General features: G+C 69.9%; 38 protein-coding genes. 25 read left to right on the top strand and 13 right to left on the bottom strand.

Annotation, left to right across the window (positions count from 1 at the left end):
- Together AC6LJ9_RS19515 and AC6LJ9_RS19520 are read right to left on the bottom strand one after the other, a co-directional pair.
- A partial coding sequence (locus tag AC6LJ9_RS19515; RefSeq protein WP_498148858.1) for an amino acid permease occupies nucleotides 1-1,471 on the bottom strand: 1,471 nt, incomplete at its 3' end.
- Nucleotides 1,472-1,705: 234 nt separating this feature from the next.
- On the bottom strand, nucleotides 1,706-3,124 hold the full coding sequence (locus AC6LJ9_RS19520; protein WP_498148859.1) for an aminotransferase-like domain-containing protein: 1,419 nt from the start codon (nucleotides 3,122-3,124) through the stop codon (nucleotides 1,706-1,708).
- A 186-nt stretch (nucleotides 3,125-3,310) separates the two neighbouring features.
- On the opposite strand from AC6LJ9_RS19520, the gene AC6LJ9_RS19525 reads away from it, so the two are divergent.
- Complete coding sequence (locus tag AC6LJ9_RS19525) at nucleotides 3,311-4,963, top strand: ABC transporter substrate-binding protein (RefSeq protein ID WP_498148860.1); 1,653 nt, start codon at nucleotides 3,311-3,313, stop codon at nucleotides 4,961-4,963.
- Between the two features lie 66 nt (nucleotides 4,964-5,029).
- A complete protein-coding gene (locus AC6LJ9_RS19530) occupies nucleotides 5,030-6,508 on the top strand; it encodes a M81 family metallopeptidase (protein WP_498148861.1) in 1,479 nt (492 codons plus the stop codon).
- An 18-nt stretch (nucleotides 6,509-6,526) separates the two neighbouring features.
- On the opposite strand, the gene AC6LJ9_RS19535 is transcribed toward AC6LJ9_RS19530, so the two are convergent.
- On the bottom strand, nucleotides 6,527-7,438 hold the full coding sequence (locus AC6LJ9_RS19535) for a LysR family transcriptional regulator (protein ID WP_498148862.1): 912 nt from the start codon (nucleotides 7,436-7,438) through the stop codon (nucleotides 6,527-6,529).
- Between the two features lie 111 nt (nucleotides 7,439-7,549).
- On the opposite strand from AC6LJ9_RS19535, the gene AC6LJ9_RS19540 reads away from it, so the two are divergent.
- The 4 genes from AC6LJ9_RS19540 (at nucleotide 7,550) to AC6LJ9_RS19555 (ending at nucleotide 12,121) form a co-directional block, all read left to right on the top strand.
- Entirely contained in the window at nucleotides 7,550-8,962 is a 1,413-nt protein-coding gene (locus AC6LJ9_RS19540) for a M20 family metallopeptidase (protein ID WP_498148863.1), read from the top strand.
- 15 nt (nucleotides 8,963-8,977) lie between these two features.
- Nucleotides 8,978-9,958, top strand: a complete 981-nt coding sequence (locus AC6LJ9_RS19545; RefSeq protein ID WP_498148864.1) for a Bug family tripartite tricarboxylate transporter substrate binding protein — start codon at nucleotides 8,978-8,980, stop codon at nucleotides 9,956-9,958.
- A 188-nt stretch (nucleotides 9,959-10,146) separates the two neighbouring features.
- Nucleotides 10,147-11,784: a PepSY-associated TM helix domain-containing protein gene (locus AC6LJ9_RS19550; protein WP_498148865.1), complete on the top strand. Its 1,638-nt coding sequence runs from the start codon at nucleotides 10,147-10,149 to the stop codon at nucleotides 11,782-11,784.
- A complete protein-coding gene (locus AC6LJ9_RS19555) occupies nucleotides 11,771-12,121 on the top strand; it encodes a DUF3325 domain-containing protein (RefSeq protein ID WP_498148866.1) in 351 nt (116 codons plus the stop codon). The genes AC6LJ9_RS19550 and AC6LJ9_RS19555 overlap by 14 nt, the downstream gene beginning before the upstream one ends.
- Before the next feature lie 23 nt (nucleotides 12,122-12,144).
- Here AC6LJ9_RS19555 and AC6LJ9_RS19560 read toward each other — a convergent pair whose 3' ends face one another.
- The gene (locus AC6LJ9_RS19560; RefSeq protein ID WP_498148867.1) at nucleotides 12,145-13,032 is read right to left on the bottom strand and encodes a LysR family transcriptional regulator; all 888 of its coding nucleotides are present in this window, start codon (nucleotides 13,030-13,032) and stop codon (nucleotides 12,145-12,147) included.
- Nucleotides 13,033-13,104: 72 nt separating this feature from the next.
- On the opposite strand from AC6LJ9_RS19560, the gene AC6LJ9_RS19565 reads away from it, so the two are divergent.
- From AC6LJ9_RS19565 to AC6LJ9_RS19595, 7 genes are all read left to right on the top strand, one after another.
- Entirely contained in the window at nucleotides 13,105-13,299 is a 195-nt protein-coding gene (locus tag AC6LJ9_RS19565; protein WP_498148868.1) for a hypothetical protein, read from the top strand.
- Between the two features lie 141 nt (nucleotides 13,300-13,440).
- Entirely contained in the window at nucleotides 13,441-15,441 is a 2,001-nt protein-coding gene (locus tag AC6LJ9_RS19570) for a ribonucleoside triphosphate reductase (RefSeq protein ID WP_498148869.1), read from the top strand.
- A gap of 60 nt (nucleotides 15,442-15,501) precedes the next feature.
- A complete protein-coding gene (gene nrdD / locus AC6LJ9_RS19575) occupies nucleotides 15,502-15,690 on the top strand; it encodes an anaerobic ribonucleoside-triphosphate reductase (RefSeq protein WP_498148870.1) in 189 nt (62 codons plus the stop codon).
- Nucleotides 15,656-16,444: an anaerobic ribonucleoside-triphosphate reductase activating protein gene (locus tag AC6LJ9_RS19580; protein WP_498148871.1), complete on the top strand. Its 789-nt coding sequence runs from the start codon at nucleotides 15,656-15,658 to the stop codon at nucleotides 16,442-16,444. The genes nrdD and AC6LJ9_RS19580 overlap by 35 nt, the downstream gene beginning before the upstream one ends.
- A 273-nt stretch (nucleotides 16,445-16,717) precedes the next feature.
- A complete protein-coding gene (locus tag AC6LJ9_RS19585) occupies nucleotides 16,718-17,878 on the top strand; it encodes an NAD(P)H-dependent flavin oxidoreductase (RefSeq protein ID WP_498148872.1) in 1,161 nt (386 codons plus the stop codon).
- A 100-nt stretch (nucleotides 17,879-17,978) separates the two neighbouring features.
- Complete coding sequence (locus AC6LJ9_RS19590; RefSeq protein WP_498148873.1) at nucleotides 17,979-18,605, top strand: TetR/AcrR family transcriptional regulator; 627 nt, start codon at nucleotides 17,979-17,981, stop codon at nucleotides 18,603-18,605.
- Nucleotides 18,602-21,184 carry a PEP/pyruvate-binding domain-containing protein gene (locus AC6LJ9_RS19595; protein WP_498148874.1) on the top strand — a complete coding sequence of 861 codons (2,583 nt, stop codon included), beginning with the start codon at nucleotides 18,602-18,604 and terminating at the stop codon, nucleotides 21,182-21,184. The genes AC6LJ9_RS19590 and AC6LJ9_RS19595 overlap by 4 nt, the downstream gene beginning before the upstream one ends.
- A 41-nt stretch (nucleotides 21,185-21,225) precedes the next feature.
- Here AC6LJ9_RS19595 and AC6LJ9_RS19600 read toward each other — a convergent pair whose 3' ends face one another.
- The 3 genes from AC6LJ9_RS19600 to AC6LJ9_RS19610 all read right to left on the bottom strand — a co-directional run bounded on the left by AC6LJ9_RS19600 (nucleotide 21,226) and on the right by AC6LJ9_RS19610 (nucleotide 23,801).
- Entirely contained in the window at nucleotides 21,226-21,465 is a 240-nt protein-coding gene (locus tag AC6LJ9_RS19600; RefSeq protein WP_498148875.1) for a hypothetical protein, read from the bottom strand.
- 96 nt (nucleotides 21,466-21,561) lie between these two features.
- Nucleotides 21,562-23,076 carry a sensor histidine kinase gene (locus AC6LJ9_RS19605; RefSeq protein ID WP_498148876.1) on the bottom strand — a complete coding sequence of 505 codons (1,515 nt, stop codon included), beginning with the start codon at nucleotides 23,074-23,076 and terminating at the stop codon, nucleotides 21,562-21,564.
- On the bottom strand, nucleotides 23,073-23,801 hold the full coding sequence (locus AC6LJ9_RS19610) for a response regulator transcription factor (protein ID WP_498148877.1): 729 nt from the start codon (nucleotides 23,799-23,801) through the stop codon (nucleotides 23,073-23,075). Before AC6LJ9_RS19610 ends, AC6LJ9_RS19605 begins: the two co-directional genes overlap by 4 nt.
- Before the next feature lie 144 nt (nucleotides 23,802-23,945).
- Between AC6LJ9_RS19610 and AC6LJ9_RS19615 the strand changes: the two genes are divergently transcribed.
- The 5 genes from AC6LJ9_RS19615 to msrA all read left to right on the top strand — a co-directional run bounded on the left by AC6LJ9_RS19615 (nucleotide 23,946) and on the right by msrA (nucleotide 27,103).
- The gene (locus AC6LJ9_RS19615; protein WP_498148878.1) at nucleotides 23,946-24,572 is read left to right on the top strand and encodes a cytochrome b/b6 domain-containing protein; all 627 of its coding nucleotides are present in this window, start codon (nucleotides 23,946-23,948) and stop codon (nucleotides 24,570-24,572) included.
- A gap of 10 nt (nucleotides 24,573-24,582) precedes the next feature.
- A complete protein-coding gene (locus AC6LJ9_RS19620) occupies nucleotides 24,583-25,374 on the top strand; it encodes a molybdopterin-dependent oxidoreductase (protein ID WP_498148879.1) in 792 nt (263 codons plus the stop codon).
- 51 nt (nucleotides 25,375-25,425) lie between these two features.
- Nucleotides 25,426-25,752, top strand: a complete 327-nt coding sequence (locus AC6LJ9_RS19625; protein ID WP_498148880.1) for a pentapeptide MXKDX repeat protein — start codon at nucleotides 25,426-25,428, stop codon at nucleotides 25,750-25,752.
- Nucleotides 25,753-25,860: 108 nt separating this feature from the next.
- Nucleotides 25,861-26,358 carry a peptide-methionine (R)-S-oxide reductase MsrB gene (gene msrB, locus AC6LJ9_RS19630; RefSeq protein ID WP_498148881.1) on the top strand — a complete coding sequence of 166 codons (498 nt, stop codon included), beginning with the start codon at nucleotides 25,861-25,863 and terminating at the stop codon, nucleotides 26,356-26,358.
- Between the two features lie 43 nt (nucleotides 26,359-26,401).
- Nucleotides 26,402-27,103: a peptide-methionine (S)-S-oxide reductase MsrA gene (gene msrA, locus AC6LJ9_RS19635; RefSeq protein ID WP_498148882.1), complete on the top strand. Its 702-nt coding sequence runs from the start codon at nucleotides 26,402-26,404 to the stop codon at nucleotides 27,101-27,103.
- A 78-nt stretch (nucleotides 27,104-27,181) separates the two neighbouring features.
- Here msrA and AC6LJ9_RS19640 read toward each other — a convergent pair whose 3' ends face one another.
- Nucleotides 27,182-28,216, bottom strand: coding sequence for a helix-turn-helix transcriptional regulator (locus tag AC6LJ9_RS19640; protein ID WP_498148883.1), 1,035 nt, complete (start codon nucleotides 28,214-28,216; stop codon nucleotides 27,182-27,184).
- A 141-nt stretch (nucleotides 28,217-28,357) separates the two neighbouring features.
- Here AC6LJ9_RS19640 and AC6LJ9_RS19645 point away from each other — a divergent pair, with 141 nt between their 5' ends.
- A complete protein-coding gene (locus tag AC6LJ9_RS19645) occupies nucleotides 28,358-30,574 on the top strand; it encodes a FepA family TonB-dependent siderophore receptor (RefSeq protein ID WP_212321811.1) in 2,217 nt (738 codons plus the stop codon).
- Between the two features lie 24 nt (nucleotides 30,575-30,598).
- Here AC6LJ9_RS19645 and AC6LJ9_RS19650 read toward each other — a convergent pair whose 3' ends face one another.
- Together AC6LJ9_RS19650 and AC6LJ9_RS19655 are read right to left on the bottom strand one after the other, a co-directional pair.
- The gene (locus AC6LJ9_RS19650) at nucleotides 30,599-31,150 is read right to left on the bottom strand and encodes a Dps family protein (RefSeq protein WP_498148884.1); all 552 of its coding nucleotides are present in this window, start codon (nucleotides 31,148-31,150) and stop codon (nucleotides 30,599-30,601) included.
- A gap of 150 nt (nucleotides 31,151-31,300) precedes the next feature.
- Nucleotides 31,301-32,008 (bottom strand): TetR/AcrR family transcriptional regulator, encoded by a 708-nt coding sequence (locus AC6LJ9_RS19655; protein WP_498148885.1) that lies wholly within the window; start codon nucleotides 32,006-32,008, stop codon nucleotides 31,301-31,303.
- 123 nt (nucleotides 32,009-32,131) lie between these two features.
- Between AC6LJ9_RS19655 and AC6LJ9_RS19660 the strand changes: the two genes are divergently transcribed.
- Together AC6LJ9_RS19660 and AC6LJ9_RS19665 are read left to right on the top strand one after the other, a co-directional pair.
- On the top strand, nucleotides 32,132-32,833 hold the full coding sequence (locus AC6LJ9_RS19660; RefSeq protein WP_498148886.1) for a DAPG hydrolase family protein: 702 nt from the start codon (nucleotides 32,132-32,134) through the stop codon (nucleotides 32,831-32,833).
- Between the two features lie 72 nt (nucleotides 32,834-32,905).
- Nucleotides 32,906-34,084 carry an MFS transporter gene (locus AC6LJ9_RS19665; RefSeq protein ID WP_498148887.1) on the top strand — a complete coding sequence of 393 codons (1,179 nt, stop codon included), beginning with the start codon at nucleotides 32,906-32,908 and terminating at the stop codon, nucleotides 34,082-34,084.
- A 31-nt stretch (nucleotides 34,085-34,115) separates the two neighbouring features.
- Here the strand turns inward: AC6LJ9_RS19665 and AC6LJ9_RS19670 are convergent, their stop codons facing one another.
- Nucleotides 34,116-34,814 (bottom strand): DUF2325 domain-containing protein, encoded by a 699-nt coding sequence (locus AC6LJ9_RS19670; RefSeq protein WP_498148888.1) that lies wholly within the window; start codon nucleotides 34,812-34,814, stop codon nucleotides 34,116-34,118.
- A 294-nt stretch (nucleotides 34,815-35,108) separates the two neighbouring features.
- Between AC6LJ9_RS19670 and AC6LJ9_RS19675 the strand changes: the two genes are divergently transcribed.
- Nucleotides 35,109-35,408 carry a flagellar transcriptional regulator FlhD gene (locus AC6LJ9_RS19675; protein WP_212321158.1) on the top strand — a complete coding sequence of 100 codons (300 nt, stop codon included), beginning with the start codon at nucleotides 35,109-35,111 and terminating at the stop codon, nucleotides 35,406-35,408.
- Between the two features lie 161 nt (nucleotides 35,409-35,569).
- On the top strand, nucleotides 35,570-37,225 hold the full coding sequence (locus AC6LJ9_RS19680; RefSeq protein WP_498148889.1) for a mucoidy inhibitor MuiA family protein: 1,656 nt from the start codon (nucleotides 35,570-35,572) through the stop codon (nucleotides 37,223-37,225).
- 21 nt (nucleotides 37,226-37,246) lie between these two features.
- Here AC6LJ9_RS19680 and AC6LJ9_RS19685 read toward each other — a convergent pair whose 3' ends face one another.
- Nucleotides 37,247-38,467, bottom strand: a complete 1,221-nt coding sequence (locus AC6LJ9_RS19685) for an EAL domain-containing response regulator (RefSeq protein WP_212321154.1) — start codon at nucleotides 38,465-38,467, stop codon at nucleotides 37,247-37,249.
- A gap of 250 nt (nucleotides 38,468-38,717) precedes the next feature.
- Between AC6LJ9_RS19685 and AC6LJ9_RS19690 the strand changes: the two genes are divergently transcribed.
- Complete coding sequence (locus AC6LJ9_RS19690; RefSeq protein ID WP_498148890.1) at nucleotides 38,718-39,851, top strand: 3-deoxy-7-phosphoheptulonate synthase; 1,134 nt, start codon at nucleotides 38,718-38,720, stop codon at nucleotides 39,849-39,851.
- A gap of 24 nt (nucleotides 39,852-39,875) precedes the next feature.
- On the opposite strand, the gene AC6LJ9_RS19695 is transcribed toward AC6LJ9_RS19690, so the two are convergent.
- Nucleotides 39,876-41,114 carry an NAD(P)/FAD-dependent oxidoreductase gene (locus AC6LJ9_RS19695; RefSeq protein ID WP_498148891.1) on the bottom strand — a complete coding sequence of 413 codons (1,239 nt, stop codon included), beginning with the start codon at nucleotides 41,112-41,114 and terminating at the stop codon, nucleotides 39,876-39,878.
- 328 nt (nucleotides 41,115-41,442) lie between these two features.
- Between AC6LJ9_RS19695 and AC6LJ9_RS19700 the strand changes: the two genes are divergently transcribed.
- Entirely contained in the window at nucleotides 41,443-41,934 is a 492-nt protein-coding gene (locus AC6LJ9_RS19700) for a hypothetical protein (RefSeq protein WP_498148892.1), read from the top strand.
- The last annotated feature ends 44 nt before the right edge of the window (nucleotides 41,935-41,978 follow it).

Genomic DNA, 41,978 nt, shown 5'->3' on the forward strand with positions numbered 1-41,978 from the left:
TTTCTTTTTGGCCTCTGGGGGCCCGGGAATGTTTAAAAAGAACCCCCGCCGGCCCCCCCCCCCCCCCCCCCCCATGCCGCAACAGCCCGATCGCCACCACCGCCAGCGCCGCCGCGCCGGTGGACAGCACCACGGTCCGATATTCATCGACAAACACCATCGTCACCAGCGCTGCCACGATGAAGATGATCACGGCCCAGGTGAGCCACGGAAACAGCCACATGCTCACCAGCGGCACCTTGCCCTCGGCCCGCAGCTTGCCGCGCATGCGCAGCTGCGAGCAGGCGATCACCAGGTAGACCAGCATGGCGACCATGCCGGTGATGTTCATCAACGTGTCCAGCACGTCCTTGGGACGCAGGAAATCGACGAAATTGATCAGGGCCATGAACACCGCCACGGCGCAGGAGGCGATGACCGAATGCACCGGTATGCCGCTGCGCCCGCGCGTGCGCTGCAACATGGCCGGCGCATCGCCGCGCCGGGCCAGCGAGTACAGCATGCGCGAGGCCGTGTAGTGCGCCGACACCAGGCAGCTGCTGACGGACGTCAGCACCACAAAGTTCATCAGGAACTGCGCGCCCGGCACGCCCAGCAGCTCCAGCGTGCGCCGGTAGGCGCCGTAGCCCGGCTGGCCCAGCAGCGGATCATTCCACGGCACCAGCGCGGCGATCAGGAAAATCGAACCGATGTAGAACAGGCAGACCCGCCATACCACCGAGCGCGTGGCGCGGCTGATCTGCTGCGCCGGATTGGGCGATTCGGACGCGGCGATGGTGACGATCTCCACGCCCAGGAAGGCGAACATCACACCCAGCAGCGCCACCACCACCGCCTTGCCGCCGTTGGGCATGAAGCCGCCGTGCGCCGTCAGGTTGGCCATGCCCTGGGCCTCGCCCCAGGGCCACAGCCGCAGCACGGCCAGCGTGCCGACGACGATGAAGCAGACGATGGCCACGACCTTGATCAGCGCGAACCAGAACTCGGCCTCGCCGTAGTTCCTGACGTTGAAGAAGTTCAGCAGGATCAGCACCAGCGTGGCGCCCAGCGTGAACGCGTTGACCGACAGCAGCGGGAACCACTCGTGCAGGATGATGCCCGCGACATGGGCCTCCCAGGCCATCAGCAGCGCCCAGTAGCCCCAGTACAGCCAGCCGATGGTGAAGCCCGCCCAGCGGCCGATGGCCCGGTCGGCGTAGGTGGAGAACGAGCCGGTGTCGGGATTGGCGGTGGCCATCTCGCCCAGCATGCGCATGATGAACACCACCACGATGCCGCCGGCCAGGTAGGCCAGTACCGCCGCCGGCCCCGCCGAGTGCACGATGCTGCCCGAGCCGACGAAAAGGCTGCCGCCGATCACGCCGGCGATGGACATCATGGTGAGGTGACGCGTCTTCAGCGTGGCGCTGAGCGCGTTTTCCTTGCCGCCTTGCGGCGCGCCGGCGCCGCCCTGCTCGTGCTTGTCAGCCATGACTTGTCTCCTTGAGGCTGTATTGGACCCAGGCAGGCCCGCGTTCTTGTCCGGGCAACATAGCAGCGCCTCGCGACGCACGATGGAACCACTTGCATGCGGCGTATGGGACCATTGATCCGCTCTCTCGGACGACTTGGAACGAGCTTGCGCGAGACCTAGGACAAAGCGAAATTTCCCAATGGAAAAAAATCCAGCCCTGCGCTAGCGCCGCGAAGTTGGCACCCACCTGCGCTACGCTCCCGCCGCCGCCCCCGCCTCGCGCAGGAAGCGCCACAGCTCCGCATCCTGCGAGTACGCCACGTTCAAGCGCAGCCAGGGAAGATCCTGGCCATTGATGTCGAACAGCGAGCCCGGCGTCAGCCAGATGCCCGCGTCCGACGCCATCCTGGCCAGCGCGTCGGCGCCGCGCCCGGCCCAACGGCCGGCGGGTCGCGCCCACAGGAACAGGCCGGCTCGCGGCCGCGCGCAGATCTCGAAGCCGTGGTCGTCGAGCAGCGCCTCGACCTGCTCGTGCGCCCGCGCCAGCCGGTCGCGCAGGCGCGCGGCGTACGCCGCGTGGCGTCCTTCGAGCAGCACGTGGTGGACCAGGCGTTCCATGGTCTCGGGACCGGTCAGCCCGCTCATCATCTTGCTGCGCGCGCAGGCCCGCAGCAGCGCGTCGTCCGCCACCATGTAGCCGACCCGCAGCGACGGCGCGATGCTCTTGGAATAGCCGCCCAGGTAGATCACGCGCCGAGCGCCGTCCAGGCCCGCCAGCGTCGGCGTCCAGCGGGGCAGCAGCTCGCGCGCGACATCATCCTCGATGATGTGGAAATCATGGCGCGCGGCCAGCGCCAGCACCTCGGCGGCATTGGCCGCTTCCAGGCTCGCTCCCGTGGGGTTGTGCAGCGCGGTGTTGACGAACAGCAGCCTGGGCCGGTACAGCCGCGCCACGCGCTCCAGGGCCCGGCAGTCCAGCCCGCCGGCGCCGCGCGGCACCGGCACGACACGCACCTGGGCCAGGCGCAGGATCGGGAACAGATTGGCGTAACAGGGCTGCTCCACCGCCATGGTGTCGCCCGGACGCAGCAGCGTGCGCACGACGATGTCCAGCCCCTGTGTGACGCCCTGCGTCAGCAGGATCCGCCCCGCGTCGGCCGCGATGCCGCGCTCGCCCAACGTCGCCGCGATGTATTCACGCAATGGCGCGTAGCCTTGGGGATGCCCGTAGTGGGCCATGCGCCGCATCGGCTGGCGGCTGATATGCCGCAACGCGGCGCGCAGGCCGTCCTGGTTGAGCCAGTCGTCCGGCAGCCAGCCGCAGCCGGGACTCAGCCGCAAGGGGCTGTCGGCATGGGTTTCGCACAGGCGCCACTGCGTGTCCAGCGCGGCGGGCCGGGAGGCCGCCGGCGCGGCCTGCGACGGACGCGGGCGCGCGACGCGGTAGCCCAGCCTGGGCCGGGCCGTCAGCCAGCCATCCGAGGCCAGCCGGCCATAGGCGCGGGCGACGGTATGGGCGCTGACACGGTGCAGGCTGGCGAACGCGCGTATCGACGGCAGCATGGACCCGGGCGGCAGCGCCCGCTGCTCGATCGCCCGGCGCACCGCCGCGGCCACCTGTTCCACCAGCGTCGACGCGGCGGCGCCGCGCACGGGCTGGAATTCGATCAATGGTTCAGCCTCCATGCACGACCTGTACGGTTGCAATTTTTCCGACTATACAAGCGCCCTGGTTTGGCCTGGGGCGTGTATTTTCAAACCTTGCGGGCGTACCCAGAATGGGCCGCATGCCGCTGGCCACATGCCTTGCAGCACCGGTTTCTGCAGGCCGGGCGGCCAACCCTGACGGGAGCCCTCATGCGCCATCGCGACCAGCTTTGCCCCCCTGTGTCTTCCTGTACCGCCGGCATCGCGCGGGCCGCGCGGCCAGCCTGGACCGACGCGGCGCGCGCGCGGCTGGGAGCGGCGCTCCTGGCGCTGCTGCCGCTGGCCGCCGCCGCGCCCGCCTCGGCCGAGACCACGCTCAGGGCGGTGATGCATTCGCCGCTGCGCCTGACCGACCCGCACGCCACCACGGCCTACATCACCGCCTGGCACGGCTACATGATCTACGACACGCTGATCGCCGTGGACGAGGACAACAGGCTGCAACCGCAGATGCTGGAAAAATGGGACGTGTCCGAGGACGGCAAAACCTATACGCTGACCTTGCGCGAAGGCTTGACATGGCATGACGGCCAGCCCGTGACCGCCGAGGATTGCGTGGCCTCGATCCGGCGCTGGGCCGCCATCGACGCCATGGGCCAGAAGCTGCTCAAGTTCACCGAACGCATCGAGGCGCTGGACGCGCGCCGCCTGCGCTTCGTCATGACGCAACCGACCGATCTGGCGCTGCGCGCGCTGGCCAAGCCGTCCACGTCGGCGCCCTTCATCCTGCCCAGGCGCGTCGCCGAGCAGCCGCCCGGCAAGCCCATCACCGACATGACCGGTTCCGGCCCGTTCAAGCTCGTCGAGTTCAAGCCCGGCGTGAAAACGGTCTACGCCAGGAACGCCGCCTACGTGCCGCGCCAGGAACCCGCCAGCGGCCTGGCCGGCGGCAAGCGCGTCAAGGTGGACCGGGTCGAGTGGCTGGTGATGCCCGATCACCTGACCACCGCCAATGCCCTGACGAGCGCCGAGATCGACCTGGTCGAGCAGTTCCCCTACGACCTGCTGCCCATGCTGGAAGGCGATGCCGGCATCAAGGTGGAACCGGCCACGTCCAGCCCCGCCTATTCGCTGTACCGCTTCAACTTCCTGCATCCGCCGTTCAACGACAGGAAGATCCGCCAGGCCGCCATGCACGCCATCGGCCAGGAGGACGTGATGAAGGCGCTGGTCGGCAATCCCAGGTACTGGCGCACCTGCGCCTCGCTGTGGGGCTGCGGCACGCCGATGCAGGCGGATGCCGGCCAGGACATGGTGGTGCCCTCGAACATCGACAAGGCCCGCGCGCTACTGAAGGAAGCGGGCTACGACAACACGCCCGTGCTGATGCTGCATGCCACCGACGTGGCCTCGCTGTCGCCGCAGCCCGTGGTCATGGCCCAGGCGCTGCGCAAGGCCGGCTTCAACGTCACCCTGGCGGCCATGGACTGGCAGAGCGTGGCCTCGCGGCGCGCGTCCAGGGCGCTGCCGGCCGACGGCGGCTGGAGCATCCTGAACACCAACATGTACACCGCCGACCTGGCCGATCCGGTGCGCACGCCCATGGCCGCGGCCGATGGCGACAAGGCCTGGTACGGCTGGCCCGACTTTCCCCGGGTCGAGGCCCTGCGTGACCAGTACGCGCTAAGCTCGGACCCGGCCGAACAGAAGCAGATCGCCGCCGAGCTGCAGCGCGTGGCCATCGACGAAGGGCTGTACGTGCCGCTGGGACAAAGCACGCCGCTACGGGCGTATTCCAGCAAGCTATCCGGACTGCCGCTGGCGCCGGCTCCGGTATTCTGGGGTGTGAGCAAGGCGCCCTGAGCGCCGCGCCGCAACGGTCTTGCGCCCCCCCGGCAGCCCACTCCCCTTTCATCCACAGGAGGCAGCATGCGTTGGCTATTGGCAATGATCAAGCATGAGACGAACACGTTCTCGCCGGTCCCCACCCCGCTGGAGCGCTTCTTCCGCGGCAGCGCCGAACCCGTCTCCGGCGACGCGGCGGTGGCGCTGTACGACGGCACCAACAGCGGCCTGGCCGGCTACCTGGACGTGGCGCGCGAGACCGGCGCGGAGGTCACCATTCCCGTGGCCGCGGCCGCCTGGCCCAGCGGCCCGGCCACGGCCCAGACCTACCGGCAGCTGTGCCAGCCCGTGCTGGACGAGCTGGCGCGCGGCGGCTACGACGCGGTGCTGCTGGACCTGCACGGCGCCATGGTGACCAGCGACCTGGAAGACGCCGAAGGCGACCTGCTGCGCCGCATCCGCGAAATCGCGCCGGACATCCCGGTGGCGGTGACGCTGGACATGCACGCCAATCTGTACGACGACATGGTCAGGCACGCGACCGTGATATCCGGCTATCACACCTACCCTCACGTCGACATCCACGCCGCCGCCGTGCGCGCCGCGCGCATCGTGGCGCGCGCGCTCAAGGGCGAGATCCGGCCCGTGATGGCCTGGGGCAACCGGCCCATGCTGCCGCACGTGCTGCGCCAGGGCACCCATGCCGAGCCCAACCGGTCGCTGCAGGCGCGCTGCATCGAGCTGGAGACCGAGGGCCGGGCGCTGGCCGCGTCGGTGTTCGTGGGCTTTCCCCACGCCGACATCCGCGAGGCCGGCCTGAGCGCCGTGGTCTGTACCGACGCCAGCCCCGCGCAGGCCGAACAGCTGCGCGACGAACTGCTGGACCGCGCCTGGAAGACGCGCGCCGACTGGGTCTATCACTCCGAGACGCTGCAACCCTCGGTCGCCCGCGCGGCCGGCATCGAAGAAGGACCCGTCGTGCTGCTGGACCATTGCGACAACGCGGCCTCGGGCGGCTCGATGGACAACACCACGGTGCTGGCCGAGATCCTGCGCCAGGGACTGGACAACGTGGCCTTCTACGCCATCTATGATCCCGACGCCGCGCAACAGGCCGCCCGGGCCGGCGTGGGCCAGACCGTCACGCTCTCGCTGGGCGGCAAGATCCAGGCGCCCGCGCTGCGCCAGCCCAGCCTGCCGCTGGAGGTCACGGGCCGCGTCAAGCTGGTGTTCGACGGCCTGTACCGCAGCCGTGGCCCGATGGGGCGCGGCACGCTCAACGACACCGGGCTGACCGTGGTGATCGACACGGGCCGCGTCGAGATCGTCGTGATCTCCGGCCACCAGGAGCCCTACGACGTGAACTGCCTGCTGTCGGCCGGCATCGATCCGACGCAGAAGCGCTACCTGGCGCTCAAGAGCCGGATGCACTGGCGCGCGGGCTATGCCGACATGGCGACGGCCATCATCGAATGCGCCGGCAACGGCGTCACCACCTCGGACTACAGCCAGATCGAGTTCAAGCGCGTGCGCCGGCCGATCTATCCGCTGGATCCGATGTAGGTCCGGCGGGCCAGGGCCTCACCCTTCCCTGGCCCGCAGCCCCTGCTCCAGGCGCTGCCCGAGCAGATCCATGAACTCCCGCGCCAGTGCCGGCAGCGTGCGCCCCTGCAGCGTCTGCGCCTGCACGCTGCGCTGGCGCATTTCCGGATTGCTGAACGGCACGGCGGCCAGGCGCAGCGCGTCGAGCTGGCCGCCCACGGTCAGGTAGCCGGACAGGGCCACGATGTCGCTGCCGGCCAGCATGGGCAGGAAGGCGGCGGAATGATTGGATACATAGGCCGGCTCGATATGCAGCCCGGCATTGGCGCAGGCCGCGTCGAACAGCTGCCGCACGGTGGTGCCCTGGTCCCCCAGCGACAGCGGCAGCCGCGTCAGGTCGCGCACGCTGACGCCGCGGCGGCCGGCCAGCGCATGCCGGCGACACATCACCGCATAGACCGGCGCGCGGCACAGCACCTCGGTGGACAGGCGATCATCATGGGCCGTGGTGTAACGCAGTCCGATTTGCGAGAGGCCTTCCAGCAACAGGCGGCCCACCTCCTCGGGCCGCTCGACCCGCAGGTGAAAACGCGCCTGCGGGCGCAGGCGCTTGAACTCGGCCATGCACTGCGGCAGGAAGCGATGCGCGAAGCCCTCGGTGCAGGCCAGCCGCACGGTCACGTCGCCCAGCGCGCCGCGATGGCGGATCTCGGTGGCGACGCGCTCGGCCTCCAGCGCGGCGGCGCTGGCGTAGGCGGCCAGTTGCCGTCCGGCATCGCTGAGCGCCATGCCGCGCGCCTGGCGCTCGAACAGCGCGATGCCCAGCTCGTCCTCCAGCTTGGCGATCTGCCGGCTGACCGCCGAGGCTGCCACGTGCTGCGCGCCGGCGGCGGCCGCGATCGAGCCGCTGCGCGCGACTTCCAGGAAATACCTCAGGCCCAATGAAATCACGGCGGACTCCCAAGCATTGCCAAAATGGCATGTTTGAAATGCGAATTATCTAATTGTGGCACGCGAAGAAGCGTAATAACTTTGTGCCTCGCATCCGCAACGAGGACCATCGTGAATCGCCAGCAAGCCCTCATGCAGGCCGTCGCAGAGTACGACGACGGCACCCTCCAGGCCGACCTGGCCCGCCGCGTGGCGTTCCGGACCGAGAGCGAGGAAGCCGGCCAGGCGGCCGCGCAACACGCCTATCTGCGCGACGACATGGCGCCGCTGCTGGCCGGCCTGGGCTTTGCCTGTCGCATCCACGACAACCCGGCCGGCGCCGACCTGCCCATCCTGGTGGCGCGGCGCATCGAAGACCCGGCCCTGCCCACCGTGCTGCTGTATGGACACGGCGACGTGGTGCGCGGCAACGCGGCGCGCTGGGACGCCGGCCGCGACCCCTGGACGCTGCGCGTCGAGGGCGACCGTTGGTACGGGCGCGGCACCGCCGACAACAAGGGCCAGCACAGCATCAACCTGGCCGCGCTGCGCCAGGCCATCGTCGCGCGCGGCGGCAGGCTGGGCTTCAACGCCGTCTGGCTGATCGAGACCGGGGAGGAAGCCGGCTCGCCCGGCCTGGCCGCCTTCTGCGCGGCCCGGCGCGACGAGCTGGCGGCCGATGTCTTCCTGGCCAGCGACGGCCCGCGCCTGCACGCCGAGCGGCCCACGCTGTTCATGGGCTCGCGCGGCGCGGTGAATTTCGAGCTGTCGCTGCGCGCGCGCGAGCGCGGCTACCACTCGGGCAATTGGGGCGGGCTGCTGTCCAACCCCGCCATCGTGCTGGCGCACGCCATCGCCACCCTGGTGGACGCGCGCGGTCGCATCACGGTGCCCGGCCTGCGTCCGCCTCCCATCCCGCTGGCGGTGGCGCAAGCCCTGGCCGAGCTGGACGTGGGCGGCGGCGCGGATGACCCCGCCATCGACGCGCACTGGGGCGAGCCCGGCCTGTCCGCCTCGGAAAAGGTGTTCGGCTGGAACAGCCTGGACGTGCTGACCTTCGGCGCCGGCGATCCGGCCAAGCCGGTCAACGCCATCCCGCCCGAGGCCTCGGCCTGGTGCCAGCTGCGCTTCGTGGTCGGCACGGACTGGCGCGCGCTGGAAACCCATGTGCGCGAACACCTGCGCCAGGCCGGCTTCGGCGAGGTCCGCATCCGCCTGGGCGCGCAGGCCGGCGCCACCCGGCTGTCCCCGGACAACGCCTGGGTCCGCTGGGCCGCGGCCTCGATCGAGCGCAGCACCGGCAAGCGGCCCGCGCTGCTGCCCAACCTGGGCGGCTCGCTGCCCAACGACATCTTCGCCGACCTGCTGGGCCTGCCCACGATCTGGGTGCCCCACTCGTACCCGGCCTGCGCGCAGCATGCGCCCAACGAGCACCTGCTGGGCAGCGTCGCCCGCGAGGGCCTGGCCATCATGGCCGGCCTGTTCTGGGACCTGGGCGACCAGGGACCGGCCTTGCGCGACGCCGCCGCGACCCTCCGACCCTGACGCCGAGACCACCCCATGTCCATCAAGACCCGCGCCGCCGCAACCGCTCTGGCCCTGGCCGCCGCCGCTTGCGGCGCGACGGCGCACGCCGCCTATCCCGAACAGCCGATCAAGATCGTCGTGCCCTTCACGCCGGGCGGCGCGACCGACTCGGTGGCGCGCCTGCTTGCCAGCAAGCTCGCCGGCAAGCTGGGCCAGCCCGTCATCATCGAAAACCGTCCCGGCGCGTCCACCGTGATCGGCGCCGAGGTCGTGGCGCGCGCGCGACCCGACGGCTACACGCTGATGGTGTCGGGCAGCACCACCTATTCCGTGCTGCCCGCGCTCAAGACCGACCTGCCCTACGATCCGCTGCGCAGCTACGAACACATCGCCATCGTCTCGCTGGCGCCGCTGGTGCTGCTGGCGCGCAAGGACCTGCCCGCGACCACGGCCGGCGAAGCGGCCGAGCTGGCCCGCAAGCAGACCGGCAAGGGCGAGCTGATGTACGGCACCTTCGGTCCGGGTTCCGCCCCCCACCTGGCCGGCGAGATGTATGCCGAGGCCGCCGGCGCCAGGATGACGCCGGTCCCGTACAAGGGCAGCGCGCCGCTGGTGACCGCGCTGATCGGCGGCGAGGTCGCGCTGGGCGTGGACACCGTGGCGTCGGCCGCGCCCCATGCCAAGGCCGGCAAGGTGCGCGCGCTGGCCGTCACCGGCGCGCATCGCTCGCCGCAGCTGCCGGACGTGCCGACCTTCGCCGAGGCCGGCCTGCCCACGGTGTCCATGGTCGGCTGGTACGGCCTGGTGGCTCCGGCAAGGACGCCCGCGCCGGTGCTGGACACGCTGGGCCGCGCGGTCGAGGAAGTCATGCGCGACCCGCAGGTGCGCAAGTCCATCGAGGACATGGCGATGGAGCCGGTGTTCATGCCGGGCCCGGCCTTCCGCGACCGGATTTCCAGCGAAGTGGCCACCTTCGGTGCCGTCGGCAAGCGCGCCGGCATCACGCTGGACTGACGCCGCCCGCGCCTGTCTTCTCCCTCCTCTTGGAACTTGGGCGGCTCGGGGCTTCCTTGTTCGGTAATAAGAATTACAATCATTAATTCGTTACCGAACAAGCAGCCGGAACCCGGCGCCCGGCGCAGGCTCGCGGCCGCGTCCACAACAACAAGAGGTCCCCCCTGAAATCCGGTTTCCGCCTTTCGATGGCCTGGCTGCACACCTGGGCCGGCCTGTGGTTTTCCTGGCTGCTGTACGCCGTGTTCCTGACCGGCACGCTGGCCGTGTTCTCCGAAGCCATCTCGCACTGGATGAACCCGGAACACGCCATCGAGGAAGCGCGGACCGCGCAGCGCGAAGCGCCCACGGTCGATCGAAGCCGCCGGCTCGACGTGGCCGTGCAGTACATGAGCCGCAACCATGCCGGCGCGAACATGTGGGAAATCTGGCCGGTCAACCGCCACCACGACAACGGACTGGTGGCCTACTGGTTCGACCAGAATCACGAGTACGCCGACGCCGAACTGGATCCCGACACCGGCGAGCCGCTGCCCGAGGAACACCACGGCGAGGGACGGCAGACGGCCGGCGGCGCGCACTTCGTCAACTTCCACTACACCCTGCACAGCCCCGGCATCGGGCTGTGGATCGTGGCCCTGGCCGGCATGGCCATGCTGGTGGCGCTGGTGTCGGGCATCATCACCCACAAGCGCATCTTCAAGGACTTTTTCACCTTCCGTTCCGGCAAGGGGCAGCGTTCCTGGCTGGACGCGCACAACGCGGCCGCGGTGCTGACGCTGCCCTTCCAGTTCATGATCGCCTACACGGGCATCGTCATCTCCAGCCTCACGCTGATGCCGGCCCCCATCGCGGGGGTCTACGGCACGGGGCCGGACGCCCAGCGCCAGTACCTGGCCGAATACACCGGCGATACGCCGCCGGCGCGCACCGGCCAGACCCTGGCCGTGCCGGCGCTGGAGCCCATCGTGGCGCGGGCCGAGAAGCTGATCGGCCAGGAAGCGCGCGCCATCGTCATCACCCATCCGGAAGACGGCGCCATGCGCATCGGCGTGTACGGCTGGAACGAAGACGCCGAAACGCGTTCGCGCATCAGCAGCACCACCGGCATGGCCGAGTATTCCGGCGCCACCGGCGAGCTGCTGCGCTCGCGCCCGGCCGGCGGCGTGGCGGGCGGCGCGCCATCGCTGCTGCAGCAGGCCATGAGCGACCTGCACATGGTGAAGTTCGGCGGGCTGGCGATGAAGTGGCTGTACTTCGTCTGCGGCCTGGCGGGCGCGGCCATGATGGGCACCGGCGCGGTGCTGTTCATGGTCAAGCGTCGCACCAGGATGGGCGACGAGTTCGGCGCCGCCACCGCGCGCATGTACCGACTGATCGAAGGCCTGAACGTGGCCGCGCTGGCGGGCCTGGGCATCGCCTGCATCGCCTATTTCTGGGCCAACCGCCTGCTGCCGGTGACGCTGGAACAGCGCGCCGCCTGGGAGATCCGCGCCTTCTTCGGCGCCTGGGCGCTGGCGCTGCTGCATGCCTGGCTGTGCAGCCCGCGCCGCGCCTGGCTCATCCAGCTCTCGCTGCTGGCCGCGCTGTGCCTGCTGCTGCCGGCGCTGTCGCCGCTGGCGGTGGGCGACCACCTGGCGGCGCAGATCGCGCGCGACGATTGGGAAAGCGCCGGCGTCGAGCTGGCCACGCTGGCCTTCGGCATGCTGGCGGCCTGGGGCGCATGGCGCGTCGCCCGGCGCAAGCCCGCCGCCGCCCGTCCGGCGCGCGGCGCAACGCCCGCCGCGCCCGCCTCCATCCAGGAGGTCTCCCATGAGCATGCATGACGCCCTGGGCATCCTGCTCGCGCTGCTGACGTCCTACGCCGGCATGGCCTGCCTGAGCCTGGCGATGCCGCGCCATTTCGATCAGGTATGGCATCGCGATCCCTCGGCCAGCCATGCGCGCGCGCTGCGCGCCGCCGGCGTGCTGCTGCTGGCCCTGGCGCTGCTGCCCTGCGTGGCGCTGTGGGGCAACACCGTCGGCGTGGTCGCCTGGCTGGGCTGGCTGTCGGCCGGCGCCCTGCTGTGGGTCGGCATGCTGTCCTGGGCGCCACGCCCGGCCGCCGGCACCGCCGCGCTGGCCGTGGCGATCTCGCTTGCGGGCGTGGGCATCGGTTTCTAGCGAAACCTGCCCGCGCGCGGGCATCAGGACGCCGCGAATCCGGCCAGCACCTCCAGCACGGCGGCCGCCGCCGCGCCCGGCTCGGGCGCGCCGCGATAGGCCAGCGCCATCGGCCGCCTGAGCGGCGGCGACAGCGCGCGCCATCGCACGTCCGTGTTTCGCGTGTCCTCCACCTCGGCCAACGGCAGGATGGCCGCGCTCTGGCTGGCCGCCGCCAGGCCCTTCAACGCGCCCGGATAGCTCAGGGCCAGGAACGGCCTCGGATTGAAGCCCGCCTGGCCGAACCAGGACGCGATCAGGCCGTGCATCTGCGTGCCCGGCGCGAAGCAGGCCCAGCGCCGCGTCGACAGCCATTCGGGCGTGACAGCCTCGGGCGCTTCCCATGACGCGGGCAACAGCGCGACCATCTCGTCGTCGCGCCAGGGCACGACGGCCACCTGGGCCGTGGCGGGCTGCGGACTGGCGACGATGGCCACGTCCAGCGTGCCGCCCTGCAACCGCAACATCGCCTCGGCCGAACCCACCGCTTCCAGCTTCACGTCCACGCCGGGCGCGCGCCGGCCCAAGGCCTCCAGCACGAGCGGCAGCAGGCGGATGCCGACGCCGGCCGACACGCCCACCTTCACCACTCCCACGCTGCCGGCGGCGCGGCGGCGCACGATGTCCACGAGATCATCGCTGGCGGCCAGCAGCTTGCGTCCTTCCTCGACCAGCGCCTGGCCCGCCGCCGTCAGTCCCGCCTGGCGCCGGCCGCGCAGCACCAGCGGAACCTGCATGCGCGCCTCCAGTTCCTTGATGTGCAGGCTGATCGTGGGCGGCGCCAGATGCAGCGCCTGCGACGCCGCCGCGAAGGTGCCCAGGTCGGCGATCGCGATCAGGGTCTGGATCTGATCCAGGTTCAGGTTACGCATCAGTTTTCCTGACGATTGAGGTCAGTTCATTCAACTTTACGGATGGCAGTGTATCTCCGAGCATGCTGCTCCATGAATCACGACACATCCACACCGCACTCCCACGCCGCCACCGCCCACCCCGCCATCGAACCGCCGTCGGACGCAACCCGGCCGCGCCCCGCCATGCCCTGGCTCCACCGCCTGGGCGCGGCCTTGATGCGCCGGCTGCGACGCGCTGAAAAACGCATCACCGACAACTTCAGGGTGCCGCCGAACGGCGCTTGAGGGGACGCATTGCGTCTTTTCCCGCCCGGCCGGTGGGGTTTGCGCGCGATCAAGCGCCGGCCAAATCCGGCGCGGCTGCGCCGCGATCAACACCATATGTGGTGATAGAGTTTCCGCACTCCACTACATATGGTGCCACCCATGCAGATTGAACACATCCTCAAGCGTGACGGCCGCGTCGTCGGATTCGACGCCGGCAAGATCGCCCAGGCCATCGCGGCGGCGGGCCGGAGCACCGGAGAGCTGGATCCGCAAGCCGCCCAGGCGCTGGCCGCCACGGTGGCCGGGGCCCTGACGCGCGACGGCAATGTCTGCCCCGGCGTGGAGACCATCCAGAACCATGTCGAGGAAGCGCTGGTGCGCGCCGGCCACTGGCGCACGGCGCGCGCCTACATCGTGCACCGCGAGCAGCACGCGCGGCTGCGCTCGCTGCGCCACACGCTGGTGGACGTGGAAAGCGCGATGGAGGAATACCTGGAGCAGCGCGACTGGCGCGTCAACGCCAACGCCAACCAGGGCTACAGCCTGGGCGGCCTGATCCTGAACGTGGCCGGCAAGGTCACGGCCAACTACTGGCTGTCCAACGTCTTCACCCCCGAGGCGGGCCAGGCCCACCGCGACGGCGACATCCACATCCACGACCTGGACATGCTCAGCGGCTATTGCGCCGGCTGGTCGCTGCGCCAGCTGCTGACCGAAGGCTTCAACGGCATCCCCGGCAAGGTCGAGGCCACGCCGCCGCGCCACATGTCGGCCGCCATCGGCCAGATCGTCAACTTCCTTGGCACGCTGCAGAACGAATGGGCTGGCGCGCAGGCCTTCAGCTCCTTCGACACCTACATGGCGCCCTTCATCCGCCGCGACGCGATGACCTACGCCGACGTCAAGCAATCGATGCAGGAGCTGATCTACAACCTGAACGTGCCCAGCCGCTGGGGCACGCAGACGCCCTTCACCAACCTGACCTTCGACTGGACCTGCCCTGCCGACCTGCGCGAGCAGATCCCCTACATCGGCGGCGAGGAAATGCCCTTCGCCTATGGCGACCTGCAGGCCGAGATGGACATGATCAACCGCGCCTACATCGAGGTGATGATGGCCGGCGACGCCAAGGGACGCGCCTTCACCTTCCCCATCCCGACCTACAACATCACGCCCGACTTCGACTGGGACCATCCCAACACCACGCGCCTGTTCGAGATGACGGCGCGCTACGGCCTGCCCTATTTCCAGAATTTCCTGAATTCGGACCTGGAGCCGCACATGGTGCGCTCCATGTGCTGCCGCCTGCAGCTGGACCTGCGCGAGCTGCTCAAGCGCGGCAACGGCCTGTTCGGCTCGGCCGAGCAGACCGGCTCGGTCGGCGTCGTGACGGTGAACTGCGCGCGCCTGGGCCACCTGCACCGGGGCGACGAGGCCGGCCTGATGGCGCGGCTGGACCGCCTGCTGGAACTGGGCCGCGACGTGCTGGAGACCAAGCGCAAGGTGGTGCAGCGCTACATCGACCAGGGCCTGTATCCGTATACCCGGCGCTACCTGGGCACGCTGCGCAACCACTTCAGCACGCTGGGCGTGAACGGCATCAACGAGATGGTCCGCAACTTCAGCGGCGACGCCGACGACCTGACCACGCCCGCCGGCCACGCGCTGGCGCTGCGCCTGCTGGACCGGGTGCGCGCGCGCATGACCGAGTTCCAGGAGCAGACCGGCCACCTCTACAACCTGGAGGCCACGCCGGCCGAGGGCACCACCTACCGCTTCGCCCGCGAGGACCGCAAGCGCTATCCCGATATCTTGCAGGCCGGCACCGAGGCCCAGCCCTACTACACCAACTCCAGCCAGCTGCCGGTGGGCTACACCGACGATCCGTTCCAGGCGCTGGCGCAGCAGGAGGCGCTGCAGGGCAAGTACACCGGCGGCACCGTGCTGCACCTGTACATGAACGAGGCCGTGTCCTCGGCCGACGCCTGCAAGGCGCTGGTGCGGCGCGCGCTGGCGAATTTCCGGCTGCCCTACATTACGGTCACGCCGACCTTCTCGATCTGCCCCACGCACGGCTACCTGGCCGGGCACCACGAGTTCTGCCCCAAGTGCGACGCCGAACTGCTGGCCAGGCAATCGGCCTGCCACGCCCCGGCCTAGCGTGCCATCCCCCCGCGCCGGACAGACCGCCCGGCGCCGTACCCAGAAGGAAGCCCCACCATGCAAACCCTGATGACCGCGCCATCCTCGCCCCAGGCCGCCGCCGCGCCGGTCCTGGACGACAGCCAGCGCGTGCGCTGCGAAGTCTGGACCCGCGTCATGGGCTATCACCGGCCCGTCTCTTCGTTCAACACCGGCAAGCAAGGCGAGTTCAATGAGCGCCGCTTCTTCGTCGAACCCCGCGCCTGAGGCGGCGGCCGGCCCCCGGGCCGGTTCGCGCCTGCACACCGCCCGCGCCCACGCCACGCCGCCGCTGCCCGCCGCGCAGCCGCTGCCGCGCCATTCGCCCGCCGTCGGCGGGCTGACCCCTTTCTCCACCGTGGACTGGCCCGGCACGCTGGCCGCCGTGGTCTTCATCGCCGGCTGCCCCTGGCGCTGCCACTACTGCCACAACCCGGAACTGCAGACCCGCGCCGCGCGCTACGACTGGCGCGAGGTGCGCGCCTTCCTGGCCACCCGCCAGGGCCTCCTGGACGCGGTGGTGTTCTCCGGCGGCGAACCGCTGAGCGAGCCCCGCCTGCCGGCCATGATCCGCGATGCGCGGCGCATGGGCTACCGCATCGGCCTGCACACGGCGGGCATCTATCCGCTGCGGCTGGCCGATGCGCTGCGCCACCTGGACTGGGTCGGCCTGGACATCAAGGCCGACGCCCAGGGCTATGACGACATCACCGGCCGGCGCGAATCGCAACGGCCGGCGCAGGCCTGCCTGACGCTGCTGCTGGCGTCCAGCGTGGAATTCGAATGCCGCATCACCTGGCATCCCGACTGGCTGGACGAGGCCCGGTTGCTGGCGCTGGCGCGCGAACTGGCGCGGCGCGGCGTGCGGCGCTTCGCGGTGCAGAACGCGCGCAGCAGCCCGACGTCGGCGGCGGCCTCGCGCCTGAGCCCAGGCGCGCAGGAAACGCTGCGCGGCTGGTTTGACGAGTTCGCGTGCCGTTAATGTGCTGTCCCGCAGATACGCCCGCACGAAATCCACCCCTAGCCGCCATGGCGTCGTTGCAAATCCTCGTGATACCTACGGGTATCACTGCGGTTTGCGCCTAGCCCTGACGCCTATGGATGAATTTCGTCATGCGGACGTACCTACGGGACAGCACACTAGCGGCGCTTAACGCCTGAAGCGGCTTCATGCGCGGATTTGATTTCGCGCAACACGCCCGCGATCGCGATCGCCTAGCCTCCAAACACTGTTCCAATGAAAGGCTCTCTCAACATGACGTGGTTCAAATCCCTCTCCCTAGCCGGCCGCGAGCTGCTGCCCATCGTCCAGGGAGGCATGGGCGTCGGCGTGTCCGCGCACCGGCTCGCCGGCGCGGTCGCCAGCCAGAACGCGGTGGGCACCATCGCCAGCGTCGATTTGCGCCACCACCATCCCGACCTGGTCGAGAAGACCGAGCATTGCCGCGACCGCGAGCTGATCACCCAGGCCAACCTGGAGGCGCTGGACCGCGAAGTGCGCGCCGCGCTGGACCTGTCGCAGGGCCGCGGCCTGGTCGCGGTCAACGTGATGAAGGCCGTGCGCGACCATCCCGCGCTGGTGCGCCAGGCCTGCGAAAGCGGCGCGCACGCCATCGTCATGGGCGCCGGCCTGCCGATGGACCTGCCCGAGATGACGGCGGACCACCCCAAGGTCTCGCTCATCCCCATCCTGTCCGAGGCGCGCGGCGTGGCCGTGGTGCTGAAGAAATGGCTGAAGAAAGGCCGCATGGCCGACGCCGTGGTGATCGAGCATCCCGGCCATGCCGGCGGCCACCTGGGCGCGGCCAAGCTGGAGGACGTTCACGACGAGCGCTTCGACTTCAAGCGCGTGCTGGCCGAATGCCACAAGCTGTTCCAGGAGTTGCAACTGGGCCGCGACGCGCCACGCCTGATCGTGGCCGGCGGCGTGGGCAGCCATGAGCAGGTACGCCACTGGCTCAACAACGGCGCCGACGCGGTGCAGGTCGGCACCGCCTTCGCCGTCACGCAGGAAGGCGACGCGCACGAGAACTTCAAGCGCGTGCTGATCGGGGCCGACCCGGACAAGCTGGCCGAGTTCACCAGCGTGGCCGGCCTGCCGGCGCGCGCCGTCGCCACGCCCTGGCTGACGCGCTACCTGAAGCAGGAAAAGACGCTGCAGGCCAACGCCCGCTGCGACGAGCGGCGCTGCAGCCAGCGCATGGACTGCCTGACCCAGTGCGGCATGCGCGACGGCATCTCGCGCTTCGGCCAGTTCTGCATCGACCTGAAGCTGGCGGCGGCCATGCGCGGCGAAGTCGGCCGAGGCCTGTTCTTCCGTGGCGCGTCCAAGCTGCCCTTCGGCAACGCCATGCGCTCCGTGCGCGAACTGATGGACTATCTGCTGCACGGGAACATGCCGACCACGGCGGCCTGATCCTTCGTCCGCCGGGAATGCATTCCGGCGGTTCCCGGGCTTTCCAAAATTATTGAACGACGTACAATATTATTCGTCGTTCAATAATTCATGGATCGCCATGTCCTCTTCCGAACCGGATGCCGCGCCCGGCCTGCGCGAGCGCAAGCGCCTGCAGACCCTGGACCTGCTGACCCGCAGCGCCTACACGCTGTTCGAGACCCACGGCTATGACGGCGTCACGATGGAGCAGATCGCGGCGCAGGCCGGCGTCTCCAAGGGCACGCTGTACAATCACTTCCCCGTGAAGGAAGCGTTGCTGGCGCATTACTTCCACCAGCAGCTGGCCGACTCGGCGCGCGACCTGCTGCCCCGGCTGATGAAGCTGCCCGGCTTCGTCCAGCGCCTGACCAAGACGCTGCACGCCTCCGCCCACTGGTCCGAGGCGCACCGCGCCTACATGGCGCCCTATCTGCACTATCGGCTGGCGGCCGCGCAACCCGCTGGCCAGGACGATGCCCGCCATCCGCGCAGCGGCATGCACACGCTGTTCGCCGCGCTGATCGAATCCGGCCAGGCCGCCGGCGAACTGCGCACCGACCTGCCCGCCGCGCAGCTCGCCCATCACCTGCAATTGCTGCACCTGGGCGCGTTGACCCGCTGGCTGGCCGATCCCCGCGCCAGCCTGAAGCGCGAGTTCGACGCCGTCGTCAGCCTGTTCACGCAAGGCGCCGGGAGCCCCGCATGAGCGCGCTGACGCTGGACTGGACCGCTGCCGCCGAGGCCGGCCCGGCACTGGCCGGCGGCAAGGGCTGGCAGCTGGCGATGATGGCGCGCATGGGCGTGCCGGTGCCCGATGGCTTCGTGCTGTCGGCCCAGGCCAGCCGCGAGCGCGCCGTCGACGGCGGCCTGTCGCCGTCGGCGCGACAGGCCTTGCGCCAGGCCCTGGAGGCGCGCGGCTGGCTCGACCTGCCGCTGGCGCTGCGCTCGTCCGCGCCGCAGGAAGATTCGGCGGGCGCGTCGTTTGCCGGCATCCATCTGTCCTGCCTGAACGTGCGCGGCGCCGATGCGGCGTTCGAGGCCGCGCGCCGCATCTGGGAATCGGCCGCAACGCCGCAGGCGCGGGCCTATCGCGAACGGCTGGGATTGGCCGGCGACGGCGCCATGGCCGTGGTGGTCATGCCGCTGATCGAGGCGCGCGTCTCGGGCATCGCCTTCACCCGCGATCCGGTCGGCGGCCGCCATGACGAGATGCTGATCCACGCCAGCTGGGGCCTGGGCGAGGCGCTGGTCAGCGGCCAGGCCGAGGGTGACGAGTACCGGCTGCGGGAGGACGCGAAGACGCTGTCGTGGCGCTTGATCGCCAGCAGCATCGGCGCCAAGCGCCAGGCCAGCCGGCCGCTGGCCGATGGCCAGGGCACCGGACTGCGGCCCACCCAGGACGATGAGGCGCGCGCCGCCACGCTGACGCCGGCCCAGGCCGAAGCGCTGGGCGCGATTGCCCGGGACGCGGCCCGCGCGCTGGACTACTCGGCGCAGGGCCACGACCTGGAATGGGCCTGGGACGGCCAGCGTTTCTGGATCCTGCAGGCGCGCCCCATCACCGCCGCGGCGCGCCATGCCTATGACGGGCTGCGCGGCCAGCCCTCGTACTGGTCGCGCGGCAACACGCGCGAGGTGCTGCCCTATGCGGTGTCGGCGCTGGAATGGGAGGCGCTGCGCGTCATGTGCCTGCGCGTGCTGAATCGCGGCTTCGAGCTGGCCGGCTACCGCCCCCGGCCCGGCGTGGCGCTGGCCCGGCTGTTCCACGGCCGGGTCTACCTGGACGCGTCCACGATCCAGTGGCTGGCCTACGACGCGCTCGGCGTCGCGCCCCCGCTCACCAACAGCATGCTGGGCGGACCGCAGCCGGCCATCGCCGCGCCGGCCATCGTCCGCGCGCGCAAGTGGCTGCACGGCTGGCGCATCCTGACCTACAGCCGCCGCGCCATTCCCATTCGGCTGGCCGCCAATACCGGGCTGCCGCGACAGGCCGCGCGCGCCCGCGCCTGGGCCGGGGAAGCCCTGCCCGAGGACACCGCGGCGCTGGGCCGACGGCTGCGCGAGCAATTCACCGCGCTGCTGTCCGCCGACGACCTGTTCTTCCTGCAAGGCTCGGCCGGCGGCACCCTGTCGAAACTGTTGGAACTGGTCGAGGCGGCCTGCCCTGGCCAGAGCCACGCGCTCACCGCCGCGCTCATGGCTGGCGGCGCGCCCAGCGTGACGGCCGCCCAGAGCTACGCGCTGATGGATCTGGCCGCGCTGGCGCGCGACGATGCGGCGGCGCTGGCCTGGCTGCGCGCACCCGACCGGCGCGGCTCGGACTGGCGCGACGCGCTGCCGCCAGACAGCCCGTTTCGCCGCGCCTTCGCGGACTTCCTGGAGCGCTACGGCCATCGCGCCGTCTACGAAACCTATCTGCGTCATCCGCGCTGGCGCGAAGCGCCGGATTATCTGCTGGACAGCGTGCTGAACCTGATCGGCGCCGACCCGGCCGCGCTGCGTGCGCGCCAGGAGGCCGCCGCGCTTGCGGCCTGGCGGACGCTGAACGCGGCGCTGCCGCGCTGGAAGCGGCCGCTGGCGCGGCTGCTGATCGCCGGCGCGCGGTTGGACTGCCGCCAGCGCGAGGCCGCGCGCAGCGTGCTGGTCGGCTACGTCGCCGCCGCCAGGCGCTGCGCGCTGGCGCTGGGCGAACGCTGCGCCGGCCCCGGCGGCCTGGCCGCGCCCGACGATGTGTTCCACCTGAGCGTCGAGGAATTGCTGGCCCTGGCCGACGGCGCGCTGCCGGCGGACGCGGCGGCCCGGCGCGCCGCGTGGCGCAGGACACAGCTGCAACAATGGGCGGGCGCGGAAGACCCCGACGTGGTGGAGGAAAGCGACGGCGGCGCGCTGGCCGGCCCGTCCACGCAACGCAGCGCCGAGGCCGAAATCGATCCCGGCGCCGACAGCTGGCGCGGCACGCCGGTGGCGGCAGGCCATGCGCGCGGCCCCGCCTTCGTGGCCCGCGATCCGGCCGCCGGACTGGCCATGCCGGCGGGCGGCGTGCTGGTGGCGCCGTCCACCGATCCGGCCTGGACGCCATTGTTCCTGCGCGCCAGCGCGCTGGTCATGCAGGCCGGCGGCTATCTGTCCCATGGCGCCATCGTGGCGCGCGAGTTCGGCATACCGGCGCTGGCCAGCGTGCCCGGCATCCTCGATGCCGTGGCCGATGGCGATCTGCTGGACGTGGATGCCGGCGCGGGCCGGGTCAGCCGGGTGGAGGCGACCGCGAAGCGCGACCTGGCCTAGCGCGGCCCGGCCTAGCGCGGCCCCGCCTAGCGCGGCCCGGCCTAACGCGGCCCGGCCTGGTTGCCGCGCTGCGCTTCGGGCCGCGCGGCTTGCGCCTTCGCGGCTGCTTCCTCGGCCTCGCGCACCGCCTTGTTGACTTCCTCAGGCGAGCGGGTGGACGCGCCGTCATAGCCGCCCGTCGCGCGCTCGCCGATGGCGATGTGCAGATTGGACAGCTGGAACCACAGGTAGGCGCCGCCGGCCAGGGCGCACAGCAACAGGACGGATTTCAGCTTGGACATGGATTCTTTCCGGAGGCCCGCGCGCCAGGCGGCAGGCAGGCTTGAACGAACCAGTGTATTCGCCCTGGCGCGTTCCCGCCCGCGCCACGGCGCCCGCTAGCGCGCGGCCGGCAGGTCGAACTGGAACAAGGCGCCCGGCGCCTCGCGGTCCACCAGCCGGATCTCGCTCTGGTGCAGTTGCAGGATGCGCTGCACGATCACCAGTCCCAACCCGCCGCCGTCGCGCGCGCCATGACTCAGCGCCGAGGCGCGCGTGAAGAGGCCCGCGCGCAGCGAGGCGGGAATGCCTTCGCCGGTGTCGGCGACCTGCACCCGCAGCCCTTGCGGCAGCCGCGCCAGCCGCAGCGCGATGTCGCCGCCCGGCGGCGTGTGGCGGATGGCGTTATCCAGCAGATTGGTCAGCACCCGCTCGATCAGGCCCAGGTCGGCCCGCACCGCCGGCAGGTCCGGCGGGATTTCCATATGCAGCCGCTGCCGCCGCGCCTCGGCGGCCAGCTCGAACTTCTGCGCCACGTCGTGCATCAGCTCGGGCAGCGAGAACACTTCCGGCTCCAGCCGCACCAGCCCGGACTCCAGCCTTGCCAGCTCGAACAGCTCCTGCGCCAGCCGGCCCACCTTGCGGCTCTGCGCCAGCGCGATATCCAGGTAGCGGCGGCGTTCGTCGGCTTCGAGCGTGGCGTCCTTCAACCGCAGCGTTTCCAGATAACCGTGCAGCGAGGTCAGCGGCGTGCGCAGGTCGTGCGAGATGTTGGCGACCATGTCGCGGCGCTGCTGGTCCTGGCGCGTCAGCTCGCGCCATTGCTCCGAGATGCGGCGGCCCATCTGCGCGAAGCTGCGCCGCAGCGCGACGATCTCGTCGCCGCCCCGGGCGGCGTCCGGGGCGCCATCCTTGCCACAGTCCCTGTCGCTGTCCCTGCCGCCGCCATCCTCCAGCGCCGCCAGCGCGCCGCTGTCGCCGCCGTCGAAGGCCCGCACCGCGCGCGTCAATCCGCGCAGCGGCCGCGTGATCAGGGCGAAGGCGGCCAGGCCGGCCACCAGGCCCAGCAGCGCCACCAGCGCGATCGACCACAGCGTGGTGCGCAGCACGGTGCTGCGCGACACGGCCATGGCCAGCTCATCGTGGGCCTGGCCCTGCAGCACCACGTAGACGTAGCCGATGTCCTTGCCGCCGGCTCGCGCCGGCGCCACGCTGAAGACCTTGCGCGCGCCGGCGTTGCGCGGATCGTCGCCCATGATGGGCAGCATGCCGCCGGCCAGCGCGCGCCGCAGCGGCGCCAGGTCGACGCGGTCCAGCTTGAGCTGTCCCGGCGGCGCGGCGTCGCCGACGACGCGGCCATCCAGGTCCAGCAGGTAGACCTCGACCGCCGGATTCACGGCCATCAGCTTGTCGAACAGCGCGCGCACCGCCTCGGGCTTCCAGCCCTGGGCATCCATCAGTTCGTTGGCGCCGGCGATATGCCCGGCCAGCCCGCCCGACAGGCGCTGCACCACTTCCTGCTCGTAACGGGTATTGGCCGCCATCTGCAGCCAGGCCGACGCGCCGCAGCAGGCCAGCAACAACAGCGCGAAGACGGCGGACAGGCGCTGGGTCAGGCTCAGGCGCTTGATCATGCCGCGTCTCCTTGCGCGCCGGGCGCGGCGGCGAACTTGTAGCCGCGCCCCCAGACGGTGAGGATGCGGCGCGGCTCGGACGGGTCGTCCTCGATCTTGGTGCGCAGCCGGTTGATGTGCGTGTTGACGGTGTGCTCGTAACCCTCGTGCTGGTAGCCCCAGACCTGGTTCAGCAGGTCCAGCCGCGAATAGACCTTGTCGGGATGGCGGGCGAAGAAATGCAGCAGGTCGAACTCGCGCGGCGTCAGGTCCAGCGCGCGTCCGTCCAGCAGCACGGTGCGCGCCACCGGATCAATGGACAGGCCGTGCAACTCCAGCGAGCCCGCGTCCATGCGGGCGTTGCGCGCCAGCGCGTCGCTGCGGCGCAGCAGCGCCCGCACCCGCGCCACCAGCTCCAGCATCGAGAAGGGCTTGGCCAGGTAGTCGTCGGCGCCCAGCTCCAGGCCCAGGATCCGGTGCACCTCGCTGGAACGGGCGCTGGTGATGATGATGGGCGTGTAGCGCGCCATGCCGCGCGCACGCTTGCAGATCTCCAGGCCGTCCACGCCCGGCAGCATCAGGTCCAGCACCAGCGCATCCCAGCCACCCTCTTCCAGCCGGCGCATGCCTTCATGGCCGTCGGCGGCATGCTCGACCGCGTAGCCTTCGTCGCGCAGGTGCATGCGCAGCAATTCGGCGATATGGGCGTCGTCCTCGACGATCAGCACGCGGCGGGAGGGTTCCATGGGGGGCTCGGGCGATGGGATAGCGCTATTGTCGCCAATCGGCGCGGCCGAGTTATCACATTTTTTTGAAGTTTGCGTGAGGACTTGGATACGGCCCCGGGGAAAGAATGGCGTCAATCGAAGCCAGCCGCCCAGGAAACCGCCATGACCGCCACGACCGTCCCCCCGAATCCCGCCGCCCCGCCGACGCCCGCCATCCACCCCGGCTGGCTGCGCCTGACGCACTGGTTGAACGCGCTGGCGGTGCTGGTGATGATCGCCAGCGGCTGGCGCATCTACAACGCCTCGCCGCTCTACGACTTCAGCTTCCCGCGCGACTACACGCTGGGCGGCTGGCTGGGCGGCGCCCTGCAATGGCATTTCGCCGGCATGTGGCTGCTGGGCCTGAACGGTCTTTTGTACCTGGCGCTGAACCTGGCCAGCGGCCGGCTGCGCCGCAAGTTTTTCCCCCTGAGCCCGCGCGGCGTGCTCGCCGACCTGGACTCGGCCCTGCGCGGCCGTCTCTCGCACGCCGATCCGCGCCGCTACAACCAGGTGCAGCGGCTGGCCTATCTGTTCGTGATGCTGGATATCACGGTGCTGGTGCTGTCCGGGCTGGTGCTGTGGAAGTCGGTGCAGTTCAGCGTGCTGCGCGAACTGCTGGGCGGCTACGAGATGGCGCGCCATATCCATTTCTATGCGATGGCGCTGCTGGTCGCCTTCGTCGTCGTCCACCTGGCGATGGTGGCGCTGGTGCCGCGCAGCCTGCTCGCCATGATCCGCGGAAAGTAAGGAGTCCCACGTGAAGCCCCGCAAACCCCTGTCCCTGCCCGGCATCGACGGCCCGGCCGTGTTGCGCGAAGCCTCGCGCCTGGTGGAGCGTCGCCTGGACGCGCCCGCCCGCCGCGCCTTCCTGAGTCGTGGACTGACCCTGGGCGGCCTGGCCATGCTGTCCGGCTGCTCGCTGTCGGACAACGAAAGCGCGGAAAAGGCGCTGGGCGTCGTCTCGCGCTGGAACGACCGCGTGCAGGCCTGGCTGTTCGACCCCAACAAGCTCGCGCCCACCTATCCGGAATCGATGATCACGCGGCCGTTTCCGTTCAATGCCTATTACGGCATCGACGAGGTCCGGCACGTGGACGAGGAATCGTTCCGCCTGGAAGTCAGCGGCCTGGTCGCGGACAAGCGCCAGTGGCGGCTGGATGAGCTGCGGCAGATGGCGCAGATCGACCAGGTGACGCGCCACATCTGCGTCGAAGGCTGGAGCGCCATCGGCAAATGGGGCGGCGTGCCGTTCTCGGCCTTTCTCAAGCGCGTCGGCGCCGACCTGAGCGCGCGCTACGTGGGCTTCAAGTGCGCCGACGACTACTACACCAGCATCGACATGCCCACCGCTTTGCATGCGCAGACCATTCTGGCGCTGACCTACGACGGCAAGACCCTGCCGCCGGAATACGGCTTCCCGATGAAGCTGCGCATGCCCACCAAGCTTGGATACAAGAACCCCAAGCATATCCAGGCGATCTTCGTCACCAACACCTACCCGGGCGGCTACTGGGAGGACCAGGGCTACAACTGGTTCGGCGGCAGCTAGGTGGATCTCGCTCTTTTTCTCCCGCACTTATCACCATTGAAGGAAATCATCATGAAGACTCTCACCACCGCCGCGTTTTCCCTGTGCCTGGCCTTCGGCGCGGTCGCCGCGCACGCCGCCGATGACATGGGCAAGGACGGCATGCAGAAAAGCGGCATGTCCAAGGACGCCATGGGCAAGGATGGCATGAAGAAGGACGGCATGGCCAAGGATGCGATGTCCAAGGACGGCATGAGCAAGGACGGCATGTCGAAGGATGGCATGTCCAAGGGCGGCATGGCCAAGGACGGCATGGCCAAGGACGGAATGTCGAAGGACGGCATGTCGAAAGGCGGCATGTCCAAGGACGGCATGAGCAAGGATGGCATGTCCAAGTAAGCCAGCCGGCGCGCGCGAAGCGCGCCATCACCGACATGGAGCGGGACCGGCCCGGACGCGCCACGACCAGGCGCCGGCCGGTCCCGCGATACAAGCAAGGAGCAAGCCATGACACTGGGACGCAGACGCTTCCTGGGCACGGGCGCGGCGGCGGCGCTGGCCGCCGCGCTGGCCCCCGCATTGGGCAGCCGCGCCGCGCAGCCGGCCGCCGCCTCGTTTCCCTATGCGCTCAGCGACGCGCAATGGCGCGAACGGCTCAGCCGCGAGGAATATGAGGTGCTGCGGCGCGAGGCCACCGAACGGCCCTATTCCAGCCCGCTGAACAACGAGCACCGCAAGGGCCTGTACGCCTGCGCCGGCTGCGCCCACAAGCTGTTCTCGTCGGACCGCAAATTCGACAGCGGCACCGGCTGGCCCAGCTTCTGGCAGCCCCTGCCGGACGCCGTGGGCGTAACCGAGGACCGCACCTTCGGCATGGTCCGCACGGCGGTGTATTGCGCCAACTGCGGCGGCCACCTGGGACACGTTTTCGACGACGGCCCGCGCCCGACCGGGCTGCGCTACTGCATGAACGGCGTCGCGCTGCGCTTCACGGCGCAGGCCTGAAACACGCACGCCGCCTCGCTACCCAACCCTAGGATCCATCGCCATGCCTGCCTCATTCCTGTCGCGTAAACTTCCCGGCCTGCTGACGGCCGCCTGCGCCCTCGCCGCCACGCTGCCCGGCATTGCCGCCGCGGCCGAGGCCGCCGTCCTGATCCCGCCTCCCGCGCAAGACGCGCCCGCCGGCGCCGCGCAGGAGAAGGCCGTGCTGGCCGGCGGCTGCTTCTGGGGCGTGCAGGCCGTGTTCCAGCACGTCAAGGGCGTCAGCTCGGCCGTCTCCGGCTACGCGGGCGGACAGGCGTCCACCGCCAACTACGACACGGTGAGCGGCGGCCGCAGCGGCCACGCCGAAGCCGTGGAGATCACCTACGACCCGGCCCAGGTCAGCTACGGCCAGCTGCTGCAGATCTATTTCTCGGTGGCGCACGACCCGACCCAGCTCAACCGCCAGGGCCCCGACACCGGCACCCAGTACCGTTCCGCCGTGTTTCCCGCCGGCGACGGCCAGCGCCAGGTGGCCGAGGCCTATATCGCGCAGCTGAACCACGCGGGCGTCTACGGCAAGCCGATAGCCACCACGATCGAGCCGCTCAAGGCCTTCTATCGCGCCGAGGACTACCACCAGGACTATCTCGTGCGCCATCCGTACAGCATGTACATCATGGTCAACGACGTGCCAAAGGTGGAGAACCTGGCCAAGGTCTTCCCGGCGCGCTACCAGGACAAGCCCGCCCTGGTGTATCCGTGACGGGCGCGGCTCCGGCCGGCGCGCGCCGGATGCCGGCCCCGTGAACGGGACAGGCATCCCGGGCGGCCGCGCGCCGTCTCAGCGGCGCGACCCGCGCAACTGGCCCGGCGACACGCCGTAGCGGCGCCGGAACGCGGTGGCGAAATTGGCGGCGCTGCCGTAGCCGGCCAGCCAGGCGGCGTCGGCCACGCTGGCGCCGTCCCGTTCCAGCGCCAGCCGCGCGCGGTCCAGCCGGCCGTCGCGCTGGTACTGGGCCACGGTGGTGCCCCACATGGCGCGGAAGTGCCGTTGCAGGGTATTGACACTGACACAGGCGCGGGCCGCGATATCGCTCAGCGACCAGCCATCGGCCTGCCCGCCATCGAGCAGCGCGCGCACCTCGGCCATGCGCCGGCGGTCGCGCTGGCTGAGCGCCACGGCATCGCTCCCCTGGCCGCCTTCGACCTGGCCCAGCGCCTCCACCACGATGTCCAGCGCGCGGGACGCCTGATACAGGCGCCATAGCGCCGGCGACATGGGCGGCGGGCGCAGCATCTCGGCGGCCAGCGCCAGCGCCCGGGCCGACGCCTGCCAAGTGTGCAGCGCCAGGTGGCGCCGGATGAACCCGCCCACCCCCGGACCATCGCCGACGCGCAGATGCCGTTCCAGCCATGGCGGCTCCAGGTGCAGTGCGATGGTGCGCTCGGTGTCGCCACGGCTCGATTCCCGCAGCACCACGTCCGGGCTTGCCGCCGACAGCAGCAGGCCGCGCACGGCGCCCTCGCCGTCCGGCCCCAGCCGCAGCCGCTGGCCGCCGGTCTCCACGCTGACCTGCCCGCCCACCACCAGCGCCACGTGCAGCCCGGGCCGCAGCGGCATGCGCACGCTGGCCCCCTGCAGGTCGCGCGCGTCGACGCGGCGCAACCACATGCCCGGCGACAGCACCGACACCTCGCACAAGCCGTCCAGCAGCGGCGCGCTCACGGCATGGGGCGAGGCGACGCCCTGGTAGTGGCGTACGTCGTGGATGGACGCCGCCCGGCCCGCCGGGGCCGGCCGCGCCTCGGGATGGGGCGTATTGGGGATATCGCAAACGCTTGTGGTGGCGCCGCAAAGGCGGCTCGGCCCGCGCACTGACATAATCCTGGTCGCTGTTAATAACAATCGTTCTCATTAAATCATGAGTGGTAACGCTTGGGCAGGCCGCGGGCCGGTCCGTTGCGCAAACGCCACTCGCCCCAGGGCGAACCAGCCCCGCAGCAATCGGAGAAGAAAGTGTCCCTATCGAGCCCACCCCTGAACTACGCGGCGGCGGCCCTGCTCTGCGCCCTGTACGCGGGCGCCGCCGGCGCCCAGCAGGCCACGCAGGTGCAGGATCCCTCGCAGATCCAGCAGATGTCCGCCGTGCAGGTGCTCGGCACCGCCGAGGAAGAAGTCAAGGAGGCGCTGGGCGTGTCCGTCATCACGGCCGAGGAAATCGCCCGCCGCCCGCCGGTCAACGACCTGTCCGACATCATCCGCCGCGAACCCGGCGTGAACCTGACCGGCAACAGCGCCAGCGGCTCGCGCGGCAACAACCGCCAGATCGACATCCGCGGCATGGGACCGGAAAACACGCTGATCCTGATCGACGGCAAGCCGGCATCGTCGCGCAACTCTGTGCGCTATGGCTGGGACGGCGACCGCGACACGCGCGGCGACAGCAACTGGGTGCCGGCCGAGGAAGTGGAACGCATCGAAGTGCTGCGCGGCCCCGCCGCGGCGCGCTACGGCTCGGGCGCGATGGGCGGCGTGGTCAACATCATCACCAAGCGCCCTTCCGACAAGTTCAGCGGCTCGGTCACCTACTACCTGAACCAGCCCGAGAACAGCGACGAAGGCAATACCAACCGCGTCGGTCTGCGCCTGAGCGGCCCGATCAGCGACACGCTCAGCTTCCGCCTGTACGGCAACTACAACAAGACCAACGCCGACGCCCGCAACATCAACGCCGGCAATTCCGCGATGAACGCCGACGGCAAGGCCGAGTCGGCCGGCCGCGAGGGCGTGATCAACCAGGACCTGAACACGGTCTTCTCCTGGCGTCCGAACGCCAGCAACACGCTGGATTTCGAGGCGGCCTTCAGCCGCCAGGGCAATCTATACGCCGGCGACACCATGCTGAACTCCACCTCGGAATTCAGCGACACGCTGTACGGCAAGGAAACCAACGCGCTGTACCGCGAGACGCTGGGCCTGACCCATCGCGGCAAGTGGGACTGGGGCACCTCGCGCACCTCGGTGTCCTATGACTACACCCGCAACGCGCGCCAGCGCGAAGGCCTGGCCGGCGCCACCGAGGGCGGCCCGCTGGACCAGGGCTGGCAGACCTCGCGGCTGAAGAACCTGCGCGCGGCGGGCGAAGTCAACCTGCCCTTCCACCTGGGCTTCGAGCAGGTCGCCACGGTGGGCGTGGAATGGTTGCGCGAATCGCTGGAAGACCCGGGCAGCCTGCGCCAGACCTATAGCGGCGGCGTGATCAATGGCGTGGCCACCGGCAACCGCGATCCCAAGACCACGCAGAACAGCTACGCGCTGTTCGTCGAGGACAACATCGAGGCCGGCGAACGGACCACGCTGACGCCGGGCGTGCGCCTGGACCACAACAGCAAGTTCGGCAGCAACTGGAGCCCCAGCCTGAACGCGGCCTACAAGGTCACGGACGCCTTCAAGATCAAGGGCGGCATCGCCCGCGCCTACAAGGCGCCGAACCTGTACCAGTCCAACCCCAACTACCTGATGTACAGCCGCGGCTACGGCTGCCTGTCCTCGGAAGTGAACCGCAACGGCTGCTACCTGGTCGGCGACGAGAACCTGTCGCCCGAGACCAGCGTGAACAAGGAAATCGGCTTCGAGTACGACCCGGGCACCTGGCGCGTCAGCGCGGCCTACTTCCGCAACGACTACAAGAACAAGATCGTGGCCGGCACCGACTATGTCTACCGGCTGTCCAACGGCGCGCGCGTGCTGAAGTGGACCAATTCCGGCAAGGCCGTGGTCGAGGGCGTGGAAGGCAATCTGTTCATCCCGCTGGCCTCGAACCTGGACTGGAACACCAACTTCACCTACATGATCCAGAGCAAGCGCAAAGACAACGGCGAGCCGCTGTCGATCATCCCGAAGTACACGGTCAATTCGACGCTGGACTGGTTCGCCACCGAGCAGCTGTCGTTCCAGGCCAACGTGGCCTACTACGGCAAGCAGACCGCGCCGACGATGAACCTGCGTCGCGGCGAAACCGTGACGGGCCGCGGCCTGGAAAGCCGCAGCCCCTACGCGCTGGTGGGCCTGAGCGCCGGCTACGAGGTGAACAAGCACCTGCGCTTCCGCGTGGGCGTGAGCAACCTGCTGGACAAGAAGCTCTATCGCGAGGGCAACTCGGGCGAAGCGGGCGCGGCCACCTACAACGAACCGGGCCGCGCGTACTACGCCACGGTCACGGCCTCGTTCTAGGCCGCGACGGCGGCGGCCCGGCGCTCAATGCCCGGTGCCGTCGCCCCGGCGGCTGGCCTCGAACAGGAACCAGGTGCGCTTCTCGGTTTCGTCGATCCAGTTCTCGATCAGGCTGGAACTGGCGATGTCGCGGTGCTCGTCGGTGATGTTGTGCGCCTCGCGCAGCGAGGCCGCCAGCAGCTTGTTGTCCTCGCGCAGCTCGGCCAGCATGTCCAGCGGCTGCACGTAGTCGGCATCGTTGTCCTGGATGCGCTGGGTACGGCCGATGTGGCCGATGGAGCGCAGCGTGGTGCCGCCGATCTTGCGGATGCGCTCGGCCAGCGGGTCCGTCATGGCGAACAGCTCGTCGCCCTGCTCGTCCAGCAGCAGGTGATAGTCGCGAAAGTGCGGACCGCTGACGTGCCAGTGGAAATTCTTGGTCTTCAGGTATAGCGCGAACACGTCGGCGAGGATCTGGTTCAGCGCGGCGGAGATGTCGCGCGTGGCGGCGGACGACAGATCGGTGGGCGTGGCCAGCGGACGCTTGCGGCGTTCCTTGGCGGCCTTGGCGGTCTTCTCATTCAGTTGCTTGGCCATGGGTTTCTGCTCCTTCGAATGATTAGAGAAAAATGCCCGCGGCGCGTCTCGTGAACGCGCCGTTGCCTCTTCAGGGTATCGCCATGCGCGCGCTTTGCCAAATCGCCGCGCCGCCTTGCGACAAGCTGAACGGCGCGCGCGCGGAGCGCATCACGCGGCGCGCAGCGCGAAGACTTTGCCGTCCCCCGCGAACAGCGCCAGGCAGGCCTGTATGCGTTCATCGATCGAGCTTTCCGGCAGCGGCGGCATCAGCCCCAGCGCCATGGCGCGCAGCGGTTCGGCGATCACCATCGACAGCAGCAGGCCGGCCACGGCGCGCGGCTCGCTCGCCTGGATGAGCCCGCGCCTGGTCAGGCGCTGGAACCAGGCGCCCAGCATGGCCGTGCCGCGTTCGATGCCGTTCTCCTGGTAGGCCCGCAGCAGCGCGTCGCGGCCCGGAAAGTCAGCCGTCAGCAGACGGAACATGCCGACCGCGTCGGCCGACAGCACGCGCTCGGCGATGGCCTGCAGCACGCGCGCCAGCGCCGGCAGCACTTCGTCGACGGTGGCCACGTCCTGCGCCATCACCGGCGCGAAGCCGTCGGTCCAGCCGCGCACGACCTGGGCCACCAGGTCCTCGCGGTCGCTGGCATGGCGGTACACGGTCTTCTTGGCCATGCCGGCGCGCCGCGCCACCGCTTCCAGCGTGGTCGCCGCATAGCCCTCGTTCAGCAGCAGCCACGTGGTCGCCGCCATCACGGCGGCGCGCTGCTCGGCCTCGGGCCGGGCCGGCCGGCCGCGTGGGCGCGGGGCTGGCGCGGCGGCGTCCCGCGCCTGGCCGGCGCCTGTCGTGGTCGATCGGATCTTGCCTTGCGCCATCGATGGCGTCCTCCTGTGTGCAGACCGAATCTTACACGTCCCCGATAATTTGGAAACGCTATTCGTTTCTTTATTATAGAATCAGGTTTCCAACCCTTCGATATCTTTGATGGAGCCTCGAACATGGACACACACGCCCCCCACGCCAGCCAGATCCTGGCCGACCTGCAACCCCTGCTTGATCCCGCCCCGCTGCGCCTGGAAACCGGCATCACCCGCCTGGACAACGGCCTGCTGGTGGTGGCCGTGCGCACGGACCTGCACGGCTGCAAGGGCCGCATGCTGGACTGGTGGTTCAAGTTCTTCGAAACCACGCAGCACATCAAGTGGTGGCATCCGCACGACCACGTCGAGCATCGTGGCTGGGACAGCCACTGGCGGCGCGGCGAAAGCTATGTGGGCGCGTCGATCCACGCGGTCGAATCGCTGGCCGACATCCCGCCCGTGGCGGCGCGCTTGAAGTTCCATGATCCGGCCGAGGCGTTCGGCGACGCCCGGCTGCGCGCCGCCACCGAGGCCGGCGACGTCTCGGCCGCCGTCTATGCGCGCATCGGCTTCGGCGACCACGCGCAGCTGGACGCGCACGGCGATCCGCTGGACGGCGACATGGTGCACCTGGCGCGCGACACGCCCTTCGGCTGCGTGCTGCGCAGCCGCTTCTACCTGGGCAAGTCCAGCGCGCAGCCCGAGCGCGACGCGGCGGACGAGCTGGGCCTGGCGCTGCTGCGGCATTGCTATACCGAATTCACCTACCTGTCGCGCTTCCTGCCGTCCATCTACTACGGCGAGCACGGCAACGGCGAAAAGGCCCCGCTGCCCTGGTAGGCGTCAAGGCACGGGACCGGGCGGGAGGAGTATGCTACGCGGCTTCATTCCTGCCTTCGTCCCCCTCCAGCCATGCGCGGCAACCCCGACGCCCGGCAGGGCGCCATCGCCCTGCACGGGTTCTACTTCCTGTACTACGGCCTGCAGGGCGTCAGCATCCCCTTCCTACCCTTGTGGTTCGCCGAGCGCGGCCTGGACAGCGCCTTCATCGGCCTGATCGTCGCCACCGCGCTGCTGCCCAAGATCCTGTCCACCCCCGCCGTCGCCCACGTCGCCGACCAGACCGGCCGCGCCCATGCGCTGATCGCCGCGGCGTTGATCGGCTCGCTGCTGCTCTACGCCTGCTATCCGCTGGCCGCCACGCCGGCCTGGCTGTTCGCCGTCACGCTGCTACTGAACGCCGTCTTCCCCTCGGTGCTGCCGCTGCTGGACCGCATGGCGATCGCCAGCGGACGCGGCCAGGGCAATTCGTACACCATCATCCGCGCCTGCGGCTCATTGGGCTTCGCCTTGATGACGGTCTGCGGCGGCTACCTGATCAAGACCCACGGCGTGAACTGGGTGATGTGGCTGCCCATGCTGATGATCGTGGCCTGCCTGGCCATGCTGCGGCTGCTGCCCCGGGCCGCGCGGCCCGCGCTGGACGCCGCGCCCGCGACGCCGGGCGTCACGCCCATGCGCGCCGTGCTGCGCGACCGCCCGCTGCTGCTGTGCATCGCCGCCGCCTCGCTGGTGCAGGCCAGCAACGGCTTCCTGTATTCCTATTCGACGCTGCACTGGACGGCCCAGGGCCTTTCCACCGCGCTGATATCACTATTGTGGGTGGTGGGCGTGGCCAGCGAGGTGCTGTTCTTCTTCGCCGCGCCCAAGGTGCTGGCGCGCGTCGGCGCGCCGCGGCTGATCCTGATCTCGGCCGTCATGACGGCGATCCGGTGGACCGGGCTGGCGCTGACCGCCGATCCCGCTGCGATCGCCGCCCTGCAGCTGCTGCAATGCTTCACGCTGGCCGGCAACAACGCGGCCATCATGTGGCACATCGCCGCGCGCGCGCCGGCCACGGCCAAGACCTCGGCGATCGCGCTGTACGCGCTGCTGTCGGGCGGGGTCTTCATGTTCGCCAGCATCCAGCTGGGCGGCGCGCTGTACCGGCACTATGCGCCCGGCGGCTTCCTGGTGATGGCGCTGTGCGCCCTGGGCGCGGTGCCGCTGCTGCGCCGCGCGCGGGCGTCACGGCCGGCCGGAGCGGACTGAACCGGCGCGCCCACGGACGCGGACGGCGCCGTCAGCGCCCCGCCGTTTCCGCCGGCCGCAGGCAGTCGAGCGCCTCGGGCCTGTCCACCAGCACGCATTCCTTGCCGGTGCGCGTGCAATGGTCGCGCACCCGCCAATAGGCGCCGTGGCTGACGCAACCGGTCTGGCAGATCACCAGGTCGGCCGCGACCAGGCTGGCCTCCAGCGTATCGGCGTCTTCCTTGCCGCTGCGGCCCTGGTAGCGGCCGCCGGCCATTTCGACCACCTTGCGGGTCAGCATCAGGGCCATCGCGTCCTCGCTCACGCACAGCACGGACTTCTCTCGCAGCGCGACGGCGACGGCCGGCGCGTGGCGCGGCGGCGCCTCGGGTCGCGGCGCCACGGTTGAAGGGGCCGGCGCGACCAGCCTGTCCTGCCAGGCCAGGCGCTCGCGCATCAGCGCCTGCACCCGCTCCATCAACAGGCCGACGCGGCGCGCCAGGGCCGCGCGGCGCGGCAAGCCCGGCACGGCGCGCTCCAGCGCAGCTCTATCCTCGCGCTCCCAGGACAGCAGCGTCTCATGGCGGATCAGGCGGGCGCGCAGTTGCAGGTTTTCGCTTTCCAGCCGCTCGATGCGTCCGGCTTGCGTGGCCAGCAGCCGGCTGCAATGCGATTGCACGCGTCCGTAGGCCGCGAGCAAGGCGGCATGCTCGCGCTGCAATTGCTGACGCTCATCGGAAGAAAGACCCATCGCGCACCCCGGCTGCTGGAGGAAGGAGACAGCCCGGCGGACGGCATGCGCCGCTGGACATGGGCGGCATTATAAATGAGAATTAGTCTCTTTTACAAAATTAACATATGTATGAATTGAACACAGGGAAATCCATTACTGACGGCCCCCGGTCGCTTAAATATGATCGACAAACCATATCGGCAGCCAGGCCAGCGACAGGCTTGCGCAGACGCCCTTCCAAGGACGCGCCGCGCCTTGCTCCGCGCCCGCCACGAATCCGGTCCGCGGACACAACGAAGTAAGGGGTGCCCGATGCCGAGATCCACCGAACTTCTGCGCGACATCCACGAAACCAACCTCATGTATCTGCTGCTGTTGCAGCGGATCGCGCGCAGCGGCAACGCCGCCGCCATCGCCGGCATGCAGTTGTCGGCCGAGGCCTGCGCATGGTTGACACGCCAGAATCACGAAGACCTGGCCAGGCTGGCCCGCTGCAGCGTGCTGCTGGCCCAGCTCAACATGGCTCCCGCCCTGCTGCTGTCGATGCTGAGCCAGGGCATGGGCGCCACGCTGCGGGCCGACACACCCGCGACGGCCGTGATCCAGGAATAGACAAGCCGCGCCCTGACGCCCCGGCAATCGGGGCGGTATCGCATGGTTTCGTTTGCCACCTTCTGTAAAGCCCGCCCCTTGCGCGCCGTGTACATTTAGCCCCCGGCGCTGGGCGAGTCCGTCCGCGCCGCTTCCGATTCCACAGATCAATAGGCGCCACCATGCGACGTACCCTCCTGGCTCTGTCCATCGCCACCCTCCCCGGCCTGAGCGCGGCCGCCGCCCTGCCCTCGGCCATCGGCGCCGTGACGGTCTACCAGGACCGCGCCGTCGTCACCCGCCAGGCCAGCGCCGAGCTGGCCGCCGGCGAGCACGAGCTGGTGCTGGACAAGCTGCCCGCCTCGCTGCAGGACAACTCCCTGCAGGTCGCGGCCAAGAGCACCGGCCAGGCCACGCTGCTGGATGTGAAGGTGCGCACCGCCTACGAGGCGAACACGCCCAACGAACGCCTCAGGCAGCTCGAGCTGCAGATCAATCAGCTCGACAACAAGAAGGCCGCGCTGGACGACGAGGCCGCCGTGCTGGAGAACCAGCGCGAACTGGTGGCCCTGATCCAGCAAGGCGCCACCCAGCCCGGCAAGGACGGCGCCCGCCCCTCGCTCGATGAACTCAAGGCGGTCCAGTCGCTGAGCGCCGACACGCTGAGCCGCGCGCTGGCCGGGCTGCGGCGCGTGGAGGAACAGCGCACCGACATCGAGCGCGAGCGGCAGGCGCTGGCCAATGAGTACAGCCAGCTGCAAGACCGCCAGGGTCGCCGCAGCAAGACCGTGACGCTGCGCGTGATGCTGGCGCGCCCCGGCAAGCTGGACCTGAATATCTCCTATGCCGTTGCCGGCGCCCGGTGGACGCCGGCCTACGACGCGCGCCTGCGCGCCTCCGACCGCAGCGTGGACCTGGGTTATTTCGGCGTCATCAACCAGACCACCGGCGAAGACTGGAACAAGGTCAAGCTCACCCTGTCGACCGCCCGTCCCTCGCTGGGCGGCGGCGCGCCGGCGCTGACGCCCTGGGTCGTGGACGTGGCGGCGCCGCCGCCTCCCATGCCCGCGGCGGCGCCGCGTCCCGCACCGGCCGCGGCGAGCGAAGCGCGCCAGATGGCGCGCCAGAAGATGGCCGTGCAGGAACAGGCCTTCGACGCCCCGGCGCAGGCCGAGCCCCAGCCCGAAGAGGTGGTCTCGGCCACCGCCGAGGTCCAGTCGGGCGCCACCAGCGCCTCGTTCCAGATCCAGGCGCCCGTCACGCTGCCATCGGACAACAGCACGCAGCGCGTGGCCATCACCACGGTCAAGCTGCCAGCGACACTGCAGTATCAATCCACGCCGTCGCTGCGCGAAGCGGCCTTCCTGACCGCGCATGCCAGCAACGGCACCGAGATGCCCTTCCTGGCCGGCACGCTCAACACCTTCCTGGATGACGCCTTCGTGGCGTCCAGCCGGCTCAAGGCCGTGATGCCCGGCGAAAAGCTGGAGCTGGCGATGGGCGCGGACGAAGGCATCTCGGTCAAGCGCCAGCTGGTCAACCGCTATACCGAAAGCACCGGCTTCTCCGGCAACGGCAAGCGCGTGACCTATGAGTACAAGATCACGGTCAAGAACAACAAGTCGACCAAGGAGCAGGTCTCGTTCAAGGACCGGCTGCCGGTCTCGCGCAACGAGAAGATCGAGGTCAAGCTGCTGTCGCCGTCCGAGCGCGACATCAAGCGCGAGGACGACGGCAAGCTGGTCTGGAACTGGGAACTGGAGCCCGGCAAATCACGCGAGGCCGTGCTGAAATTCTCGGTCGACTACCCGGGCAATATCGAGGTGTCCGGCCTTTGACGCCAGGTTCCGGCGCCGGCCTCAGTGCTGGCGCCGGAACGCGATGAACGCGTCGGGCGCGAGCGGCGGCGAGATGCCGAAGCCCTGGGCCAGCTCGCAGCCCAGCTCGCGCAACAGCAGGATGTCGCGCTCCTGCTCCACGCCCTCGGCGATCACCCGGCGTCCCAGCGCCCGCCCCATTTCGATGGCGGCCGCCACCACGGCGCGCGAAGCCGGCTCGCGATGCATGTGGACGATGAAGTCGCGGTCGATCTTCAGCTCAGTGAAGGGCATGGCCGAGAACAGCCGCATGGACGCGATGCCGGCGCCGAAATCGTCCATCGCCAGTTCGAAGCCGCGCACCCGCAGCAGGTTCAGCACCGAGGACAGGGCCAGCCAGTCCTTCACCGGCTCGTCCTCGGTCAGCTCCACCTTCACCAGCCGCGCCGGCAGCCCCGCCCGCGCCACCAGCTGCTCCAGCTGCGCCGGCAGGTCCGGCGAGCACAAGGTGGCCGCCGAGGCATTGATGGCGATGGGTACTTCGATCCGCTCGCCGTGCATGCGGCGCAGCACCTCCAGCACCTGTCCCGTGACCCGTTCGAACAGCACCCGGTCCAGTCCCAGCCGGTGCGCGGCCGGCACGAAGTCGCCGGCCGAGATCGTGCCCAGCGTCGGATGGTCCCAGCGCGACAGCGCCTCGGCCGACACCATGCGGCCGGTGGTGAGGTTGAGCTGCGGCTGCAGCACCACGCTCATGCCCTCGCCCGTGCCCAGCGCGCGCCGCAACTCGGCCCGCGTGGGCGCCGGGCCGGCCGAGGCGCGGCCGGACAGGTCGGGATCGTCGATATCGTGCAGCGCCGTCTTCAGCGCCTGCTGCATGACCGAGCGCGACACCGGCTTGGCCAGCGCCTGCGCCGACGGACAGCCCGCCTGCAAGGCCAGCCGCACATGCGAATGCCGCAGCTCGTCGCTGAGATTGCTGATCCAGATGATGGGAGGCATGCGCTTCAGGCGGCCCGAGTCCATCAGCCTGCGCAGCTCGTTGGGCAGGCGGGTGCCATCGCCCTCGCCCATGGCGATGTCGCTGATCAGCACGTCGTAGGACTGGCGCGTCAGGGCCGCCAGCGCCTCGGCGCCGCTGCCCACGCCCGCGACGCGGCGGCAGCCCAGGGCCAGGAGCATGTTCTGCAGATAGGCGCGCTCGACCGGATGATCCTCGACCAGGAGGATGCGACGGGCGGGGCCGGCTTCGGTCTTGGGCATCTTGCGCTGTCCTGGAGCCTGCGTATCTTGTCTGCCCCCAATGCTACGGCATCCGCGCGCGCCGTGTCCGCCATGCCGACGGGTTAATGCAAATTCACTGCTGATAGGCTTAAATTCGGGACTGAAGGCGCACGCTTGGCCGATGGCGCGGCGACCGCCGGCCTGCGCCATCGGACGGAGGATGGCAACCTTCGGGCGGTCGGGGGTGCGATAATGGCGGTCTTTCCGCATCTATGGCACGGAGCTTCCCTTGACCCGCATTGACGATCCCCTGCACGACCGCGAGGTCGGCGCGGCCGATTCCACCCAGGACATCACCCGCATCGACGACACCCGCATCGCCGCCGTGCGCCCGTTGATCTCGCCCGCGCTGCTGCAGGACGAACTGCCGGTCTCGGACGAGATCCAGACGCTGGTAGAACGCAGCCGGACCGAGATCGCCGACGTGCTGCACGGCCGCGACGACCGCCTGATCATCGTGGTCGGCCCCTGCTCCATCCACGAACACGGCCAGGCCATGCAGTACGCCCGCCTGCTGCGCGCCGCCGCCGACCAGCATCGCCAGGACCTGCTCATCGTCATGCGCGTGTACTTCGAAAAGCCCCGCACCACCGTGGGCTGGAAGGGCTACATCAACGACCCGCGCCTGGACGGCAGCTTCCGCATCAACGAAGGCCTGCGCCGCGCGCGCGAGCTGCTGCTGGACGTCAGCGGTCTGGGCCTGCCGATCGCCACCGAATTCCTGGACCTGCTCAGCCCGCAATACATCGCCGACCTGATCGCCTGGGGCGCCATCGGCGCGCGCACCACCGAAAGCCCCAGCCACCGCCAGCTCAGCTCCGGCCTGAGCTGCCCGCTGGGCTTCAAGAACGGCACCGACGGCGGCGTGCAGATCGCCGCCGACGCGATGGTCGCCGCCAGCGCCAAGCACGCCTTCATGGGCATGACCAAGATGGGCATGGCCGCCATCTTTGAAACCCGCGGCAACCAGGACACGCATGTGATCCTGCGCGGCGGCAAGCAAGGCCCCAACTACGACGCGGCCAGCGTGGACGCCTGTTGCGCGGTGCTGCGCAAGGCCGGTCAGCGCGAGCAGGTCATGATCGACTTCTCGCACGCCAATTCCAACAAGTCGCACCTGCGCCAGGTCGAGGTCGCGCAGGACGTGGCCGCGCAGCTGGCCGGCGGCGACGCGCGCATCACCGGCGTGATGATCGAAAGCCATCTCGAGGAAGGCCGCCAGGATCTCACCCCCGGCCAGCCGCTGCGCCCCGGCGTGTCGATCACCGACGCCTGCCTGGGCTGGTCGCAGACCGCGCCGGTGCTGGACGCGCTGGCCAAGGCGGTGCGCCAGCGCCGCGAAGCGCGCGCCGGCAAGGCCTGACGCGCCGCCACCCCGCGCCGCGCCTCAGCGGCGCAGCGCGTAGGGCGCCGGATCCACGTCCGGCGCCTCGCCCGTGATCAGGCTGGCCAGCAGCCGGCCGGTCACGGGGCCCAGCGTGAAGCCATGATGCGCGTGGCCGAACGACAGCCATAGCCCCGGATGGTTCGGCGCCGGGCCGATCACCGGACGCATGTCCGGCATGCAGGGCCGGCAGCCCATCCAGGGCTGCGCTTCCACGGCCGCGCCCAGCGGCACCAACTGTGCCGCCAGCGCGCGGACCCGGCCGATCTGCACCGGCGTCGGCGGCGCGTCGCGCGAGGCGAACTCGGCGCCCGTCGTCAGGCGCAGGCCCAGCGTCATGGGCGTCATCACGAAACCATTGTCGATATCGGCCACCGGCCGCGTCAGCGCCGCGCCCCGTTCCAGCGCGAAATGCTGGTGATAGCCGCGTTTGACCGCCATCGGCACGCGATAGCCCAGCGGCCCGAGCACATCGGTGGACCACGGCCCCAGCGCCACCACCGCCTCGCGCGCGCGCAGCGGGCCGTCGGCCGTGTCCACCCGCCAGCCGCCGCCGTCCTGCCGCAGGCTGCGCGCGTCGCCGTTCGCGAACACGCCGCCGCGCCGCTGCAGCAAGGCCGCATAGCCGCGCGTGACCGCGCCCGGATCCGACACGTTGACCGGGTCCAGCCAATGGACCGCGCCGACCATGCGCTCGGACAGGGCGGGCTCCAGCGCCGCCAGCGCCTGGCGATCCAGCACCTGGTGCTTCAAGCCGTACGACGACAGCGAGGCGGCTTCGGCGGCGGCCTGGTCCAGGCCGGCCTGGCTGCGCGCGCCGTCGATCCAGCCCGTGCGGCGGAACAGGCCTGCGATGCCGGCCTCGTCCTTGAGCGCGTCATGCTCGACCACGCTGCGCTCGATCAGCGGCAGCATGGCCTGCGCGGCGCGCGCCAGCCGCGACGGCGCCGAATGCCACCAATAGCGCGCCAGCCAGGGCGCGACGCGCGGCAGGAAACCCGGGTGATAGCGCACATCGGGCCGCTTGTTCAGCGCATAGCGCAGCAGGCTGCGCAGGTCGCGCGGAAAGGCGTAGGGAACCACGCTGGCCCGCTCGATCAGCCCGGCGTTGCCGTAGCTGGTCTCTTCGCCGGGACCGCGCCGGTCCACCAGCGTCACCGCGCGCCCGCGCGCGGCCAGGTGCAGGGCGACGCTCACGCCCACGATGCCGGCTCCCAGGACAATCACATCGGTTTTTTTCATCGGCGCATGATGCGCCCGCGTATTCCATTCGACAAGCCAGATCCCGCACGGAATCCGCGTGCGCGCGATTGCCGGTTTCCACCCGGCTTTGAACACGCCGTTACTTCAACATGCATTTGATACACTCAGTATCAATCGTGTGGTCCTCCAGGCAGACCTGAGCACGCCGCCATCGCGCCGGAATCCTGCGCGCACCCTTCCCGCCGCGGCGCGGGCGCGGCTTGGAGATTTTTCCCCAAGAACGCTCAAGTTCATCCCCCCACGCGCCGTTAACCCGATACCGGGCAGCGGACGCCGCGGCGCCCGCCCCGCATTGATCAAGCCAGGCATGAACCGTACTACCCCCGCCACGACCGCGGCGGCCCAGGCCGCCGTCCGCCACAGCATATTTATTTATACCGAGGAACAGCGGGGCAACCAGCTGGTCGAGTCCACGGTCATCGGCATGCTGTCCGACATATCCGGCTCGGACAAGCTGGTCGTCGTGCAGGATCCGCACAGCGGTCTGAAGTTCATTTATCGCGTGGACCATGAAAGCAGCAATCTGGACGCCGCCGCCCTCACCGAACAGGACGGGTCGGCCTTCAACGGCAAGCAGTCAGTGGAGATCAACGCCATGACCTACAAGCTGGGCAATGCGGAGAACGCCATGAAATTGTTGCGCGGCAAAACGCACTGGATCCAGGACAAGGGTTCGGTGTTGTCGGTGCTGCTGCAGAATGCCGCGTCGCGCAAGACGCGTTTCGCGCCACAGCGCATCGAACGCGACCGGATGCGCAAGATACCGCCGGGCGTTCCGATCGAACGGCTGCCTGGGTAAAGACAGGAACCGCTCGCCTTATCCACAGTTTCTGTGGATAAGGC

The organism is Achromobacter sp. 1011811831 (assembly GCF_059760905.1).

What these genes read in the sequence shown, in the direction of transcription:
- AC6LJ9_RS19525 (WP_498148860.1), top strand. Translation starts at nt 3,311, where the DNA reads ATGCGCCATCGCGACCAGCTTTGCCCCCCTGTGTCTTCCTGTACCGCC.
- AC6LJ9_RS19530 (WP_498148861.1), top strand. Translation starts at nt 5,030, where the DNA reads ATGCGTTGGCTATTGGCAATGATCAAGCATGAGACGAACACGTTCTCG.
- AC6LJ9_RS19545 (WP_498148864.1), top strand. Translation starts at nt 8,978, where the DNA reads ATGTCCATCAAGACCCGCGCCGCCGCAACCGCTCTGGCCCTGGCCGCC.
- AC6LJ9_RS19550 (WP_498148865.1), top strand. Translation starts at nt 10,147, where the DNA reads ATGGCCTGGCTGCACACCTGGGCCGGCCTGTGGTTTTCCTGGCTGCTG.
- AC6LJ9_RS19555 (WP_498148866.1), top strand. Translation starts at nt 11,771, where the DNA reads ATGAGCATGCATGACGCCCTGGGCATCCTGCTCGCGCTGCTGACGTCC.
- AC6LJ9_RS19560 (WP_498148867.1), bottom strand. Translation starts at nt 13,032, where the DNA reads ATGCGTAACCTGAACCTGGATCAGATCCAGACCCTGATCGCGATCGCC.
- AC6LJ9_RS19565 (WP_498148868.1), top strand. Translation starts at nt 13,105, where the DNA reads ATGAATCACGACACATCCACACCGCACTCCCACGCCGCCACCGCCCAC.
- AC6LJ9_RS19570 (WP_498148869.1), top strand. Translation starts at nt 13,441, where the DNA reads ATGCAGATTGAACACATCCTCAAGCGTGACGGCCGCGTCGTCGGATTC.
- nrdD (WP_498148870.1), top strand. Translation starts at nt 15,502, where the DNA reads ATGCAAACCCTGATGACCGCGCCATCCTCGCCCCAGGCCGCCGCCGCG.
- AC6LJ9_RS19580 (WP_498148871.1), top strand. Translation starts at nt 15,656, where the DNA reads ATGAGCGCCGCTTCTTCGTCGAACCCCGCGCCTGAGGCGGCGGCCGGC.
- AC6LJ9_RS19585 (WP_498148872.1), top strand. Translation starts at nt 16,718, where the DNA reads ATGACGTGGTTCAAATCCCTCTCCCTAGCCGGCCGCGAGCTGCTGCCC.
- AC6LJ9_RS19590 (WP_498148873.1), top strand. Translation starts at nt 17,979, where the DNA reads ATGTCCTCTTCCGAACCGGATGCCGCGCCCGGCCTGCGCGAGCGCAAG.
- AC6LJ9_RS19595 (WP_498148874.1), top strand. Translation starts at nt 18,602, where the DNA reads ATGAGCGCGCTGACGCTGGACTGGACCGCTGCCGCCGAGGCCGGCCCG.
- AC6LJ9_RS19600 (WP_498148875.1), bottom strand. Translation starts at nt 21,465, where the DNA reads ATGTCCAAGCTGAAATCCGTCCTGTTGCTGTGCGCCCTGGCCGGCGGC.
- AC6LJ9_RS19605 (WP_498148876.1), bottom strand. Translation starts at nt 23,076, where the DNA reads ATGATCAAGCGCCTGAGCCTGACCCAGCGCCTGTCCGCCGTCTTCGCG.
- AC6LJ9_RS19610 (WP_498148877.1), bottom strand. Translation starts at nt 23,801, where the DNA reads ATGGAACCCTCCCGCCGCGTGCTGATCGTCGAGGACGACGCCCATATC.
- AC6LJ9_RS19615 (WP_498148878.1), top strand. Translation starts at nt 23,946, where the DNA reads ATGACCGCCACGACCGTCCCCCCGAATCCCGCCGCCCCGCCGACGCCC.
- AC6LJ9_RS19625 (WP_498148880.1), top strand. Translation starts at nt 25,426, where the DNA reads ATGAAGACTCTCACCACCGCCGCGTTTTCCCTGTGCCTGGCCTTCGGC.
- msrB (WP_498148881.1), top strand. Translation starts at nt 25,861, where the DNA reads ATGACACTGGGACGCAGACGCTTCCTGGGCACGGGCGCGGCGGCGGCG.
- msrA (WP_498148882.1), top strand. Translation starts at nt 26,402, where the DNA reads ATGCCTGCCTCATTCCTGTCGCGTAAACTTCCCGGCCTGCTGACGGCC.
- AC6LJ9_RS19650 (WP_498148884.1), bottom strand. Translation starts at nt 31,150, where the DNA reads ATGGCCAAGCAACTGAATGAGAAGACCGCCAAGGCCGCCAAGGAACGC.
- AC6LJ9_RS19655 (WP_498148885.1), bottom strand. Translation starts at nt 32,008, where the DNA reads ATGGCGCAAGGCAAGATCCGATCGACCACGACAGGCGCCGGCCAGGCG.
- AC6LJ9_RS19660 (WP_498148886.1), top strand. Translation starts at nt 32,132, where the DNA reads ATGGACACACACGCCCCCCACGCCAGCCAGATCCTGGCCGACCTGCAA.
- AC6LJ9_RS19665 (WP_498148887.1), top strand. Translation starts at nt 32,906, where the DNA reads ATGCGCGGCAACCCCGACGCCCGGCAGGGCGCCATCGCCCTGCACGGG.
- AC6LJ9_RS19670 (WP_498148888.1), bottom strand. Translation starts at nt 34,814, where the DNA reads ATGGGTCTTTCTTCCGATGAGCGTCAGCAATTGCAGCGCGAGCATGCC.
- AC6LJ9_RS19675 (WP_212321158.1), top strand. Translation starts at nt 35,109, where the DNA reads ATGCCGAGATCCACCGAACTTCTGCGCGACATCCACGAAACCAACCTC.
- AC6LJ9_RS19680 (WP_498148889.1), top strand. Translation starts at nt 35,570, where the DNA reads ATGCGACGTACCCTCCTGGCTCTGTCCATCGCCACCCTCCCCGGCCTG.
- AC6LJ9_RS19685 (WP_212321154.1), bottom strand. Translation starts at nt 38,467, where the DNA reads ATGCCCAAGACCGAAGCCGGCCCCGCCCGTCGCATCCTCCTGGTCGAG.
- AC6LJ9_RS19695 (WP_498148891.1), bottom strand. Translation starts at nt 41,114, where the DNA reads ATGAAAAAAACCGATGTGATTGTCCTGGGAGCCGGCATCGTGGGCGTG.
- AC6LJ9_RS19700 (WP_498148892.1), top strand. Translation starts at nt 41,443, where the DNA reads ATGAACCGTACTACCCCCGCCACGACCGCGGCGGCCCAGGCCGCCGTC.